This is a genomic window from Streptomyces hygroscopicus (assembly GCF_026168105.1).
Classification (GTDB): Bacteria; Actinomycetota; Actinomycetes; order Streptomycetales; family Streptomycetaceae; genus Streptomyces; species Streptomyces hygroscopicus_D.
In genome coordinates this window covers 112,279-156,873 of record NZ_LBMW01000016.1, presented here as the reverse complement: position 1 = coordinate 156,873, position 44,595 = coordinate 112,279, and the positions used below count along the sequence as shown (strand labels likewise).

31 protein-coding genes (1 of these 31 only partly in view) are annotated in these 44,595 nt (G+C 70.1%); 15 read left to right on the top strand and 16 right to left on the bottom strand.

Annotated features, from left to right (window positions below):
* The coding region (locus AAW14_RS17835) for a DUF1996 domain-containing protein (protein WP_265564843.1) at positions 1-842 on the top strand (842 nt) is incomplete at its 5' end.
* Between the two features lie 121 nt (positions 843-963).
* On the opposite strand, the gene AAW14_RS17830 is transcribed toward AAW14_RS17835, so the two are convergent.
* Positions 964-1,422, bottom strand: coding sequence for a hypothetical protein (locus AAW14_RS17830; protein ID WP_265564842.1), 459 nt, complete (start codon positions 1,420-1,422; stop codon positions 964-966).
* 189 nt (positions 1,423-1,611) lie between these two features.
* Here AAW14_RS17830 and AAW14_RS17825 point away from each other — a divergent pair, with 189 nt between their 5' ends.
* The 3 genes from AAW14_RS17825 (at position 1,612) to AAW14_RS17815 (ending at position 5,110) form a co-directional block, all read left to right on the top strand.
* Positions 1,612-2,139: a tetratricopeptide repeat protein gene (locus tag AAW14_RS17825; protein ID WP_265564841.1), complete on the top strand. Its 528-nt coding sequence runs from the start codon at positions 1,612-1,614 to the stop codon at positions 2,137-2,139.
* A gap of 262 nt (positions 2,140-2,401) precedes the next feature.
* Positions 2,402-4,315, top strand: coding sequence for a hypothetical protein (locus tag AAW14_RS17820; RefSeq protein WP_265564840.1), 1,914 nt, complete (start codon positions 2,402-2,404; stop codon positions 4,313-4,315).
* A 78-nt stretch (positions 4,316-4,393) separates the two neighbouring features.
* Complete coding sequence (locus tag AAW14_RS17815; protein ID WP_265564839.1) at positions 4,394-5,110, top strand: TetR/AcrR family transcriptional regulator; 717 nt, start codon at positions 4,394-4,396, stop codon at positions 5,108-5,110.
* Positions 5,111-5,116: 6 nt separating this feature from the next.
* Here AAW14_RS17815 and AAW14_RS17810 read toward each other — a convergent pair whose 3' ends face one another.
* From AAW14_RS17810 to pulA, 3 genes are all read right to left on the bottom strand, one after another.
* Positions 5,117-5,473, bottom strand: a complete 357-nt coding sequence (locus tag AAW14_RS17810; RefSeq protein WP_265564838.1) for a 5-carboxymethyl-2-hydroxymuconate Delta-isomerase — start codon at positions 5,471-5,473, stop codon at positions 5,117-5,119.
* 28 nt (positions 5,474-5,501) lie between these two features.
* Entirely contained in the window at positions 5,502-7,106 is a 1,605-nt protein-coding gene (locus AAW14_RS17805) for a fused response regulator/phosphatase (RefSeq protein WP_265564837.1), read from the bottom strand.
* A 75-nt stretch (positions 7,107-7,181) separates the two neighbouring features.
* The gene (gene pulA, locus AAW14_RS17800) at positions 7,182-12,623 is read right to left on the bottom strand and encodes a pullulanase-type alpha-1,6-glucosidase (protein WP_265564836.1); all 5,442 of its coding nucleotides are present in this window, start codon (positions 12,621-12,623) and stop codon (positions 7,182-7,184) included.
* Between the two features lie 267 nt (positions 12,624-12,890).
* Between pulA and AAW14_RS17795 the strand changes: the two genes are divergently transcribed.
* On the top strand, positions 12,891-14,957 hold the full coding sequence (locus tag AAW14_RS17795; protein ID WP_265564835.1) for a carbohydrate-binding module family 20 domain-containing protein: 2,067 nt from the start codon (positions 12,891-12,893) through the stop codon (positions 14,955-14,957).
* A 65-nt stretch (positions 14,958-15,022) separates the two neighbouring features.
* On the opposite strand, the gene AAW14_RS17790 is transcribed toward AAW14_RS17795, so the two are convergent.
* From AAW14_RS17790 to AAW14_RS17775, 4 genes are all read right to left on the bottom strand, one after another.
* Positions 15,023-16,756, bottom strand: coding sequence for a glycoside hydrolase family 13 protein (locus AAW14_RS17790; RefSeq protein ID WP_265564834.1), 1,734 nt, complete (start codon positions 16,754-16,756; stop codon positions 15,023-15,025).
* Positions 16,757-16,937: 181 nt separating this feature from the next.
* Positions 16,938-17,849 (bottom strand): sugar ABC transporter permease, encoded by a 912-nt coding sequence (locus AAW14_RS17785; RefSeq protein WP_265564833.1) that lies wholly within the window; start codon positions 17,847-17,849, stop codon positions 16,938-16,940.
* Positions 17,850-17,862: 13 nt separating this feature from the next.
* The gene (locus AAW14_RS17780; protein ID WP_265564832.1) at positions 17,863-18,867 is read right to left on the bottom strand and encodes a carbohydrate ABC transporter permease; all 1,005 of its coding nucleotides are present in this window, start codon (positions 18,865-18,867) and stop codon (positions 17,863-17,865) included.
* Positions 18,868-18,966: 99 nt separating this feature from the next.
* A complete protein-coding gene (locus AAW14_RS17775; RefSeq protein WP_265564831.1) occupies positions 18,967-20,241 on the bottom strand; it encodes an extracellular solute-binding protein in 1,275 nt (424 codons plus the stop codon).
* A gap of 460 nt (positions 20,242-20,701) precedes the next feature.
* Between AAW14_RS17775 and AAW14_RS17770 the strand changes: the two genes are divergently transcribed.
* Together AAW14_RS17770 and AAW14_RS17765 are read left to right on the top strand one after the other, a co-directional pair.
* The gene (locus tag AAW14_RS17770; protein ID WP_265564830.1) at positions 20,702-21,736 is read left to right on the top strand and encodes a LacI family DNA-binding transcriptional regulator; all 1,035 of its coding nucleotides are present in this window, start codon (positions 20,702-20,704) and stop codon (positions 21,734-21,736) included.
* Between the two features lie 120 nt (positions 21,737-21,856).
* Positions 21,857-22,726 carry a phosphatase PAP2 family protein gene (locus AAW14_RS17765; protein WP_265564829.1) on the top strand — a complete coding sequence of 290 codons (870 nt, stop codon included), beginning with the start codon at positions 21,857-21,859 and terminating at the stop codon, positions 22,724-22,726.
* A 31-nt stretch (positions 22,727-22,757) separates the two neighbouring features.
* Here AAW14_RS17765 and AAW14_RS17760 read toward each other — a convergent pair whose 3' ends face one another.
* Entirely contained in the window at positions 22,758-25,757 is a 3,000-nt protein-coding gene (locus AAW14_RS17760) for a bifunctional [glutamine synthetase] adenylyltransferase/[glutamine synthetase]-adenylyl-L-tyrosine phosphorylase (protein ID WP_265564828.1), read from the bottom strand.
* A 508-nt stretch (positions 25,758-26,265) separates the two neighbouring features.
* Between AAW14_RS17760 and AAW14_RS17755 the strand changes: the two genes are divergently transcribed.
* Genes AAW14_RS17755 through AAW14_RS17745 form a run of 3 tightly spaced genes read left to right on the top strand, consistent with a single transcriptional unit; the run spans position 26,266 to position 29,484 of the window.
* A complete protein-coding gene (locus AAW14_RS17755; RefSeq protein WP_265564853.1) occupies positions 26,266-27,138 on the top strand; it encodes an alkaline phosphatase family protein in 873 nt (290 codons plus the stop codon).
* Position 27,139: 1 nt separating this feature from the next.
* A complete protein-coding gene (locus tag AAW14_RS17750; RefSeq protein WP_265564827.1) occupies positions 27,140-28,468 on the top strand; it encodes an MFS transporter in 1,329 nt (442 codons plus the stop codon).
* Complete coding sequence (locus tag AAW14_RS17745) at positions 28,465-29,484, top strand: TolB family protein (RefSeq protein ID WP_265564826.1); 1,020 nt, start codon at positions 28,465-28,467, stop codon at positions 29,482-29,484. Before AAW14_RS17750 ends, AAW14_RS17745 begins: the two co-directional genes overlap by 4 nt.
* 64 nt (positions 29,485-29,548) lie before the next feature.
* Here the strand turns inward: AAW14_RS17745 and AAW14_RS17740 are convergent, their stop codons facing one another.
* Together AAW14_RS17740 and AAW14_RS17735 are read right to left on the bottom strand one after the other, a co-directional pair.
* On the bottom strand, positions 29,549-30,508 hold the full coding sequence (locus AAW14_RS17740; RefSeq protein ID WP_265564825.1) for a hypothetical protein: 960 nt from the start codon (positions 30,506-30,508) through the stop codon (positions 29,549-29,551).
* 731 nt (positions 30,509-31,239) lie between these two features.
* Positions 31,240-32,601, bottom strand: coding sequence for a glutamine synthetase family protein (locus tag AAW14_RS17735; protein ID WP_265564824.1), 1,362 nt, complete (start codon positions 32,599-32,601; stop codon positions 31,240-31,242).
* A gap of 341 nt (positions 32,602-32,942) precedes the next feature.
* Between AAW14_RS17735 and AAW14_RS17730 the strand changes: the two genes are divergently transcribed.
* Positions 32,943-34,124, top strand: a complete 1,182-nt coding sequence (locus AAW14_RS17730; protein ID WP_265564823.1) for a globin domain-containing protein — start codon at positions 32,943-32,945, stop codon at positions 34,122-34,124.
* Between the two features lie 13 nt (positions 34,125-34,137).
* Here the strand turns inward: AAW14_RS17730 and AAW14_RS17725 are convergent, their stop codons facing one another.
* Positions 34,138-34,572, bottom strand: a complete 435-nt coding sequence (locus tag AAW14_RS17725) for an RrF2 family transcriptional regulator (protein WP_265564822.1) — start codon at positions 34,570-34,572, stop codon at positions 34,138-34,140.
* A 148-nt stretch (positions 34,573-34,720) separates the two neighbouring features.
* Between AAW14_RS17725 and AAW14_RS17720 the strand changes: the two genes are divergently transcribed.
* The 3 genes from AAW14_RS17720 (at position 34,721) to AAW14_RS17710 (ending at position 38,205) form a co-directional block, all read left to right on the top strand.
* Positions 34,721-35,386 (top strand): DUF3105 domain-containing protein, encoded by a 666-nt coding sequence (locus AAW14_RS17720; RefSeq protein WP_265564821.1) that lies wholly within the window; start codon positions 34,721-34,723, stop codon positions 35,384-35,386.
* Positions 35,383-36,006 (top strand): DUF305 domain-containing protein, encoded by a 624-nt coding sequence (locus AAW14_RS17715; protein ID WP_265564820.1) that lies wholly within the window; start codon positions 35,383-35,385, stop codon positions 36,004-36,006. Before AAW14_RS17720 ends, AAW14_RS17715 begins: the two co-directional genes overlap by 4 nt.
* Before the next feature lie 258 nt (positions 36,007-36,264).
* Complete coding sequence (locus AAW14_RS17710; RefSeq protein ID WP_265564819.1) at positions 36,265-38,205, top strand: S53 family peptidase; 1,941 nt, start codon at positions 36,265-36,267, stop codon at positions 38,203-38,205.
* Between the two features lie 71 nt (positions 38,206-38,276).
* On the opposite strand, the gene AAW14_RS17705 is transcribed toward AAW14_RS17710, so the two are convergent.
* Complete coding sequence (locus tag AAW14_RS17705) at positions 38,277-39,173, bottom strand: alpha/beta fold hydrolase (RefSeq protein WP_265564818.1); 897 nt, start codon at positions 39,171-39,173, stop codon at positions 38,277-38,279.
* Positions 39,174-39,459: 286 nt separating this feature from the next.
* Between AAW14_RS17705 and AAW14_RS17700 the strand changes: the two genes are divergently transcribed.
* A complete protein-coding gene (locus AAW14_RS17700; RefSeq protein WP_265564817.1) occupies positions 39,460-41,214 on the top strand; it encodes an NAD+ synthase in 1,755 nt (584 codons plus the stop codon).
* Between the two features lie 643 nt (positions 41,215-41,857).
* Here AAW14_RS17700 and AAW14_RS17695 read toward each other — a convergent pair.
* The 3 genes from AAW14_RS17695 to AAW14_RS17685 all read right to left on the bottom strand — a co-directional run.
* Positions 41,858-43,078: an MFS transporter gene (locus AAW14_RS17695; RefSeq protein ID WP_265564816.1), complete on the bottom strand. Its 1,221-nt coding sequence runs from the start codon at positions 43,076-43,078 to the stop codon at positions 41,858-41,860.
* Positions 43,079-43,212: 134 nt separating this feature from the next.
* Positions 43,213-44,253 (bottom strand): endonuclease/exonuclease/phosphatase family protein, encoded by a 1,041-nt coding sequence (locus tag AAW14_RS17690; RefSeq protein ID WP_265564815.1) that lies wholly within the window; start codon positions 44,251-44,253, stop codon positions 43,213-43,215.
* 184 nt (positions 44,254-44,437) lie between these two features.
* A protein-coding gene (locus AAW14_RS17685; protein WP_265564814.1) for a TetR/AcrR family transcriptional regulator crosses the window boundary here: on the bottom strand, positions 44,438-44,595 show its 3' portion. Its footprint extends 463 nt past the window's final position; the window shows 158 of its 621 coding nt (coding positions 464-621); the start codon falls outside the window, past its right edge; the stop codon is at positions 44,438-44,440.

Sequence of the window (44,595 nt, the reverse complement as noted above, 5' to 3'; positions counted from 1 at the left end):
ACGGCAACGCGTCGACCGGTTCGTTCACCACGCTGTGCGGTGTGAACGCGAACGGCAACCACAACACCGACAACGTGATCGTGGCGCCCGGCGTGACCAATGGCGCGCACCACCTGCACGACTACGTCGGCAACCAGAAGGTCAACGCGTTCTCCAGCAACAACACGTTCCTGCAGGGCGGGACGAGCTGCCAGAACAAGAACGACCTGTCGGCGTACTACTGGCCGGTGGTGCGTGTCCAGGACGGCACGCAGGACTTCGACCAGAACGCCCTCGGCGGCGGCAAGGAAGGCAACGTCGGCCGGATCCTGGTCGCCAAGCAGGCCCAGATCAAGTACGTCGGCAACCCGACCGGCAAGGTCGTCGCGATGCCGCAGTTCCTGCGCATCATCACCGGTGACGCCAAGGCCTTCACCAACGGCCCGGGCAACGCCAACGCGCACTGGAGCTGCACCGGCTTCGAGAACAAGGTGCAGCTGACGGACAAGTACCCGATCTGTCCGCAGGGCAGCAACGTCGTCCGGACGTTCGCCTTCCAGAGCTGCTGGGACGGCCAGAACATCGACAGCGCCAACCACCGTACGCACGTCGCGTTCGCCGACGCCAATGGCAACTGCCAGAACGGCTTCAAGGCGATCCCGCAGCTGACGATGCGCCTGGTGTACAACGTGCCGCAGCCGGTCATCCAGAACGGCCAGGTGAAGAACGCCTACGCGGTGGACGGCTTCCCGGAGCAGTTGCACAAGGCCATCACGGACCACGACGACTTCATCAGCGTCACGACCGGCGGTCTGGCGAACAAGATCGCCAACTGCATCAACTCCGGCCGGAGGTGCCAGTGATCCATTCCGGCCGGAGGTGCCAGTGATCCATCAGCCGGTATCCACTGAGCCGGTGACCCACTGAAGAAGGCCGGTGGCGGGAGATCCCGCCACCGGCCTTCGGCCTGTACGCGACAGTGGCTCAGCCGCTGTGACCGGCGTGTTCGCTGTGCCCGGAGTGGCCGCTCTGGCCGGAGTGGGCGTGGTGGTCGACCCCGGTCTCCAGCTCCCCTCCGAGCTTGCCGCGCAGCGCCTTGACCACTCCGTCGCCGCCGACGGCGACCCACTTGCTGCCCACCAGGTAGAAACCGCCGTAGTCCTTGGCGTCGTTGATCCACTCACGCTGTCCGCGGTCGGTGGCGAAGGTCGCGAGCACGAACTTCCCGTCGGAATTGGTGCAGATGGCCTGGCGGATCTCATCGGCGTCGGTCTGGATGTTCGGCTTGCACTGCACGTCCGCCGCAAGGTCCTCCAGGCTGCCGGTCGCGGTCGGCGGGACCGTGGCCTTCGCAGCGCCCGCCCCGCCCGACCCGCCGCAGCCGGTCAGCACCAGCAGGGCGACGGCCGCGCCGGCCGCCAGCTTCTCGCGCGTCCACCTCATGTGTTCCTCCGGTCGTTCCGGCCCATGCTGCTGGAAGCCCCCGCTAGGGCCCTTTCCCTCCGTACGGCTGCGGCGCGCGCCGTGCTCAATGGCACGACGGCTCTCCCTCCAAGATCATCGAAATCCGCTGTTCCGACGGGCACGGGTGTGCGAAAGTGTGCCGCGTCGGCATGCGAGACAGGGGGACGTATGAGCACCCAGGACTGGGAGAAGCGGGTCGCCGCGGCGTGGGCGGCCTTCGACGACTACGCCGGGACTGCATCCAAGGGCGGCTCCGCTGCGGGCGCCGCGGAGTTCCGCGCGGTGATCGACGCCCTCGTGGCCGAACTGCCCGACGGCAGCCCGCTGGGGCCGTTCGAGCGAGCCTGCGCCTGGGACTCCACGGGCCACTCGGACCAGGCGGTGCCGCTGTACCGCGAGGCGCTGGCGCGCGGCCTCGACGGCTACCGCGGCCGCCGGGCCAGGATCCAGCTGTCCAGTTCGCTGCGGAACGTCGGGCGGCCGGAGGAGGGTGTCGAGCTGCTCACTCCCGAACTCGACGCGCCCTCCGACGAGCTGGACGACGCCATACGCGCCTGTCTGGCCCTGTGTCTGTCCAGCCTGGGCCGCGACCGCGAGGGCCTGTCCCTGGTCCTCGGCGCGCTCGCGCCTCATCTGCCGCGCTATCAGCGGTCCATGGCCAACTATGCGCGTCTGCTGGTCGAGCCCGAGGACTGACCGTCCCGCTCGGTTCCACCCTGCCGTTCGAGCCCGGACGCCACAGGCCGAGCCCGGACGCCACAGGCCACCGGCCGGGCGAGCCCGAGACCCACAAGACGCCGTTGCCACCCTGCCGTCGGGGCGCTCGCCGCGGTGACCGGCGCACGGACGGCGATCGGCGTGCCGACATGCTGCTGCTCGCCACGACGCGCTGCTGCCGTGGCGTCGAACGGTTCCGCCATCCAGGTGACCAACCACCGTCTCGCTCGTTTTGCCCCACGTGCAGTCACAGGATGTCGCCCCGGGCCCGGCTTCGGCCTCCGGACCGCTCGTCGACGTGGAGCAGGCCGAGGCCGCGCTCGTCGAGCACTATCCCCGGCTCGTCCGGCTGGCCTATCTGATCCTGCCGCCGGGCCTCGGCCGCAACCGGCGGGTGCTGACCGCGCACGCCCTCACCCAGCGGGCACTGCCGCGCGGGCGGTCGTCCGCCCCCGTGATCCCGGCCCAGGCCGGCCGTGACGGCGACCCCGGGTACTCCTTGCTGCGCCTCCAGGTGGTGCGTACGGCGCTGGAGGCGGGTCTGCCGCTCAGGCGCACGGCCTGGCCGAGGCGGTCGCAACTGCCGCCGCTGCTCCCCCAGGTGTGGGGGCTGCGGCTGTTCCCGCGGTCGGGCGGCGCCGACGAACTCGCCCTGGACCAGCGGCTGTCGAGGCTCGCCGGGCCGGCCCGGGCCGCCTATGTGCTGCGCGGCCTGGAGAAGCTCTCCGAGGACGGCGTGCGCAAGATGCTCGCGGCGGCGGGCGTGGCGGACCCGGCGGCGGCCGTCCGCGCGGCCACGGGCGTACCGGCGCAGGACGCGTTGCTCGGCTCCGCCGAGTTCGACCCGTGTTCGCTGCAGGCGCGCCCCACCGATCTGATGCGACGCCGTCACCATTGGAAGGCCGCGCTCGCCGCCGCGGCAGCCGCCGCGGTGTGCGGCGCGCTGCTCGCGATGCCGAGCGGCGGCTGGGGCCAGGACGGCGCGGCCGCCCCGTCGTACGCACAGAATCCGGCCGCCCTGGCCGCCCTGGACCCGGCCAAGGTGACGAGGGTGTCCCCCGCCACATGGCGGACGTCGGCGCGCACGGACTTCTCCGTGTGGCCCGCGCGCGGCGACCTGACGGGTGACAGGGCGCTGCTGCGCCGGGCACTCGCCGTGTGGGCTCGGCCCGGCGGATCCGTCCAGGTCTCCGCGACCCCCACAACCCCGTCGGGCCCTCCGGCCGGACCGCCGCAACTGCTGTACGCGGGCGGGGTCGACGCCGCGCACGTGGTGGTCTTCTACGACGGTCTGCGCATCGTGCGCTACGCCGAGCCGAAGGACGGCGCGAGCGGGGCCGCGCTCGACTTCGCCCGGGTCGACGCGGCGTCCGGGGCCGAGGCCGACGCGGTGGTGCTGGACCGGGCCGACGGCAACGTGCGTTATCTGACGGCCCCTTGGGTGACAGGGGCGGCCGAGCGGGATCTTCTGAAGCCACCTTCCGGGGCGACGGACCTGGGCCTGGTCGGCGGGGTGACCGCGCCGCTGGCCGTTCCGGGGCAGCAGACCGGCTCGTGCACGTCGTGGAACGTGCTGCAGCTGACCGACGGATCGGGCACCCGGCTGCTGACCGACCTCGGGGAGCTCACGCCCGCGCATCTGACCGAGGGACGGCCGACCGCGCCCCACGAGGCGTCCGCGGCGACGGCGCTGCGTGCCTGGGCACCGTACGCGTGCTCGCTGGCGGCGGCGCGGTCGCAGGGCGTGCGGTCCGTGAACGCGTGGGAGTACGCGCGGCAGACGCTGCCGGACGGGTCCGGGGGCGCGGCATGGGTGTGCACACGGGCGGAGACCTGGCGGGGCGGGGGGCAGCGGGTGCTGGCGCAGTTCCACACGCCGGGTGGACGGTACGGGGCGGTGGCGGCGCAGTCCGAGGGCGTGGCGGCGTGTGGCGCGAAGGATCCGCATGTGCTGGCCGGTGTGCTGTGGAAGTCGGCGGCAGGAGCCTGGTATCTGCTGGCCGCCGGGAGCGAGGACACCAAGGCGGTCACGGCGACCGGTGGCGTGAACGGATCGGCGCGGGGCCCTCTGCTTGCGGTGCGCGCGAAGCAGGGGGCGCAGGCCGGCCTGAAGGGGACCCTGGCCGACGGACGGACGGTCGGTGGGCTTCGGTGAGGGATGTGTGCCGAAGATGTGAACACGCGTGTTGGATCCGGCCGGTTCGCGGCTGGATTCAATCGGTAAGGTGTTCGCATGAGTACCGGGATACGCCGCAGAATGGGAGTCGAGGAGCGACGGCAGCAGTTGATCGGCGTCGCGCTCGAACTGTTCAGCCAGCGCTCTCCCGACGAGGTGTCCATCGACGAGATAGCGTCGGCCGCGGGAATCTCGCGGCCGCTGGTCTATCACTACTTTCCCGGCAAAATCAGCCTGTACGAGGCTGCGTTGAAGCGGGCGTCCGAGGATCTGGCGGCGCGGTTCGTGGAGCCGCAGAAGGGCCCGCTGGGGACACGACTGCTGCGGGTGATGCGCCGCTTCTTCGACTTCGTCGACGACCACGGGCCAGGATTCTCGGCGTTGATGCGCGGCGGCCCGGCCGTCTCGGCGGACGGAGTCCGCTCGATGGATGCGGTGTCACGCACCAACGCACTGGTCGACTCGGTGCGGCAGGAGGCGTATGTCCAGATCCTTGCGCACCTGGAGATCCAGGAGCCGCCCGCGCGGCTGGAACTGGTCATCCGTTCCTGGATTTCGCTCGTCGAGTCGACGGCGCTGATCTGGTTGGACGGACGTCGGATCCCGCGCCGCGAGCTGGAGGCACAACTCGTGCGGGACTTCGCGGCGCTGGTGGCGGTGAGCGCCGCCTACGACCAGGAGATGGCGGCGCTGCTGCGGCGGGTGCTGAGGAACGAGCCGGCAAACGGGCCCTTCAGCGACCTGGTCGCCCGTCTGGTCGCGCTGGCGTCCTGAACGCCGTCAGCCCTCGAACTTGCGGTACGACGGATCGAGGTCCCGTACCTCGGCGGACACGTGCAACGCCACTCCCCCGGCGGGCTTCAGGTACTGCCGCAGCAGGCCCAGCGTCGCCTCGGCGAGCCTGGCCTTGGTCTCGTCGGTGCGTCCGGCCAGCAGTCCCACGGTGACGTGCACGATGGCGTGCCCGTCCGGCTCGGCACCGACGGTGGTGTCCTCGGTGCGGCGGAACTGCGTTTCGCACGCCGCGATCCGCGCGGCCGCGATCTCGACCGTCTCGGCGTGCAGCGCGAGCGCGAACCCACGCCGGTCGAACGAGCCCTCCAGCGGCGCGGAGTAGTCGACGGTGATCTGCGGCATGGGCACTCCTGTTCTGCGGCGGACGCCTTCACCCTAACCGCAGGGCCAGCAGCGCGATGTCGTCCTGCCGGTCCCGGCCGAAGCAGCCGAGCAGTGTGTCGCACAGCGCCCCGACACCGGGCGGGGCGTCGGCAGCGGCCGTGCGCAGATGTTCCATGGAGACGCCGAGGTCGGTGCCGCGGTTCTCGATGAGCCCGTCGGTGACCATGAGCAGCCGGTCCGCGGGCCGCAGTACCGTCTCGGTGGGCGGCGGCCGGTCCAGGCCGAGTCCGAGTAACGGGCCGCCGACGGAGGCGTATTCGGCGGTGGCGTCGTTGTGCACGATCAGCGGCGGGATATGGCCGGCGTTGGCGATGCGGACGCGCCCGCTGTCGGGTTCGACCAGAACCAGGCAGACGGTGGCGGTGACCTCGGGGTGGAAGTGCTGCAGCAGCCGGTCCAGCCGCCGGGCCAGGCTGTCGGGGTCCGGGTTCTCCACGCAGTAGGCGCGCAGCGCGTGCCGGATCTCCACCATGACGGTGGCCGCGTCCAGCGAGTGCCCGGCGATGTCGCCCACCGCGGTCAGCACCCCGCGGGAGGTGTTCAGCGCCACGTAGAAGTCGCCCCCGATCTCGGTCTGCCGGGAGGCGGGCACATAGCGGACGACCATCTCCACCCCCTGCATCGAGGGCGCCTGCTGAGGCAGGAAGCTGTGCTGCAGGGTGAGCGCGACATGCCGCTCCACCTGGTACATGAGCAGGGCCTCGGCGGCGAGCGCGGTCGCCTGGGCGAGCCGGGAGACCAGCGCGTCGCCCTCGGCGGCCGGCCCGCCCGCGGGCAGGGCGAGACAGACGGCCGGCTTGCCCTCCTGGGACCGCGCCACCACCACGCGCGCGTCGTCGGACCCACCGGCGCGCAGGAAGCCCGCGGGCCACAGCGGATGCGGCACCATCGTGTCGCGTGCCCCGGTGTGTCCGGCGATCAGGCCGCGGATCAGCCGGGCCACGGTCTCATGGGCCTCGGCGTCCGGGAGCGAGACGCCCGCCCGGGAGCGGGACAGGCCGCGATACAGCTCGCCGTCCTCGCCGAGCACGAAGACGACCGCGGGCGAACCGGTGAGCCGGGAGGCGCCCTCGGCGGCGGCCTGGACGAGCTCCGTCATGCACCGGGCTGCCTGTACGGAGACGATCGTCTCCGACAGCAGCGTCAGCCGCCGCGCCAGCGCCTCCGCCCCACTGCGCATCCGGGCGCCGCGCACGGCGGCCCGTACGACGGCCTGGATCTCCTCGGGTTCGGCCGGCACCGAGAGATAGGCCTCACCGCCGGAGTCCAGCCCGCGGCAGCGGAAGCCGGGCCCGGCGGAGACGGCGGAGAAGTGCACGACCGGCAGCCCGGCGGTGGGCGGCGAGGACTTGAGCCTGCGGCACAGTTCGAAGCCGCTCATGTCCGGCAGCCCCACGTCGACGAGGGCGACGTCGGGCAGGGCGCCCTTGCGCAGTCGCAGGTCGAGTTCGTTGAGCGCCTCCCCGCCGCTGGCGACGGGGACGACGCTGTGTCCCGCCCGGCGCAGTACGGCACCCAGCGCGTAGCGGCTGGCGGGAGCATCGTCGACCACCAGCACGGTGGAGCCCGTCTGCTTGCCGTTGCCGTCCATGTGAGCCGCCCCTCGGCGCGGAAAAGGAGGTGGGGCGGACCCGGAGATCCCGGTCCGCCCCACCACGCTAGTGCCCTAGCGAGTGACCCGGGAGAAGACCGCCACGGTGCGACCCGGAACGGCGAACGTGCCGGATTTCGCCGCGTACGACGAGGTCTTGACGATAGGGTCCGCTCCGGCGGCCTGCACCGGGTGCAGTGCGTAGTCCTTCCCGGCGAGGGCCGCGACGGTCTGTTCCTGCTTCTGCGGCGTCGCGTTGAAGACCACGACCAGGTCTCCCACCTCCATCGTGATCACGCCCGGCGTCTCGTCCTTCCCGGACAGCGGGAAGGAGAGCTTCGACTGCACCTGGTCCGCGGTGGCCAGGGAGAACACCGAATCGGTCGTACGGATCCTCAGCAGATCCCGGTAGGCGGCGGAGGAACCCTCGATCTGCGGGCACCCCACCCTGACGGAGGTCAGCAGAGGCTTGGCGTAGGTCCACTTGGACTGGTTGTCGGCGGCCATCGGCAGTCCGCGCCCGAAGCCGTTGCCGTCGCTGCAGTCCCAGTGGATGGCGTTGAACCAGTCGCCGCTGTCGTACGAGTTGCGGTCGAGGGACTTGGAGCGCAGCAGATCGGATCCTGCCTGGGAGAGGGACGGGCCCTGCGAGAGGGTGGCCGTGGCCATCGCGAGGACCTGCATACGGGCCCGGTCGGACGCGGAGGTGCCCATCGGCAGCTTGTAGGCGAGCGCGTCGAACAGCGACTCGTTGTCGTGCGCGTCGGCGTAGGCGAGGGCGTCGCCGGGCGCGTCCGCGTAACCGGCGGGCGAGCCGTTGTAGTCGACCTCGGCGCCGGTGACCTCCTTTCCGGCGGTGTCGGTGAAGTGGTACTTGGCGAGGCTGCCGCTCAGACCGACCTTGACGAGGTCCTGGTAGTGCAGGAGGCGGGCCTTCTGCTCGGCCGAAGTCCCGTTGCTCGTGGATGCGTTGGGGTCGGTGTACAGGCCGGACGCGAAGCCCTGGATGCCGGGGTCCGAGTCGAAGGGGCTTCCACCGCGCACGGCGTCACGGGCGCGGTCCGAGAAGGTCGCGATGCCGGTGCCGGCCATGTTCTTCTGGGTGGCCTGCACGAAGCGGGCGTCGTTGGCGACTTCGCCGAAGTTCCAGCCCTCGCCGTAGAGGATGATCTTCTTGCCGTCGACGCCGTCCTTGGCGGGCGTGAGTGCGTCGAGCGCCTTGCGCACGGCGAGGATGTTGGCCTTCGGATGGTGCCCCATGAGATCGAAGCGGAACCCGTCGACCTTGTACTCCTTGGCCCAGGTGACGATCGAGTCCACGACGAGCTTGCCCATCATCGCGTTCTCGGGCGCGGTGTTGGCGCAGCAGGTGCTGTTCGCCACCGAGCCGTCCGCGAGCAGACGCTGGTAGTACCCCGGCACGATCCTGTCGAGCACGGAGGTGTCGGCCTGGCCGCTCGCGGCGGTGTGGTTGTAGACGACGTCCATGACGACGCGCAGTCCGTCCTCGTTCAGCGCCTTGACCATCCGGCGGAACTCGACCGTGCGGCCGGTGCCGTTCGGGTCGGTGGCGTAGGAGCCCTCGGGGACCGTGAAGTGGTATGGATCGTAGCCCCAGTTGTACGCGTCCTTCGCGCCGGTCGCGGCGACGCACGCCTGCTGCCGGTCGGAGTCGGCGGGGTAGGACGCGAGGTCACAGGCGGGGGTGGCCTGTTCGGACTTCTTCTCGGGGATGCCCGCGATGTCGAACGCGGGCAGCAGGTGCACGTACGACGTACCGGCCCTGGCCAGTTCCCGCAGGTGCCTGGAGCCGTCGCTGTTCCGGTCGGTGAAGGCGAGGTAGCTGCCCTGGTCCTTGGCCGGGACGGTCCTGTCCGCCACCGAGAAGTCCCGGATGTGCAGTTCCTGGATCTGGGCGTCCCTGAGCGGTACGGCCCCGGGCTTCTTCAGGGACGACCAGCCGCTCGGCGCGAGGGACCGGTCGTCCAGGTCGGCGACCAGGCTGCGCTCGGAGTCGGCGGTCAGGGCGACCGAGTACGGGTCGGTGACCTTGTTGGTGACGATCTTCCGGACGCTGGGCGCCCACACCGTCACGACGTACCGGTAGGGCTTGTTCTTCCAGGACGCCCCTCCGGTGACGGACCAGACGCCGGTGGTGCCGTCGCGCCGCATGGCGACCGTGGAGCCGCCGAGCTCCAGCGAGACCTTCTGCGCGGTCGGCGCCCACACGGCAAGCGTGGGACGGCCCTTGGAGAAGGTCGGTCCGAGGTGGGCCCGCGTCGCGCTCCCGTACAGATCGTCCAGTACGCCGGCGATCTGGACGCCCGTCGCCGCGAGCACCGCACCGTTCGCGGCGCGCTGCGTGGCCACGATCTGGCCGTTGAGGGCCTCGCGGACCCGGTCCCGGTCGCGGGGGTCGACGGACCACGCCGTGTAGTCCTTCAGATGCGGGAACTTCGCCTTCTGGGCGTCGGTGAGCGTGGTCTTCGTCAGGCGCAGCCAGCGCTCGTCGTCGCTCCTGAGCGTGCCGCCCTCGACTGCGATCGAACCGTCGTGGGAGTAGACGAGCTGAGTGGAGGCGGCGCCGTCGACGCCGTTCCATGCGACGGTGTTCCGGTCGACCCAGATCGCCTTGGAGGTGGTCAGGTCGAGGGCGGCGGCGCTGCCCGCGGGCTGGGGCAGCAGGTACTTCTCCTGGCCGCCCAGCAACCAGACCTCGTGGCCGTTCGCCTTGAGGTCGAGCGACTGGTCGGCGGGGAGGTCCTTCTCGTCGCCCTTGTGGATGATGTAGCTGAGGCTGGTGGCGCCGTCGGCGAGCGGTACCTCGAAGACCGCGCCGTACGCGTCGGTCCGCACCGGCTGAAGGGGAGCGGTCCAGTCCGTGGGGTGCGCGGCGCCCGTCCAGACGTGCAGGCCCCAGCCGTCGTAGTTCCCGTCGGCGCGGTGGTAGTGGATGACGGCCTTCGTCGTGTCCTGCGGGGGGTAGTCGGCCGTCGGCTTCTGGGTGAGGACGGTCTCCTTGCCCTGTTCGACCCAGACCTCTCCGGTCTTGGTGACGTCGATGCTGCGGTCGGCGGAGACGTCCTTGTTGCCGTTCTTGTCGATGACGAGGAAGCCGACGTTGGAGGCGCCGGGCTTCAGCTTGACGTAGGCGAAGGCTCCGTAGGCGTCACGGCCGGTGAAGGGATGGCTGCTGGGCCAGGTCGTCGCCTCGCCGTCGGCGAGGTCGCCCCAGGCGTACAGGCCCCAGTCGGCGTAGTCGCCGTCGGTGCGCTTGTAGTGGACGATCGCGTAGTCGCGGGAGGAGGCGGTGGGCACCGGTGCGGGGGGCGGTGTGCCGGTGGTGCTCCCGGCCGTCGCGCTCGCGGTGCGGCCCGCCGAGTCGATCACGACCGCCTTGTAGCGCAGGGCCGTTCCGGCCGGGACGTTCCCGGCGATGGTCTGGGTGACCTTGTACGGGGCGTGGTCGGCCGAGCCGAGGATCCGCCATGCGCCGTTTCCGACCTGAGCGGCGAAGACGACGCGGTCGAGTTGCCCCCCGTCCACGCCGGCGGAGACGTCCACCGTGCCGGTGGCGCCCGTGTCCGGGGCCTTGAGCGTGATCTTCGGAGCGCCCGTGGGCCCCTCGAGTGGGCCGGCGGCCTTGAACACGACCGCCGATCCGGCCGGGACCGTGACCGTGACCCTCCTGTCGGCCCCGCTCGTGACGGCGGCGGACGTCCCGTGGATCCCTCGGTACGTCATGTTCGCCGAGCCGGCCGTGAAGGTCGCCGTCTTCGCCTCGCCGGCGTTGTTGAGGGCGACGATGTACTCGGTGCGGTCCTTGCCGGTGCTCGTACGGGAGAAGGCGTAGACGCCTGCACCGTCGGCCGCGTAGCGCTCGGTCTGCACGCCGTCGGTGAGGGCGGGGTTGACCTTGCGCAGCTTCGCGAGAGCACGGATCTGCTCGAAGAGCGGTGCACGCGTGTCGTACGAGTCGCTCGCGTGCGTACGGTCGGTGCCGATCTCGTCGTCCTTGAGATAGTCGGCGACCTTGGAGGCGAACATCGTCTGGCGGGCGTCCTTGTCGCCACCGGAACCGGTGAAGCCCTGCTCGTCGCCGTAGTAGACGACGGGGTTGCCGCGGCTGAGGAACATCAGCTCGTTCGCGAGCTCGTCCTTCTTCAGCAGCTCGGCGTCGGACGCGTGGGGGTTGTCCTGTTTCAGGAAGTACCCGATGCGCCCCATGTCGTGGTTGCCGAGGAAGGTGACCTGCTCGTACGCGTTGGCCTTGTCGGTCGTGTACTTGTAGTCGTCCGCGAAGACACTCGCGAGCTTCTGCGCGCCGCCGCCCTGGGAGGCGTACTGGCGGGCCGCGTCCTGGAAGGGGAAGTCGAGCGTGGCGTCGAGGCGGCCCCGCGTGACGTAGGGCGAGGTGATCGAGGTGTCGGCGGAGTAGACCTCACCGAACATGAAGAAGTTCCTGCGCCCGTGCGCGGCGGCGTACTTGTCGAGCGCGGTCGCCCACTGGGCCCAGAACTCCATGTCGACGTGCTTCACGGTGTCGATCCGGAAGCCGTCGACCCCGAAGTCCCGCACCCAGCGCTCATAGATCTTCTCCATGCCGCTGACGACCTCGGGACGCTCGGTCCACAGGTCGTCGAGGCCGGAGAAGTCCCCGTAGGTGGCGTTCTCGCCGGCGTAGGTCGAGTTGCCCCGGTTGTGGTACATCGTCGGGTCGTTGAGCCACGACGGCACCTTGATGTTCTTCTTCGCGGCCGGAACGGTCGGAGTGCGCGGGAAGGACGCGGTGGAGACGGCGGGGAACGGCCTGCCGCCGGCGGCGTAGTCGGCGTCGTCGAACGGCCGCCCGTCCTTGGTCAGATACGGGAAGGCGCCCTTGGAGAGGTAGTCGTACGACGCGCCTTCGTAGTCGATGACGTCGGCGGTGTGGTTGGTGATGACGTCGAAGAACACCTTCATGCCCTTGGCGTGGGCCTTGGCGATGAGGGTGGCCAGGTCCTTGTTCGTCCCGAAGTGCGGGTCGACCTGGGTGAAGTCGGTGATCCAGTAGCCGTGGTAGCCGGCGGAGGCATCGGAACCGCTGCCCTGGACGGGCTGGTTCTTGAAGATCGGGGCCATCCAGATGGCGGTGGTGCCGAGGCCCTTGATGTAGTCGAGCCTGTTGGTCAGGCCCTTGAGGTCGCCGCCCTGGTAGAAGCCCTTGTCGGTGGGGTCGTAGCCGGTGGCCAGGCGTGAACCGGTCAGGCCGCCGCGGTCGTTGGAGGTGTCGCCGTTGGCGAAGCGGTCCGGCATGACGAAGTAGAACTGCTCGCGGGTGTCGTCGTGCCGGGCCGGCTGGGCGGCGAGCCGTGCGTCGGACGGGGGCGCGGGCGGGGTGGCGGCCCTGGCGGCCACGGGCGGCAGGAGTGCGGCGGCGAGCGCGGCGGCGGTGAGAGCCGCGACGCGTCCGGCCCGCGGCGGTATTCGGCCATGGCGGGTGCGGCGCGTCCGGGGCGCCGGCCATCTCGGTATCACAGGTGTGAACTCCTTGCGATTACGGCTCAGTCGGGTCCGACCCCACGCCACGGCCACGACTGCGACCATCCTCGGCTTCGTCACCGGGCGCCCGCGCGACCGTATCGCCGACGAAACGTTTACAGCAAGAGTCTTGAAAGTGACAGCAAGAACTTTCACAGTCAACCTTGACGTGCCCCTCTCAACTGACCCACTCTCACCAGTTGTTGAAGACCGAACCCCAGTTGTTCAAGACCGAACCCCCCAAACCCCCATTCGGAGCCGCACATGACCGGACGCCGACCTCCAGGTTTCCTCCGCCGCGCAACGACCGTGGCGGCCGTCGGCGCCTTGGCGCTCACGGGTCCGACCGCCCTGCCCGCGCACCCCGCGCGGGCGGACACGACCGCCAAGGGCGATGTGATCGCCAATCTGTGGGAGTGGAACTGGGACTCCATTGCCGCGGAGTGCACCCAGGTGCTGGGCCCGGCCGGATACGGCGCGGTACAGGTGGCGCCGCCCGCCGAGTCGATGAAGCAGTCCAACTACTACTGGTGGGATGTCTACCAGCCGTACGCGTACAACCTGAACAGCCGCTTCGGGACGGCGGCGAAGTTCGCGGACATGATCGGCGCGTGCCACAAGGCGGGCGTGAAGGTCTACACGGACGCGGTGATCAACCACACGGCCGCGCAGACCGGCACCGACTACAACGGCACCGCCATCACCGACAAGTACGCCACCCCCGACTGGAACCGGACCGACTACCACGACTCCGCCGACTGCCCCACCTCCGACCTGACCATCCAGGACTACTCGAACCTGACGCAGGTCCAGAACTGCGAGCTCCTCGGCCTGCCCGACCTCAAGACCGGCTCGGACACCGTGCGCGCCGGGATCGCCGACTACCTCGACAAGCAGCTCGCGCTCGGTGTCGACGGCTTCCGCGTGGACGCGGCCAAGCACATACCCGAGGCGGACCTGGCGGCGATCGAGTCCAAGCTCACCCACACGGCGTCCGGGACGGCGCCGTACATGTTCCAGGAGGTCTACCCCGGCTCCACTCCGCAACCGGGAGACTACTTCGGCTCGGGTGACGTCCTGGACTTCACCTACGCGAGCAAGCTGAAGTCGGCGTTCCAGGGCAATGTCTCGGACCTGGCGTCCCTGTCCTCCTCGGGCATCCTGCCCGCGGCCGACTCGGTGTCGTTCGTGACGAACCACGACACCGAACGCAACGGCCTGCATCTGAGCTACAAGGACGGCGACACCTACAAGCTCGCCAACCTCTTCCAGCTCGCATACAAGTGGTCGACGCCGACGGTCTACGCCAGCTGGGAGTGGACCCGGAGCGACCAGGCGCCGCCGAACTCCTCGGGCTTCGTGACGACCACGGACTGCTCGAACGGCTGGTACTGCCTGGACCGCGACACGGGGGTCGTCGGCATGGTCGCCTGGCACAACGCGACCGACACCGCGGCCGTCTCCGACTGGCAGACCAAGTCGTCGGGCGTCATCGGCTTCGGCCGCAGCGGCAAGGGCTTCTTCGCCCTGAACAACGGCTCGAGCAGCGCCACCTACACCTTCACCACCGGCATGGCCGACGGCACGTACGCGAACGTCGTCGACGGCGGCGCCACCAAGGTCACCGTCTCGGGCGGCAGCGCGAGCATCACGATCCCCGCGAAGGGCGCGGTCGCCTTCTTCAACGCCTCCTACACCTGCACGGTGGGCTGCACGAACGCGGGCGGTGGCTCGTCGTCCACGGTGAGCACGACGTTCAACGAGTACGCGCCCACCACCAGCGGCACCGACGTCTACGTCGTCGGCTCGATCTCGGCCCTGGGCTCCTGGGACCCGTCCAAGGCGATCCGGCTGTCGTCGTCCGGGTACCCGCTCTGGTCGGGTGAGGTGAGCGTGCCGATCAACACGTCCTTCCAGTACAAGTTCGTGAAGAAGGACGCGTCCGGGAATGTGACCTGGGAGTCGAACGCCAACAGGTCGGCGACCACGACGGCATCGGCCCTCTCGCTGAACAACTCCTGGAACGTGGCGGACCCGGACGCGACCGACGTCACCTTCAACGAGTACGCGACGACCGACTGGGGCACCAACGTCTACGTCGTCGGTTCCATCGCCTCCCTGGGCTCCTGGAACACGGGCGACGCCGTCCCGCTCTCCTCGGCCGCCTACCCGACCTGGAGCAAGCTCGCCATCGTGCCCAGGAGCACGGCCTTCACCTACAAGTACCTGAAGAAGGACGGCTCCGGGAACGTGACATGGGAGTCCGGCGCCAACCGCTCGTACACCACCGGCACGTCGAGCGGATACACGACCGGTGACACCTGGCGGTAGCCGTCGAAGAGCGGGTCCGGGCCCACCGCGGAAGCAGTGGGCCCGGCCTCACGCGGAGGGGGCCGTCAGGGCCCCCACCACACCGTGGCGTCGGACGGCAGCTTGGCCTCGTCGTCCGTGACCGTCACCTCCGAGCTGGCCACCAGGACCCGGCCGTACGACGGAATCGTGACCGCCTCGCCGGTGGTGTTTGCGACACACACGACCTCCCCGCGCCGGAAGGCGAGCACGCCCTCGGGTGCGCGCAGCCACTCCACCCGGTCGCCCGCGCCGAGTCCGGGCTGCTCGCGCCGCACGGAGAGAGCCGTCCGGTACAGCTCCAGGGTGGAGCCGGGCACTCCCTGCTGTGCCTCGACGCTCAGCTCGCCCCAGCCATCCGGCTGCGGCAGCCAGCTGCCGCCGTGGCCGAATCCGTACGACGTCCCGGTGCGCGTCCACGGGATCGGCACCCGGCAGCCGTCGCGGAACCCGTCCTGGCCCGCGCCCCGGAAGTAGGCGGGGTCCTGGCGGACCTCGTCGGGCAGGTCCACCACGTCCGGCAGGCCCAGTTCCTCGCCCTGGTACAGGTACGCCGACCCGGGCAGCGCCAGCATGAGGAGGGTCGCCGCACGGGCGCGCCTCAGGCCCAGTTCCCGGTCGCCCGCCGTGCGGATCTGGGTGCCGAGGCCGGCCTCGTTGGCGAAGCGGGTGGCGTGCCGGGTCACGTCGTGGTTGGACAGCACCCAGGTGGCGGGGGCGCCGACGGGACGCATCGCATCGAGGGTGCGGTCGATGACATTGCGCAGCTCGGCCGCGTCCCAGTAGGTGCCCAGGTACTGGAAGTTGAAGGCCTGGTGCAGCTCGTCGGGGCGGACGTAGTGCGCGGTCCGTTCGACGGTGGGAGTCCAGGCCTCCGCGACGAAGATCCGCCCGCCCGTCTCCCTCCAGCGCCCTGCCGAGAAAGGCCCTTGGGGCCCTCTTCCATTTCCGGCGTATTCGTCGAGGATCGACCGCCACTGGCGGTAGATCGCGTGGACGCCGTCCTGGTCGAAGAACGGCATGACATCGTTGCCCAGCAGCTTGAGCTGGTCGTGGCTGCCCAGGTCGGGCAGGCCCTCCGCCTTCACCAGGCCGTGGGCGACGTCGATACGGAAGCCGTCGACGCCCATGTCGAGCCAGAAGCGCAGGATCGAGCGGAACTCGTCGCCCACGGCGGGGTGGTTCCAGTTGAAGTCGGGCTGCTCGGGGGCGAAGAGGTGGAGGTACCACTCACCGGGCGTGCCGTCGGGCTCGGTGACGCGGGTCCAGGCGGGTCCGCCGAAGATGGACTCCCAGTCGTTGGGCGGCAGTTCGCCCCTCTCGCCCTTGCCGGGACGGAAGTGGTAGCGCTCCCTCAGCGGCGAGCCCGGCCCCTCGGCGAGCGCCCGCCTGAACCACTCGTGCTGGTCGGAGGAGTGGTTGGGGACCAGGTCGACGATGATGCGCAGCCCCAGATCGTGGGCGTCGCGGATGAGCGCGTCGGCGTCCAGGAGGTTCCCGAACATGGGGTCCACGGCGCGGTAGTCGGCGACGTCGTAGCCGGCGTCGGCCTGTGGCGAGGCGTAGAAGGGGCTGAGCCACACGGCGTCCACGCCGAGGTCGCGCAGATGGGGAAGTCGGGAGCGTACGCCCTCCAGGTCGCCCATGCCGTCGCCGTTGCTGTCGGCGAAGCTGCGCGGATAGACCTGGTAGATCACCGCGTCCCGCCACCAGTCGCGGTCGACGGCGACGGTGGCGAGGGCGGTGTCCGGGGCCGGGTCGGCGGAGTGCTGCTGGCTCATGGTGTCCTTGATGCGATGGGGGGTTCCCCCGCTCGGGCGAAGCCGGGAGTGGAGGAGCTTCGGGTCATGGGACATGCGTGCGGAGGGCGGCGGCTGACGAGGCGGCCGCGGTGCCGGCGGGGTCGGAGGGGCACCGCGGCCGCCACCCGCGCGGACAGGCGCGCGGGTGCCCGGGGGGCGGTCAGCCCTTGGTGCCGCCCGAGGTGAGGCCGGTCACCAGGTTCTTCTGCACGAGGTAGAAGAACACGGAGACGGGTATCGCGATCAGCACGGCCGTGGCGGCCATGAGGTTGCGCTGTGCGTCGTGTTCGCTGATGAAGCTCTGCAGGCCCACGGCGAAGGTGTACTTGTCGTCGCTCAGCATGAACGTCGAGGCGAAGGCGACCTCACCGAAGGCGGTGAGGAAGTTGTAGAAGGCGGCGACCGCGAGGCCGGGCTTGGCGAGCGGAAGGACCAGCCGCAGGAACGTGCCGAAGGGGCTGAGCCCGTCGACGCGTCCGGCTTCGTCGATCTCGAACGGGATCGTGTCGAAGTAGCCCTTCAGCAGCCAGGCGCTGTAGGGGACGACCGTCGTGCAGTTGACCAGGATGAGGCCGAGGTAGCTGTCGATCAGTCCGAGGTCCGACATGATCTGGTACATCGGCACGATCAGGACGGCGATCGGGAACATCTGGGTGAGCAGCAGCAGCCACATGAACTTCTTGTAGCCGGGAAAGCGCATGCGGGAGACGGCGTAGCCGGTGGTGGCGGCGATGAGGACGCCGATGAGCGTGGTGCCCAGCGTGACGACGAGGGTGCTCTTCAGCCAGCTGAAGAAGCTCGTGTGCTGCAGGACGAACGAGTAGTTGTCGAACGTCATGGTGTGCCAGATGCGCCCGGGACGCAGGTAGTCGTCCTTGTCCGGACCGAGGGACAGGAAGATCAGCCAGGCGACCGGGAAGAACGCGATCAGGCTCGCGACGATCAGCAGGGCGTGGGAGGTGAGGGTCGCGACCGGGCCGCGCTCGCCGCGCCGGCGCACCGTGCGCCGCGGAGCGTCCGTGACGGACTGCCCGCTCACCTCGGCGGAGGTCTCGACAGTGGTCGTGGTCATGGGGGCTCCTGCCTCAGATCGCGAGCTGCTGCTCATTGCGGTTCAGCCAGCGGCGGTAGAAGGAGGTGAAGACGATCAGTACGGCCAGCAGAAGGATGCCGTAGGCGGCGGACTGCGCGAAGTCACGCGGCTGCTGGCCGAAGCCCAGTTGGTAGGCCCAGGTGACGAGGATCTGGGCGTCCGTGCCGGTGTTGCCGAACAGCAGGAAGATGATGGCGAACTGGTTGAAGGTCCAGATGATGCCGAGGAGTACGACGGTGGAGCTGACGGAGCGCAGGCCCGGCAGGGTGACGTACCGGAAGCGCTGCCAGGCGCTCGCGCCGTCCATCTCGGCGGCCTCGTACAGGGTGGCGTCGATGGCCTGCAGGCCGCCGAGGAGCGACAGCATCATGAACGGCACACCGCACCAGGTGTTGACCATGACGGCGGCGACCCGCTCCCAGAAGGTGTCCTCCAGCCACAGCGGTGTGGGCAGATGGAGCGCGTGGAGGGATGCGTTGATGATGCCGCCGTCGGCGAGCATGAAGCGCCACCCGAAGACGGTGACGAAGGTGGGCACGGCCCAGGGCATCACCAGGACGAGGCGGTAGAAGGTCCTGCCACGGAACTTCTGGTTGAGCAGGAGCGCGAGGCCGAGCCCGATGGAGTAGTGAAGGACGACGCAGGCGACCGTCCACACGATCGTCCACACGAAGTGCGACCAGAAACGGTCGTAGGACAACGGGCCGAAGAGGATGTCCTTGTAGTTGCCGAGGCCGATGAACTTGTACGTGGCGTCGATGTGGTTGACGCCGATCGTACGGGCGGTGTTCAGGCTGTTGGCGTCGGTGAGGGTGAGGTAGAAGCCGTACACCAGCGGGTAGAGCACGAGGACGCCGAGCACGACGGCCACGGGGGCGATCATGGCATAGGCGTACCAGTACTTCTGATATCCGTTCTTCAGGCGCTGACCCAGCCCGGGCCGTGGTGCGCGGTCACCGCGGCGCTTGCCGGTCGCGCGGTCGATGGCGACTGTCATGGTTCGACACCTTCTGGATGGTCAACGGGAGGGCCGGGGGCAGGCCGGTGGCCGCCGGGTCCGTCCCCCATGCGGGGCGGACCCGGCGGCCACGGCGGCTTACTTGCTGAAGTCCGGGACCAGCTTGGCGATCGCGGTCTGGGCGTTGCTCAGGCCCTGGTCCAGCGATTCCTTGCCGCCCGCGATCTTGGGCAGCTCGATGTCGAGCGGGCCCCACAGCGAGCTGTACTCGGGCAGCGCGGGGCGCGGCTGGGCGGCGGAGAGCACGCTCTGGTAGCCGGCGATACCCGGGTCCGCCTTGACCTGCGCGGTGTAGGCGTCGTCACGCGTGGGCAGCGTGGAGTTCTTCAGGGCGATGGTCTCCTGGGACTTCGCCGAGGCCATGAAGTTCACGAACTTCAGCGCCGCCTCCTGGTGGGCCTTGTCCGAGCCCGCGTACACCGCAAGGTTGTGGCCGCCGGTCGGGGCGCCCGCCTTGCCGCTGGAGCCGGCCGGGACGGTGGCGATGCCGAGGTTGGACTTGTCCTTGAAGGCCGAGCCCTTGTAGAAGTTCGTGATCTCCCAGGGGCCCTGGACGATCGCGGCGACCTTGCCGTTGACGAACGCGTCCTGGATGTGGGCGTAGGCGTCGGCGGTGGTGTCGGCCTGGTGCAGGCCCTTGCCGGAGAACAGCCCCAGCCAGGTCCCGTACGCCTTCTTCGCGGCGGCCGAGTCGACGGTGATCTTCTTGGCGGCGGCGTCGACCGTGTCGGTGCCCTCCCCGTAGAGGAAGGACTGCGCGTAGTAGGCCTGCGCGGAGCCCCAGTAGCCGTCGACGCCGGTCTTGTCCTTGACCTTCGCCGCGTCGGACTTCAGCTCGTCCCAGGTCTTGGGCGCCTCGGTGATCCCGGCCTGCTTGAACAGGGCCTTGTTGTAGACCAGCGCAAGGGTGTCGGTGACCAGCGGCACGCCGTAGGTCTTGCCCTCGTACTGGGCCTGCTTGATCAGGTTGGGCTGGAACTTGCCCTGGTCGGCGAGGGCCTCTGTGCCGTCCAGCGGCAGGAAGTAGCCCTTCTTGGCGAAGGCGGGGGTCCAGCCGACCTCGGAGCGCAGCACGTCGGGCGCGCCCTTGGAACCGGCGGCGGTGTCGAACTTGTTCTGTGCCTGGTCGAAGGGGACGTCGACGTACTTGACCTTGATCTTCGGGTTGGCCTTCTCGAAGTCCTGGACCAGTGCGCTGTACGTCGGCGCCTCGTTGGTGGCGTTGGAGGTGTCCCACCAAGTGATGGTGATCGGACCGTCCGACTTGCTGCTGCCGCTGTCACTTCCGCCGCATGCCGTTGCCGCGAGGGCGACGGACGCCACCAGCGCGGTGGCCGCTATGCCACGCCGCATGAGTTCTCCTTGAGGGTGAAAGCCCGGGGGGCGAAGGGACGGTCCCGTCCGCCGTCCTTCAGCCGACTTGCCGACTGCGCCGATGGGGCCCCGCTCGAGCGAAGTCGAGAGTGGGGGACGCCGTCGGGCGACGTGAACGTAACAGCGATGTAAGCCTTGCGAAAGACCTTGCAGCAAAAAAGTGAAAGCGACGACAATGGTTACCCGTCCGTGACCCCGCCCTTAAGGAGCCACCGGCCTTGTTTGCGGCTGCTCGGCGCGCTCTCGGACACTTGTGCAAGACTCTGCAAGCTCTTGCCGCAGATGTCCGCGCGAGGGATCATCACATTGCGGACCGGACGCCGAACAGAATTGACGAGGGAGCGCGATGACGCAGCAACCCGCAGCGGGCCGTTCTACCGCCCGGGCCCGGCGTCCGGTCGGTGGGCAAGCCGAGACGCGGCCGGTACAGTCCAATCCCGTGACCACACGGCTCGCCGACATCGCGGCCCAGGCGGGGGTCAGCGAGGCGACGGTCAGCCGTGTCCTGAACGGGAAGCCGGGCGTCGCCGCGACCACCCGCCAGTCCGTCCTGGCCGCGCTCGACGTGCTGGGCTACGAGCGTCCGGTCCGTCTGCGCCAGCGCAGCGAGGGCCTGGTGGGTCTGATCACCCCGGAGCTGGAGAACCCGATATTCCCGGCTCTCGCCCAGGTCATCGGCCAGTGGCTGACGCGTCAGGGATACACACCGGTACTGGCGACGCAGACGCCGGGCGGTTCCACCGAGGACGAGCTGACGGAGATGCTCGTGGACCGCGGGGTCGCGGGCATCATCTACGTCTCCGGGCTGCACGCCGACACCACCGCCGATATGCAGCGCTACGAACGGCTGCGCGCCCAGGGCGTGCCGTTCGTGCTGGTGGACGGCTTCTCCCCCAAGGTGCAGGCGCCGTTCATCTCCCCCGACGACCGCGCGGCGATGACCCTGGCGGTGACGCACCTGGTGTCGCTGGGCCACACACGGATCGGTCTGGCCCTCGGGCCCAAACGGTTCGTACCGGTGCAGCGGAAGATCGAGGGTTTCGTGCGCACCATGCAGGACCAGCTGGGGCTGTCCGCCGAGGACGTCGAGTCCCGGCTGATCCAGCACTCGCTGTACACCCTGGAGGGCGGCCAGGCCGCGGCATCGGCGCTCATCGACCGGGAGTGCACGGCGGTGGTGTGCGCGAGCGACATGATGGCGCTCGGCGCGATACGCGCGGCCAGGCAGCGCGGGCTGGAAGTGCCCACGGACATCTCCGTGGTGGGCTTCGACGACTCCCCACTCATCGCGTTCACCGATCCGCCGCTGACGACGGTCCGCAAGCCGGTTCCGGCGATGGGGCAGGCGGCGGTGCGGACGCTGCTGGAGGAGATCGGCGGGACACCCGCGCCGCACAGTGAGTTCGTGTTCATGCCGGAGCTGGTGGTGCGGGGATCGACCGCTTCGGCGCCCGGGGACCGGAGTCGTCCCTAGGGGGTACTTTCCGGGCCCGGCACGGGTCCACCGGCACGGCCGGAAGGTGGACAACATGCGACCGGCCCCCGTCCAGGGGATGATCGGTGGGAGAACGCTTTTCTGGCAGACTCTGTGCCTATGGGTGACAGGACCGTGACGGCAGTGGAGGGCCGGGGACAGGTCGCTTCACACCCCGTCGTGGACGACGCGAAGGATCACGCGAGGCAGGGCCTGCTGCGTCGGATCCGTAGTCCTCGCCGTCCTCGCTTCTGGTTCGAAATCCTGCTCATCGCGGTGAGTTACTGGACGTACTCGCTGATCCGCAACGCCGTGCCGGAGCAGAAGGCCCAGGCCCTGGCCGACGCGGACTGGCTGTGGCGGCTGGAGCACCACCTGGGGATCGCCGTCGAGGACTCGGTCAACCGTGCCCTGAACTCGGTCACATGGCTGATCGTAGGGATGAACTACTACTACGCGACGCTCCACTTCGTCGTGACGCTGGGCGTTCTGGTGTGGCTCTACCACAGCCATCCGGGGAGGTACGCGGCGACGCGGCTCACCCTGTTTTCCACGACGGCGGTGGCGCTGCTCGGGTACTACTTCTTCCCGCTCGCGCCACCCCGCCTGATGCGCGGCGGCGACTTCGTGGACACGGTGATGGTGCACCACACCTGGGGCTCCATGGCGTCGGGCGACCTGAAGCACATGTCGAACCAGTACGCGGCGATGCCGTCCATGCACATCGGCTGGTCCCTGTGGTGCGGTCTGACGGTCTTCGCGCTGGTGACGGTGCCCTGGGTGCGGGTCCTGGCCCTGGTGTACCCGGTGGCGACCCTGACGGTGATCGTCGCCACGGCGAACCATTTCTGGCTGGACGCGGCCGGCGGGACGATGTGCCTGACGTGCGGTTTCGCGGCGGCGGCGCTGTGGTATGGCGACCTGCCGTATGCCCTGCCCCGCTGGGTGCCGGGGACGGGCCGGAGCGCGCTGCTGCCCGTCCAGGCGTGAGCAGGCGGCCGCCGCCGACGGCGGCGGGCACTCACGCCGCGTAGAAGAGCTCCTCCACCACGGCCCGGGCACGGCGTGTCGTACGCCGGTAGTCGTCGAGCATGTCGCCCACGTGCCCCTCTCCGTACCCGAGGTAACGCCCCACCGCGGCGAGCTCCCGGCTCTCGGACGGGAAGGTGTTGCCGGCCCGCCCCCGCACCAGCATCACCGCGTTGCGCACCCGCGAGGCCAGGACCCAGGCCTCGTCCAGGATCGCCGCCTCCTCGCCCGGGATCAGTCCCGCGGCACACGCGGCGGCGAGAGCGGCGCGGGTACGGGTGGTGCGCAGGCCGGGCTCCACCCAGCCGTGCCGCAGTTGCAGGAGCTGGACCGTCCATTCCACGTCCGACAGCCCGCCACGGCCCAGCTTTGTGTGGAGCGTCTTGTCGGCGCCCCTCGGCAGCCGTTCGGACTCCATGCGGGCCTTCAGCCGCCGGATCTCGCGTACGGCGTCCTCCCCGAGCCCCTCCGCCGGGTAGCGCAGCGGGTCGACCAGATCGATGAAGCGGCGCCCCAGGTCCTCGTCCCCGGCGACGGGCTCGGCCCGCAGCAGTGCGTGCGACTCCCAGATGAGCGACCAGCGCCGGTAGTACGCCTCGTACGACGTAAGGGTGCGCACCAGCGGCCCGGACTTGCCCTCGGGCCGCAGGTCCGCGTCGATCAGCAGCGGCGGATCGGTGCTGGGGAGCTGCAGCAGCCGCCGCATCTCGGCGACCACCTTGTTCGCGGCCTCGGAGGCCTCCCGCTCGTCCACGCCCTCCCACGGCTCGTGCACGAACAGCACGTCCGCGTCGGAGCCGTAGCCCAGTTCGTGTCCGCCGAACCGGCCCATGCCGATGACCGCGAACCTGGTGGGCAGGGTGTCGCCCCAGCCCTCACGGACCACGGCCCGCAACGTGCCCGCCAGGGTCGCGGCGGTCAGGTCCGAGACCGCGGCGCCGACCATGTCGATCAGGGCTCCCTGGTCCGACCGGGCCGGTGCGTCCTCGCTGCCGTAGGAGCCTACGATGTCCGCGGCGGCCGTACGGAACAGCTCGCGCCGGCGCACGCCGCGCGCCACCGTGACCGCCTGCTCGGCGTTCTCGGCGCGGCCGACCGCGGCGAGGATCTCCTGCTCCAGGTGGGCGCGCCCGCACGGTTCGAGTCCGCCGCCGTCCCCGTCGCCGAGGAGGGCCACCGCCTCGGGGGCGCGCATCAGCAGGTCGGGGGCGAGCCGGCCCGCGGAGAGGACACGGGCGAGGTTCTCCGCGGCGGCGCCCTCGTCCCTCAGCAGCCGCAGGTACCACGGGGTCTTGCCGAGCGCGTCCGACACCTTGCGGAAGTTCAGGAGTCCCGCGTCCGGGTCGGCCGAGTCGGCGAACCAGCCGAGGAGCACGGGCAGCAGGGTGCGCTGGATGGCGGCCTTGCGGGTGACGCCGGAGGCCAGCGCCTCCAGGTGGCGCAGGGCGGACGCAGGGTCCGCATAGCCGAGCGCGACGAGCCGTTCCCGGGCCGCGTCCGGGCTGAGCCGGGCCTCGCCGGGCGCCAGTTGGGCGACCGCGTCCAGCAACGGCCGGTAGAAGAGCTTCTCGTGCAGTCGGCGGACGACACCGGTGTGCCGCCTCCACTCGCGCTGGAGTTCGGTGCCGGGATCGGTGCGCAGTCCGAGGGAGCGGCCGAGGCGCCGCAGATCGGTCTCGTTCTCCGGCACGAGATGGGTGCGGCGCAGCCGGTAGAGCTGGATGTGGTGCTCCAGGGAACGCAGGAAGCGGTAGGCCTCATCCAGTTGTACGGCGTCGGCGCGCCCGACGTAGCCACCGGCCGCGAGTGCCTTCAGCGCGTCCAGCGTGGTGCCGCTGCGCAGCGAGGCATCGGATCGCCCGTGCACCAACTGCAGTAGCTGAACGGCGAATTCGACGTCCCTCAGGCCTCCGGGTCCGAGCTTCAGTTCGCGCTCTATCTCCCCGACGGGGATGTTCGCGACGACCCGGCGGCGCATCTTCTGTACGTCGGCGACGAAGTTCTCGCGCTCGGCGGCCTGCCAGACGAGGGGGGCGAGGGTGGCGACGTACTCCTCGCCGAGTTCGAGGTCGCCGGCCACCGCGCGCGCCTTGAGCAGGGCCTGGAACTCCCAGGTCTTGGCCCAGCGCTGGTAGTACGCGAGGTGGCTGCTGAGGGTGCGCACGAGCGGGCCGTTCCGGCCCTCGGGACGCAGATTGGCGTCGACCGGCCAGATGGAGCCCTCGACGGTCGTCTCGGAGCAGATCCGCATCATGTGCGAGGCGAGCCGGGTCGCGGCTTGCAGGGCCTTGCGCTCGTCTGCGCCGCCCGCGGCCTCACCGACGAAGATGACGTCCACGTCGGAGACGTAGTTCAGCTCGTGGCCGCCGCACTTGCCCATCGCGATCACCGCGAGACGGCAGACCGTGGCGTCGCCGGGGGCCGCGGTACGGGCGATGGCGAGGGCGGCGCGCAGGGTGGCGGTGGCGAGGTCGGCCAGTTCGGCGGCGGTCTGGGCGACGTCAGTGGTGCCGCACACGTCGCGCGCGGCGATCGACAGCAGACAGCGGCGGTACGCGACGCGCAGGGAGACGGGGTCCGTGGCCTCCGCAAGCTGTCGTTCGAACTCCTGCACGTCGGGGTGGAGGTCGTGGGGCTCGTACGTGACCAGTGCGTGCCAGTCGCCGGGGTGGCGGGCGAGGTGGTCGGCGAGCGCAACGGAGGAACCGAGAACGCCGAGCAGCCGGTCCCGCAGCGGCTTGGCCGAGATCAGCGTGTCGAGCAGCTCGCGCCGGGCGGTGGGGGCGGGCTGCGCCTCCAGCAGCCTTACGAGACCGTGCAGCGCCAGATCGGGGTCGGCGGTCGCGCCCAGGGCGTCGAGCAGAACGGGGTCGGACCTTATCGGCGCCAGCTCGGCACTCTCCAGCAGCCCTTCGGCGGCGGAGGGGTCGGTGAAGCCGTGCCGCAGCAGTCGCGTGAAGGTACTGCTCCTGCGCCCTGGGGGCACGGTCATCCCTCGGCCTCCTGACCATCGATCAAGGTCCTGCGACTTTGAGCGTAACCGCAGTCCCCGGCGGGAGCGCCGGTGAGGTGCCGCACGGTGCGTGTCCGCCGAGCCGTTTTGCGCGGCGGCGCGCACGGCGGGCTTCCGCGGGGGCGGCCGGGTCCCCGCGGCGCGTACGTCATGCGCCCCTGCCCCCGTTTGCGGGCTCCCGCCACCCGTACGCCTTGTCGCCGTGCCCGTAATGCACCTGTCCGGTCCGCTGGGCCGGGGCGCGAAGCAGCGCTGCGGTGGACCTCCCGCGACCGCCTTGCCACCGGCCCGGACGCCGGAGCTCCACGGCGGGCGGATCTCACCCGTGCGCCGCGTGCACCCCGGACGTGACCGCGGCAGTTCACCGACTCTTCATCCGCCGGGTTGACCCGTGTGACATCGGGGAATTTTGGCGTGTGCATGCTCTGTCCGCACCGCCACCCCGAACCCCTCCCCCCACCCGGAGGTTGATGTGTCCGGCAGTTCCATGTACCGCCGTACCCGAGCCGCAGTGGCATCCGCAGCGGCGCTCGCCGCCGCTGCGATCGGGCTGTGGACCGGGCTCGGCAGCGAGTCCGCCCACGCCGCGGGCAGCGTCCCGTCCCCGGACCACGTGGTCGTCGTGGTCTTCGAGAACCACGCGTACAACCAGGTGATCGGCTCCTCCGGCGCCCCGTACATCAACTCGCTGAAGTCCGGCGGCGCCGGCCTGACCCAGTCGTACGCCGAGACCCACCCCAGCCAGCCCAACTACTTCGCGATATTCTCCGGTTCCACCCAGGGCATCACCGACGACAGCTGCTACACGCCCGGCTTCTCCTCGGACCCGAACCTGGCCTCCGAGCTGATCGCGGCGGGCCGGAGCTGGGCGAGCTACAACGAGTCGCTGCCGAGCGAGGGCTCGACCACCTGCAGCAGCGGCGACTACGCCCGCAAGCACAACCCTTGGTTCGGCTTCAGCAACGTACCGACGTCGTCCGCGAAGACGTTCGCGCAGTTCCCGACCGACTACTCGACACTGCCGCAGCTGTCCTTCGTGGTCCCCAACCTGTGCAGCGACATGCACGACTGCTCGGTGTCGACCGGTGACACCTGGCTGAAGAACAACCTGGGCGCCTACGCCACCTGGGCCAAGACCCACAACAGCCTGCTCGTCGTCACCTTCGACGAGGACAACCGGCTCAGCGGCAACCGCATCCCGACCGTCCTGTACGGCCAGCCGGTGACGGCCGGGTCGAGCAGCTCCACCACCTGCAACCACTACGACCTGCTGCGCACATTGGAGGACACCCAGGGCCTGACCACACACGCGGGCAACGCCGCCTCCGCCCAGGACATCACCGGCATCTGGGCGTCCTGAGATGTACGTAGCGGACAGCCGCGCCGGCTCCCCCAGGCTCTCGGCCTCGCTCGAGCAGGGGGGACACCCATCGGCGCCGGTGTCCGCGGACGGCGCCGCCCGGCCCCGTACCGGGCGGCGCCTTTCCGCGGTCGCACCGACGGTCCTCGCGCTCGGCGCGGTCAGCCTGGTCACCGACGTCTCCTCGGAGATGGTCACGGCGGTGCTCCCGCTGTACCTGGTGGCGGGCCTCGGCCTCTCCCCGCTGGGCTTCGGGCTCCTGGACGGGATCTACAACGGATTCTCCGCGCTCGTACGGCTGGCCGGCGGCCATCTGGCCGACCGGGGCGGGGGACGCCACAAGTGGGTGGCGGGGATCGGGTACGGCGTGTCGGCGCTGTGCAAACCGCTTCTGCTCGTCGCGCACACGCTCACCCCCATCGGCCTGATCCTGGCCGCCGACCGTACCGGCAAGGGCCTGCGTACGGCTCCCCGGGACGCGTTGATCTCGCTGTCCAGCACTGCCGAGAACCGCGGCCGCGCCTTCGGGGTGCACCGCGCGATGGACACGGCGGGCGCGCTGCTCGGGCCGCTCGTGGCCTTTCTGATACTGCGCGCGACGGTCGACGGGTACGACGCGGTGTTCACGGTGAGCTTCTGCGTGGCCGTCGCGGGCGTGCTCGTCCTGGTGCTGTTCGTGCCGGGCGGCGGACAGGCACACGAAGCCGGCGACGGCACCCGGCCGACCCTGCGCGCCGCCCTCGCCCTGCTGCGCCGCCGCGACCTGCGCCGCATCACGGTCTGCGCGCTGCTGCTGGGCCTCGCGACGGTCGGCGACTCGTTCGTCTACCTGCTGCTGCAACGGCGGCTGGGCGTCCCGGACCGCTGGTTCGCGCTGCTGCCGCTGGGCACGGCGGCGGCGTTCCTGCTGCTGGCGGTGCCGCTGGGCCGGCTCGCCGACCGGGTGGGCCGCTGGCGGACCTTCCTGGCGGGCCACGGCGCACTGCTGCTGGCGTACGCCCTCCTGCTGACCGCCGGGCACTCGGCGGCCCTGCCGTACGCGGTGCTCGCGCTGCACGGCGGCTTCTACGCGGCGACGGACGGCGTGCTGATGGCGGCGGCGTCGGACGGCGTCCCCCGGGAGCTGCGCTCCTCGGGTCTCGCCCTGGTGCAGACGGCCCAGGCGCTGGCCCGCTTCGCCTGCTCGCTCGGGTTCGGGGCGGCCTGGACGGTATGGGGCGACCGTACGGCGCTGACGGTGTCGACGGTGGCACTGGCGGTCTGCGCGGCTTTCTCCTCGACGCTCCGGCCGAACGGCACGGACACGCTCCGCCCGGAGGGAACGACATGACGGCTCGCAACCGCACCCTGGTCCTGCTCGCGGCCCTCGTCGTACTGGCGGCCGTGGCAGTGGCCTCGGTGCTGCACGCGTCGGCGCGGGCGGACCGCAGGAACCAGACGCAGACGGGCGGCCCACGGGTCACGCCCGGCCGCGTGACGCTGACGGGGTCCGGCCGGATGGTGTTCCGCAACATGGCCTGGGGCCCGCACCGCGACGAACTGACGTCGGTCCCGGCCAAGGACCCGTCGGGCCCCCGCACCGCCTCGGGCGTCAAGTGCCTGCGCTTCTACGCCGCTTCGGGCACCGGAGTCTGCCTCCGAGCCGTTCACGGGCCGGTCTCGGACACCTACCGCGCGGTGATCCTCGACGCGTCGCTGCACGAGAGGGCGCACTACGACGTCCCGGGCATCCCGTCCCGCGCCCGGATCTCCCCCGGCGGCCGCTACGCCGCGTGGACGGCCTTCGTGGGCGGTGACTCGTACGCCGGTACGAACTTCTCGACCCGCACGGCGATCGTGGACACCCGTACGGGAGAGCTCACCCCGTCCCTGGAGGCGTACCGCATCGTCAAGGACGGCAGGACGTACCACGCGGCGGACGTGAACTTCTGGGGCGTGACCTTCGCACCGGACGACCGCACGTTCTACGCGACGCTCGGCACCCGTGGGACGACGTACCTGATCCGCGGCGACCTGCGCGCCCGCACGGTCACGACGCTCCACACGAACGTGGAGTGCCCGTCCCTGTCCCCGGACGGCACCCGTATCGCCTTCAAGAAGCGCGCGCCCGGCCTTCCGAAGGACGCCCCCTGGCGTCTGTACGTCATGGACCTGCGCACCCTGCGCGAGACACCGCTGGCGGAGTACCGCAGCGTCGACGACCAGGCGGTGTGGCGGGACGACCACACCCTGGTCTACGCCCTGCCGGGCGACTACGGGGCGGACCTGTACACGGTCCCGGCAGACGGCAGGGGAGAACCACGGCGCATCAGCACGGCGGCCGTGTCTCCGGCGTACCTCCGCTGACGAGCAGCGTGAACTCATCGACCCGTGGCCGGAGGGACGGTCCAGGCCAACCTGACCGCGCCGGTCACCTTCTCCCGGCCGGCCAGGGAACCGCTCCGGACGGGCGCCGGTGCGGTGACTGAATCAGCAGGTCCCCGAGGAGGCGGCGACCCTTTTCGTTCAACCCGGCCCGGAATCCTTCGTAATCGGCCGGCTTCAGCGACGCGGCGAAGGCGACGAGATTGACATAGCGCTTCACGAGGTGCGGACTCGCCTGGGACAGCTCCGCGTAGCGCGAAAGGGGACGCCAGCTCACCTGCTGGGCCTGTTCGAGAACGCCCGTGGGTGCAATTCCGGGACCCAGTTCCTTGCCCACGGCGAGTCGGGCTATCACGCCGAGTGACGCGTCCAGGTGTTCGGCACACAGATAACCGAACTGGTCGCAGGTGTATTCGGCGGCGCGGTAGTACGGAAGAATCCAGGGGTCGATGACCGCCAGCCATTTCAGGTGGTCCACGATGATCACGAACAGAGCCAGCCGTCCGTGCCGGGCTTTGAGCCAGCCGATGAAGCGCCCCAGGACGAAGCGCAGGGGCGCGGGCCCCTCTGCCTGAAGGTCGGCTGCGAATCCTCCCTCGATGAGGAGCACACGCGTGCCGAGCAGATTGGTCACGGTCATTTTTCCCTCGACGTCGTCGATGACGTAGACGTCGAGGCGTCGACGATAGTCGACTTTCAGCTGGAGTGCGACTATCTCCGCATGCAGCTCCGGAAAGCTCTCCGGTGTCACCTTGATCGCACGCCCGAGGAGAAGTGCGTTCCGCGTCCGTATGAGGAGCCATGCGGAACCGACCACGCAGAGAATCGCGAGGAGAAACAGAAGAATACCCGTCGAGCTCGCCGCGACGAAGATGATCACCAGAAAAACGATGAAGAAAACCGCCAGGCAGCCCACGGCGAATATCAGCCTTGAGTGTTCATACGGGTGTCTCACAGCTGAAGACCGGAGATATGGTTCGTAATCCGGCGCATCAGGGATGGTCATGATGCCTCAGCTCCCTCCCACCCATTCTCCTCCCTATACGAGCCCCGCGCCCGTTCGGGAGACCGCCCGGCGGCACCACGAAGGCCCAGGTCACAGGCACGGGCCTGCGTACAGGGGCTCAGCTGCCGAAGCCCGGCCCCGGCTACTGAGCTTGGACTCGTGATGCCGTCTCGCTGCTCAGGCTGCTCCGACGGTCAGCCCGGTCTCTGCCAGGCCGCCGTCCATGAGGTGGCTGCGGTACGGCTGGCCCCGGACGGGCCCCCATTACACCTCGGTGCTGCCGGACGCCGACGTCCCGCGGGAATACCAGGGCGTTGAGCAACTACCTCGGACACAACGGTCCGGTGTTCACGCGCAGCTCTTACAGGCCTCCGGTCTGCGCCCGTCTGAGCCCAAGTGACGCAGCCGAGTTCCGCAGCACTTCGCCTGGCTACAGAAGTCGTGACAGTGCATGGCACCGCAGTTTGGCTCGAGGTAAATCCTCAAGGGCAGTTCTTATTCCTCGAACCGTTAGCCGGAATGCCAATCCTTGATCTTTTCTGCACTTACCTGGCCGACGAAGCCGAACGGGCAGCGAAGTGTCGTTCTTAATGATTTCCCGGCCGGCGGGACATGAAGCAGATTCGGAGCACTGGCGGCACACGCGGGAGGGACGAGACACCGTGGGGCCGGCGGTCCGCAACCGTCGGCCCCAAGGGATCGTTTCGGCGGAAACCCGCCCCGACCTGCGCCTACAGCACCGGCAGGTTCTTGCGCAGCTCGAACGCGGTGACCTCGGAGCGGTACTCCTCCCACTCCTGCCGCTTGTTGCGCAGGAAGAAGTCGAAGACGTGTTCGCCCAGGGTCTCGGCGATCAGATCGCTGCGCTCCATCAGCGTGAGGGCCTCGCCCAGGTTCTGCGGGAGGGGCTCGATGCCCATCGCCCGGCGCTCGGCGTCGGTGAGAGCCCACACGTCGTCCTCGGCGCCCGGCGGGAGCTCGTACCCCTCCTCGATGCCCTTGAGGCCGGCGGCCAGCAGGACCGCGTAGGCCAGGTACGGGTTCGCGCCCGCGTCGAGTGAGCGGACCTCGACGCGTGCCGAGCCCGTCTTGCCCGGCTTGTACATCGGGACGCGGACCAGGGCGGAGCGGTTGTTGTGGCCCCAGCAGATGTAGGACGGCGCCTCGCCGCCCGCGCCCGCGGTGCGCTCGGAGCCGCCCCAGATGCGCTTGTAGGAGTTCACCCACTGGTTGGTGACCGCCGAGGTCTCCGCCGCGTGCCGCAGCAGACCCGCGATGAAGGAGCGGCCGACCTTCGAGAGCTGGTACTCCGCGCCGGACTCGTAGAACGCGTTGCGGTCGCCCTCGAAGAGGGACAGGTGCGTGTGCATACCGCTGCCCGGGTGCTCCGAGAACGGCTTGGGCATGAAAGTCGCCTGCACACCCTGTTCCAGCGCCACCTGCTTCATGACCAGGCGGAACGTCATGACGTTGTCGGCCGTGGACAGCGCGTCCGCATAGCGCAGGTCGATCTCCTGCTGGCCCGGCGCGCCCTCGTGGTGGGAGAACTCGACCGAGATGCCCATCGACTCCAGCATCGTGATCGCCTGGCGGCGGAAGTCCATGCCGACGTTCTGCGGGGTGTGGTCGAAGTAGCCGGAGTTGTCGGCCGGGGTCGGGCGGGTGCCGTCGAGGGGCCGGTCCTTCAGCAGGAAGAACTCGATCTCCGGGTGAGTGTAGAAGGTGAACCCCAGATCGGAGGCGCGGGCGAGGGCCCGCTTGAGCACATACCGGGGGTCGGCGAAGGACGGGGAGCCGTCGGGCATGAGGATGTCGCAGAACATTCGGGCCGTGCCCGGGGCCTCGGCGCGCCACGGCAGGACCTGGAAGGTCGAGGGGTCCGGCTTGGCGATCATGTCGGACTCGTAGACCCGGGCGAAGCCCTCGATGGCGGAGCCGTCGAAGCCGATACCTTCATCGAACGCCTGCTCGAGTTCGGCGGGTGCCACGGCCACGGACTTGAGGAAGCCCAGCACGTCGGTGAACCACAGGCGTACGAACCGGATGTCGCGCTCCTCCAACGTACGGAGCACGAACTCCTGCTGCTTGTCCATCTTCCGCTTCCCCATCCTTGCTGGTCAGGCCGCCTGTCTCCGGTACCGCAGGAGGCGGTCGGGCACCTGAGCATCACACCACAACACCATTTCATGCGCGTTGCAGACCTTGATCGGCCGGCCGACCGTGGACTGAACGCCCCGCGTACGACAGGTGTCCTGCTCTGCCGCCCATCTTGCCTGTTCGTCGGCCCATGTGTAATGGCCGACCCCTCCCCACTCCCACCACGTCTTTAATTTGCATCTCAGATGCAAGTTTTAATAGCGTGCCTACGACCGCAGAGGGCGGAGCCCGTCCCCGTCACCCGTCCTTCGCACCAGTCCTTCGCAAAGGAGTCCCGATGCTGTCCGAGCAGTCCGTCGCCACCGTGCGCGCCACCCTTCCCGCCGTCGGCGCCCGCCTCGGCGACATCACCGAGCGCTTCTACGACGGGCTGTTCACCGCCCACCCCGAACTGCTGCGCGACCTGTTCAACCGGGGCAACCAGGCGGCCGGCACCCAGCGGCAGGCCCTGGCGGGCTCGATCGCCGCCTTCGCCGCGCACCTGGTGGCGCACCCTGACGAACGGCCCGACGTGATGCTGGGCCGCATCGCCCACAAGCACGCCTCCCTGGGGGTGGCGCCCGAGCAATACGCGGTCGTCCACGAGCACCTCTTCTCGGCCATCGCGGCGGTCCTCGGCGACGCGGTCACCCCCGAGGTCGCGGCGGCATGGGACGAGGTCTACTGGCTCATGGCGAACGCGCTGATCGCCATCGAGAAGCGGCTGTACGTGTCGGCCGGACAGACCGGCTGGCGGACATGGCGGGTCGTCGGGCGCATCGAGGAGACCGCGGACGTCGTCACCTTCCAGCTCCGCCCGGCCGACGACGGGCCCGTCCCGGACCATCGCCCGGGCCAGTACGTCTCGGTCCGCGCCCAACTCCCCGACGGTGCCCGCCAGATACGCCAGTACAGCCTCTCCGCCGCGCCCGGCTCGCCGCTGCGACAGATCAGCGTCAAGCGGGTGCACGGCGACGGCGCCCCCGACGGAGAGGTCTCCGGCCATCTTCACGCGCAGATGCGCGAGGGAGGCACCCTGGAGCTGTCCGCCCCATACGGCGACCTCGTCCTGGACGCCGCCGACGCGCCCCTGCTGCTCGCCTCCGCCGGCATCGGCGTGACTCCGATGATCGCCATGCTGGAACAGCTCGCCCGCACCGGGCACCGCGCTCCGGTCACGGTCGTGCACGCGGACCGCTCCCCCGTCGCGCACGCCCTGCGCGCCGACCACGAGGGCTTCGCGGCCAAGCTGCCGGACGCCTCCGTGCACTTCTGGTACGAGCAGGACGCCCCCGACTCCGCGCACACCGGTCTCGTCGACCTGTCCTCGGTGACGGTCGCGCCGGGCACACACGCGTATCTGTGCGGCCCGCTGCCCTTCATGCGGACGGTGCGCACCCAGCTCATCGAGCTCGGCGTGGCTCCCGCCGACATCCACTACGAGGTGTTCGGACCGGACCTCTGGCTCGCCCAGGGCTGACGGACCGCCTGCCCTAGGGCGTTCGGGAGATCCCGAGCAGCAGCGGCCCGGTCGGTGCCGCGATCACGTCCTCGACCGTCACCGGGTCCAGTGAGGCGAAGAAAGCCTCCTGGGCCCGCCGCAGCGCGCCCCGCAGCCGGCACCCGGTGTGCAGGGGGCAGGGCGTGGCGCCCTCGCAGTCGACGACATCGCCCTCACCCTCGAAGGCCCGCACCACCGCGCCGACCGACGCGGTACGCCCGGCCTCGGTGAGCGCGAGCCCGCCGCCCCGGCCGCGGCGGGTCTCGAGCAGCCCCATGTGCTGGAGCTCGGCGACGACCTTCGCGGCATGGGTGTACGGCACGTCCATGACCGCCGCGACCTCACGGGTCGTGGGGTTGGACCCGCCGACGACGGCGAGCCGCATCAGGACGCGCAACGCCAGGTCGGTGGAGCGCAACAGCCGCATGCCGCCAGCGTAAATAATGTGCATCCCGGCTTCAAATTATCGTCGCGAAAGTCCCTTGTTCGATCGTTACCCGTGCTCCGTGCGTACGGGCCCAGCCGCCCCATTACGATCAGCGGTTCCGACTGCCCCTTCCTCCACAGGAGTCGCCATGGGTTCCGCCAAGCAGACCGGCTCCACCGAGCGCAAGGCCCGTATAGAGGAGATGCGCCGTGCCGAGCGCGCCCGGGAGCGCCGCAACCGGGTCCTCTCGATCGCGGGCAGCGTGGTCGTCGTCGCCGGTCTGGTCGTCGGCGGGGTGGTCCTCGTCCACTCGCAGTCGGGCGACAAGGCCACCGTGGCGAGCGACTCGAAGGGTTCGGGCCACTTCGTCACGGGCGCGGACGGCGTACGGACGTGGCAGGGCACGCTGGGCCGCACCCACACCACGAAGGCCGTGGCCTACCCCATGGAGCCGCCGGTCGGCGGTGACCACAACCCGGTGTGGCAGAACTGCAACGGCGACGTCTACACCAAGCCGGTCAACAACATGAACGCCGTGCACTCCCTGGAGCACGGCGCGGTCTGGGTGACGTACAACAGCAAGGCGTCCAAGGCGGACATCGAAGGGCTCGCGGCCAAGGTGAGGAAGACCCCGTACACGCTGATGAGCCCGGTCGCGGACCAGAAGGACCCGATCATGCTCAGCGCCTGGGCCCACCAGCGCACGGTGACGAGCGCGAACGACCCGAACGTCGACAAGTTCTTCGCCCGGTTCGTCCAGGGTTCCCAGACGCCCGAGCCGGGCGCCGCCTGCACCGGCGGACTGGGCCAGTGAGGCATGTCGGCTGGCTCGCGGGGGCCTCGGCGTCGCTGCTCGTCGCGGCCGGGGCGATCACCTATGCGGTCGCGGAGGACGGCGGGTCCGCGGTCGAGACGCCCGCCGCCGATTCCGCGGACGCGGGGTTCGCCCGGGACATGGCGGTGCACCACCAGCAGGCCGTCGAGATGTCGTACATCGTGCGCGACCGCACGACGGACGTGGAGGTGCGCCGGCTCGCGTACGACATCGCGCAGACGCAGGCCAACCAGCGCGGCATGCTGCTGGGCTGGCTCGATCTGTGGGGGCTGCCCAAGGTGTCCGCCGATCCGCCGATGACCTGGATGGGCATGGGCGACATGGCCTCCGGCAAGGACGGAGCCCTGATGCCGGGCATGGCGACCAACACCGAGTTGAAGAATCTGAACACGCTGAGCGGCAAACAGGCCGAGATCCTCTACCTGCAACTGATGACGGACCATCACAAGGGCGGCATCCACATGGCCGAGGGCTGTGTCGCCAAGTGCACGGTGCCCGTGGAGAAGAAGCTGGCGCAGGGCATGGTCGACGCACAGCAGTCGGAGATCGAGCTGATGGCGACGATGCTCGAGGAGCGGGGCGCGAAGCCGCGCGACTGATCGCGCGGGCCGCGCAAGGACACCGCGACAATCGCAATCTTGCCGCAACACTTGAGGCCTACCGAAACCGGCCCAAATGCCGCTTCTCCGCGCCCACTTGGGCTCTTCTTGACTCTTTCATTCCCCTGGCATGAACAGTTCATCGAAAGAGTGGCCCCGATCGTGTGATCCATTCACCGCGCCTTCACCCGCGCGGGATTGTCGCGGATCACCGACAACCGACCACTCCATGCGTCGAACCGCATAGCAGGGGGTTCTATGAGATCCAACCGCGCCAAGGCGCGCGCCGGAGTGAGCTTGGCAGCGACACTGCCCATGCTCACCGGTGCTCTGGCGCTCGGCATTCCCGCGGCGCACGCCGCGGACAACCCCGGCCGGCACAGCATCGCGGGCACCAAACCCGCGTGGGCCACGGCCACGGCGGACAAGGGAGCGACCTCCAACAGCTCCCAGCTCTCCGCCCGGGTGTACCTCGCCGGCCGTGACGCCGCCGGCCTCGCCGCGTACGCCAAGTCGGTCTCCGACCCGGCCTCGGCCTCGTACGGCAAGTACCTGAGCGCCCAGCAGGCGCAGACACGTTTCGGCGCAACCAAGGCGCAGGTGACCGCCGTCACGTCCTGGCTGAAGTCGGCGGGACTGAAGGTCACCGGTGTCACGCAGCACTACGTCTCCGTCACCGGTGACGTGGCCGCCGCCGAGAAGGCGTTCGGCACGAAGCTGCACGACTACGCCAAGGGCGCCGGGACGTACCGTGCGCCGCAGCAGGCCGCCTCGGTGCCGGACAGCCTGAAGGCTGCCGTCCTGACCGTCACCGGCCTGGACAACGCGCCGCACAAGGCGAACCACGACGATGCGCTGCCGCCGCCGTCGGCCGTGTTCCGCAACTCCGGGCCGTTCTCGTCGTACTACGGCTCGAACATCGCGACCACGCTGCCGAACGCGTACGGCCAGAAGATCCCCTACGCCGTCGAGGGCTACACCGGCAAGCAGCTGCGCGCGGCCTACGGCGCGGGCAAGTACACCGGCAAGGGCGTCCGGGTCGCCATCACCGACGCGTACGCCTCGCCGACCATCGCCTTCGACGCGGCCACCTACGCGAAGAAGCACGGCGACGGCGCCTGGAAGACCAGCCAGCTGCGCCAGGTGCTGCCCGACGCCTACACCAAGACCACCGAGTGCAAGGCGGACGGCTGGTACGGCGAGGAGACGCTCGACGTCGAGGCCGTGCACGCGGTCGCGCCCGACGCGCAGGTCACGTACGTGGGCGCCGCCTCCTGCTACGACAACGACCTGCTCGACTCGCTCAGCAAGGTCGTCGACAACCACCTGGCCGACATCGTCTCCAACTCGTGGGGCGACATCGAGGCCAACCAGACGCCGGACCTCGCGGCCGCCTACGACCAGGTCTTCCAGTTCGGCGCGGTCGAGGGCATCGGCTTCTACTTCTCCTCCGGCGACAACGGGGACGAGGTCGCCAACACGAAGACGAAGCAGGTCGACACCCCGGCCAACTCGGCGTGGGTGACCGCGGTCGGCGGCACCTCGCTGGCGGTCGGCAAGGGCGACCAGTACCAGTGGGAGACCGGCTGGGGCACCGACAAGGCTCTGCTGTCGTCCGACGGCAAGAGCTGGGTCAACTTCCCCGGCGCGTTCACCTCGGGTGCGGGCGGCGGCACCAGCAAGACCGTGGCGCAGCCCTTCTACCAGAAGGGTGTCGTCCCGGACTCGCTCGCCAAGGCCAACAGCGCCACGGGCAACCGTGTCGTGCCGGACATCGCGGCGATCGCCGACCCCAACACCGGTTTCAAGGTCGGCCAGACGCAGACCTTCCCGGACGGGTCGCAGCAGTACTCCGAGTACCGGATCGGCGGCACCTCGCTCGCCGCGCCGGTGATCGCGGCCGTCCAGGCCCTGGCCCAGGAGGCGGCCGGCGGCCAGGCGCTCGGCTTCGCCAACCCGGCGATCTACGCCAAGTACGGCTCGAAGCTGTACCACGACGTCACGGACACCCCCACGGGCTCCGAACTCGCCGTGGCACGGGTCGACTTCGTCAACGGCCTTGACGCCTCGGGTGGTCTGGCCACCTCGGTCCGCAGCCTCGGCAAGGACAGCTCGCTGAAGGCCGTCAAGGGCTACGACGACGTCACCGGCGTGGGCACGCCCGCGAACGGCTACGTCGAGTCCTACCGCCGCCACTGAGCACGGCTGCTCACCGCGGTTGACCGCGTCGCGCCCGTTCCCCGTCCTCGGGGGGCGGGCGCGCGTGTGTTTCAGGCCGTCCGCAGTTCCAGTACGGCGTCGGCGATGTCCTTCGGCCGGTCCAGCATGACCAGATGGCCGGAGGGTTCCGCGACCCGGAAGGTGCCGCCGAGGAGGGCGGCGAGGGCCCGCTGGCGGTCGAGCCAGGCCGGGACGCCTGCGGCGAGAACGATGACCGGGACGCCCGGCAGCGGCACCTCGCGGCGCAGGGCGGCGAGTTCTAGGGCCTCGTCGAGATAGGTGGCGTTCTCGGCGAGGATGGCGTGGAGCGCGCGGCGGGTGGAGTAGACGCCGCGGACGAGGGTGTACGGAGCCGGGTCGCCGCCCCCGGTCCGGGAGGCGCGGACGACGGCTCGGCGCAGACGCGGAAGCAGGGCGCTCGGCACGCCGACGGCGCCGAGCAGCGTGGCGACCGCGCGGGTCGCTCCGTGCCGGGCCGGGCGCGACCCGCGCAGACGGGGATCCTCCTCGACGCTGGAGTCGACGAGCACGACCCCGGCCGTCCGCTCGGGAAAGAGCCGGGCGAACGCCTCCGCATGGAACCCGGCGAGCGAGTGCCCGACCACGGTCGCGGGACCCTGGAGTCCGAGCGCGTCCAGGATCTGTCCGATCCGCCGGGCCTCGGCGCGGAGCGTGGGCCAGGTGGGCGCGGGTCCGCTGAGCCCGAGCCCGGGCCGGTCGAACCGCACCACGGTGCGCCGCGGCGCGAGCAGCGGCACGACCCGGTCCCAGTCGAACCAGGACATCCCCAGGCCGGGGCTCAGTACGCACAGCGGTCCGGCGCCGTCGACGCGGACGTGGTGCGGGACGCCGTCGACACGCACGTACCGGGGCTCGCCACGCACGTTCCGAAGCCGGCCGGTGCCGCGCGCCGGCCGGGGAGCTCCGTCGACGCCGTCCAGGATCATGGTCCGCTCTCCCGCCCTGCCTGGTGCCGACCGCGTTCGCCGTGCAAGACGCCGTTCGCCGTGCGAAGACGCCGTTCGCCGTGCGAAGACGCCGTTCGCCGTACGAAGACGCCGTTCGCCGTACGAAGACGTATGTCGTTCGCCGTCCGAAGTTGGCGTGCGCCGGTCAGTCATTCCCCGTCCCAAGGTGAGGGAGAGCGTACGCGCCCGCGGTTCCGTCCCACGTGGGGTGCCCCACACCCACATTGTGTCGCTCTGACGATTACTGGCGTCTAAACTGGGGCGCGTGCCTCAACTACGCCTCGCCCTGAATCAGATCGACTCGACCGTCGGTGATCTCGCCGGAAACGCCGAGGCGATCGTCCGTTGGACCCGGCACTCCGCCGAGCAGGGAGCGCATCTGGCAGTGTTCCCGGAGATGGTGCTGACCGGGTATCCCGTCGAGGACCTGGCCCTGCGCTCGTCCTTCGTCGAGGCCTCGCGCGCTGCCCTGCGGGACCTCGCCGCGCGCCTCGCCGACGAAGGCCTCGGGGAGCTGCCGGTGATCGTCGGCTACCTCGACCGCTCCGGGACCGCCCAGCCGAAGTACGGCCAGCCGGCCGGCGCCCCGCAGAACGCGGCGGCGGTCCTGCACCGCGGCGAGGTGGCGCTCACCTTCGCCAAGCACCATCTGCCCAACTACGGCGTCTTCGATGAGTTCCGCTACTTCGTGCCCGGCGACACGATGCCCGTCGTACGGCTGCACGGGGTCGACATCGCGCTCGCCATCTGCGAGGACCTGTGGCAGGACGGCGGTCGTGTGCCGGCCGCGCGGTCGGCGAAGGCCGGTCTGCTGATCTCCGTCAACGCCTCGCCCTACGAGCGCGACAAGGACGACACGCGCCTGGAGCTGGTGCGCAAGCGGGCACAGGAGGCCGGCTGCACCACCGCCTACCTCGCCATGATCGGCGGGCAGGACGAGCTGGTCTTCGACGGGGACTCGATCGTCGTCGCGCCGGACGGCGAGGTCGTCGCGCGGGCGCCGCAGTTCGCCGAGGGGTGCGTGGTCCTGGACCTCGATCTCCCGGCGGCGGAGCCGGACGCGCCGGTCGGCGTGGTGGACGACGGGCTGCGGATCGACCGGCTGGTGCTGTCCGGGGAGCCGCTGCCGGCGTACGAGCCCGAGCTGACGGGCGGGTACGCGGAGCGCCTGGAGGACGACGAGGAGGTCTACTCGGCGCTGGTCGTGGGCCTGCGGGCGTACGTGGCCAAGAACGGCTTCAGGTCGGTGCTCATCGGTCTGTCCGGGGGTATCGACTCGGCGCTGGTGGCGGCGATCGCGTGCGACGCGGTGGGGGCGGAGAACGTGTACGGCGTCTCGATGCCGTCCAAGTACTCCTCCGAGCACTCGAGGGGCGACGCGGCGGAGCTGGCGCGGCGGACGGGACTGCACTTCCGTACGGTCTCGATCGCCCCGATGTTCGACGCGTACATGAAAGACCTGGGTCTGACGGGCCTGGCGGAGGAGAACCTCCAGTCGCGGCTGCGCGGCACACTGCTGATGGCGATCTCCAACCAGGAGGGGCACATCGTGCTGGCGCCCGGCAACAAGTCGGAGCTGGCGGTGGGCTATTCGACGCTGTACGGCGACTCGGTGGGCGCGTACGGTCCGATCAAGGACGTGTACAAGACGTCGGTCTTCCAGCTGGCGCGGTGGCGCAATCGTGCCGCCGAGGAGCGCGGCCGGACGCCCCCGATCCCCGAGAGCTCGATCACGAAGCCGCCGAGCGCGGAGCTGCGCCCGGGCCAGGTCGACACGGACTCGCTGCCCGACTACCCGGTGCTGGACGCGATCCTTGATCTGTACGTGGACCGGGACAAGGGCGCGGACGCGATCGTGGCGGCGGGTTTCGACCGCGACCTGGTGGTGAAGACGCTGCGGATGGTCGACACCGCGGAGTACAAGCGCCGCCAGTACCCGCCGGGCACCAAGATCTCGGCGAAGGGCTTCGGCAAGGACCGCCGTCTGCCGATCACCAACCGCTGGCGCGAACACGGGTAGCGCTCCGCGGGGGCGCCGTTCGTACCAAGGTCGCCCCCTGATCCGGTCCGCGCCCCTGGGGGCTCCGCCCTCAGAGGCCCGGTCGGCCTGAACGGCCTCGTCCTCAAACGCCGGACAGGCCGGCTGTACCTGAACTCGGCTGAAAACGGGCCGACCGGGGTCGCGGAAATCAATACCTCCGGCGTCCGGTTTCCCCCTGGCCCCGGGCCGCCGTCCCCGCCCAGGAGTACGGGCGCCATAGGCAACGCCCGGGCCCAGGAGCCGCAGTCTCCAAGGGGGTCCAGGAGCCGCCGTCCTAGCGTGGTCCATGGGCCGCGGTCTCTGTGGGGGTCCAGGAGCCGCAGATCCCGCAGAAGCCCAGGAACCGCCGGCCCCGCCGCAACCCGGCAACCGCCGTCCCCGCAGGAGCCCCGGACCCAACGGCGCCGCAGGAGCCCACGAGCCACCGCCCCCCGCAGGAACCCAGGGCACAAAGCCCCGCCAGATACGAGGCCGCTGCCCCCCGAATGCAGGGGCAGAGCCCCGGCCCCCCGGATGCAGGGGCAGAGCCCCGGTGCAGGTAGTGCAGGAGCCGAGCCCCGGCGCAGGGGGTGCAGGGCGGAGCCCCTGGCGGGGGCGGTGGGGGGGCCAGGGGCCCCGGAACTCAGCCGTGCACGCTCTCCGTGTGATCCGGGACGTGCGTTGCCACCAGCCGCTCCCGCCCGGCCGGCGGAGCGGCCCGGTGGCGGTCCACCGCGTACGCCGCGGTCGCCACGCCCAGTCCCAGTACCGCCAGGGCCGCGCCCGCGAGTGCCGGGGACGTGACGCCGAAGCCCGCGGCCAGCGCGAGGCCGCCGATCCAGGCTCCGCCCGCGTTGGCCAGGTTGAAGGCCGCCTGGTTGGCCGAGGACGCGAGTGAGGGGGCCGCCGACGCCTTCTCCATGACCATCAGCTGCAGCGGCGAGCCGGTGATGAACGCCGCCGTGCCCAGCAGCGTCACCTCCAGGGCCGCGCTCCACTCGGCGCCCATGAGCGCCGGGAACAGCCCGAGCACGACGACCAGCGAGGTCAGGCCGCCGAACAGCGTGCCCCGCAGGGAGTGGTCCGCCAGACGGCCGCCCACCAGGTTGCCGATCGTCGCGCCCACTCCGAACAGGGCCAGCAGGAGGGTGACGCTCGAGTCGGCGTAGCCCGCCGCGTCCGTCAGCATCGGCGTCACATAGCTGTACGCCGAGAACAACGCGCCGAAGCCCGCCACCGTGGTGCCCAGCGCCAGCCAGACCGGCAGGGAGCGCAGAGCCGCCAGTTCGCCCTTCAGACCGTCGGCCGGGGTGTGGGTGCGGTCGTGCGGGATCAGCAGGAAGAGGGACACGATCGCGGCGACGCCGATCGCGCTGACGCCGAAGAACGTCGCCCGCCACCCCAGGTGCTGGCCCATCAGCGTGGCCACCGGCACACCCGCGATGTTCGCGACCGTCAGGCCCAGGAACATCAGCGAGACGGACCGGGCCTTGCGCTCGGGGGCGACGAGGCTGGTGGCGACGACCGCGCCGACGCCGAAGAACGCCCCGTGCGGCAGCCCGCTCAGAAAGCGCGCGGCGAGGAGCCAGCCGTAGCCGGGGGCGAGGCCGGACAGCGCGTTGCCCAGCACGAACAGGGCCATCAGGCCGATGAGGACCTTGCGGCGGGTCAGCCGGGCGGTGACCGCGGCGAGCAGCGGCGCGCCGATCACCACGCCCAGTGCGTACGCCGAGACCAGGTGCCCGGCGGTGGGGATGGATATGTGCAGGTCGTCCGCGACGTTGGGCAGCAGGCCCATCATCACGAACTCGGTGGTACCGATGCCGAAGGCGCCCACGGCAAGGGCGAGCAGGGCCAGGGGCATGGGGCGTTGCCTTTCAGAGCGGAGTTCCGTTGCACTCATATGTTCAAGTACGGAACAAAGTCTGCCAGGCGCAGCATTCCCGAAGGTAGAGCCGGGGTTGCGGCTGTCTTACGACACGCCGCTGCGCTGGGCGTTCAGGACGCGGGTGTGGCCACCTTCACACGCGCCGCCACCGGCAGATGGTCACTGCCCGTCCGCGGCAGGGTCCACGAGCTCACCGGGTCGACACCCTTGACCATGATCTGGTCGATCCGCGCCATCGGGAACGACGCAGGCCAGCTGAACCCGAAGCCGCTGCCCGCCGCGCCCTGTGTGGAGCGCATCTGCGAGGTGACCTCGTTGAGCGAGCGATCGTTCATGGTGCCGTTGAGGTCACCGAGCAGGACCACCTTGCCCAACTGCTCGCCGACGATGGCCTCGCCGAGCGCGTCCGCGCTGGTGTCCCGCTGCCGCGCGGTGAACCCGGCCGCCAGTTTCACCCGCACCGAGGGCATATGGGCGACGTAGACGGCGACCCGCCCCTCCGGCGTGGTCACGGTCGCCCGCATCGCCCGCGTCCAGCCCAGCTTGATGTCCACGGCCTGCACCCCGCTCAGCGGATACTTGCTCCACAGACCGACCGTGCCCTCGACCGCGTGGTACCGGTACGCCGACGCCAGCGCCCGCTCGTAGACCGGAACCGCGGACGCCTTCAGCTCCTCCAGGGCCAGGACCTCCGCGCCGGACGCGGCCACGTCGCGGGCGGTGCCTGCCGGGTCGGGGTTGTCGGCGTTGACGTTGTGCGTGGCGACCGTCAGGTCGCCGCCGCTGCCGGTCTTGTCGCCGAGCAGCCCCCCGAAGAGGTTCAGCCAGACCGCCATGGGCACGAGCAGCGCGATCAGCGCGGTCGCCGACTTCCTCACCAGCGCGAGGATCAGCAGCACCGGGACGAACACGACACCGAGCCAGGGCAGGAACGTCTCGATGAGACTGCCCAGATTGCCCACGGTGTTGGGGATCTGCGCGTGCACCAGCATCACCAGCGCGAGGAGGACCGCGAGAGCGGCCAGCACGATCCCGCGGCGCCAGATCCCGCGGTCGCCGCGCAAGCCGTCGTACAGGCGCCGGAACCGGAATCCTCGACGAACCGGCCCCGTGCCGCCGCCGCCCGTCTCCGATTTGTACGCCTGCGCCATACCGTCGCCTCACAACTTGCCGTGCACACCGTCGTCCCCCCACGGTTACGACCCTAGGGGATGACCGGCGTGGCTCCTGCCGTCCCATGACGGCCGTACGGCCACGAGGACGAAAGAGGCGGCGTCCGGAGTTCCGGACGGGCGTACGGGAGAGGCCTTCTGTGACGAAAGCCGTACATACCCGCTACGAACTGACGGGCCGTAGTCCCTCCAGCACCGTGTCGACGATCTGCTCGGCGAGGCCCTCGTCCAGTCGGGCGTCGTGGCGCAGCAGGGTACGCACGAGCATGGGTCCGACGAGGATGTCGTTCATCAGATCGAGGTCGACGTCCTGCCGCAGCT

What these genes read in the sequence shown, in the direction of transcription:
- AAW14_RS17780 (WP_265564832.1), bottom strand. Translation starts at nt 18,867, where the DNA reads ATGACAGTCGCCATCGACCGCGCGACCGGCAAGCGCCGCGGTGACCGC.
- AAW14_RS17695 (WP_265564816.1), bottom strand. Translation starts at nt 43,078, where the DNA reads ATGCCCCTGGCCCTGCTCGCCCTTGCCGTGGGCGCCTTCGGCATCGGT.
- AAW14_RS17760 (WP_265564828.1), bottom strand. Translation starts at nt 25,757, where the DNA reads ATGACCGTGCCCCCAGGGCGCAGGAGCAGTACCTTCACGCGACTGCTG.
- AAW14_RS17790 (WP_265564834.1), bottom strand. Translation starts at nt 16,756, where the DNA reads ATGAGCCAGCAGCACTCCGCCGACCCGGCCCCGGACACCGCCCTCGCC.
- AAW14_RS17740 (WP_265564825.1), bottom strand. Translation starts at nt 30,508, where the DNA reads ATGACCATCCCTGATGCGCCGGATTACGAACCATATCTCCGGTCTTCA.
- AAW14_RS17755 (WP_265564853.1), top strand. Translation starts at nt 26,266, where the DNA reads ATGTACCGCCGTACCCGAGCCGCAGTGGCATCCGCAGCGGCGCTCGCC.
- AAW14_RS17805 (WP_265564837.1), bottom strand. Translation starts at nt 7,106, where the DNA reads ATGGACGGCAACGGCAAGCAGACGGGCTCCACCGTGCTGGTGGTCGAC.
- AAW14_RS17725 (WP_265564822.1), bottom strand. Translation starts at nt 34,572, where the DNA reads ATGCGGCTGTTGCGCTCCACCGACCTGGCGTTGCGCGTCCTGATGCGG.
- AAW14_RS17745 (WP_265564826.1), top strand. Translation starts at nt 28,465, where the DNA reads ATGACGGCTCGCAACCGCACCCTGGTCCTGCTCGCGGCCCTCGTCGTA.
- AAW14_RS17795 (WP_265564835.1), top strand. Translation starts at nt 12,891, where the DNA reads ATGACCGGACGCCGACCTCCAGGTTTCCTCCGCCGCGCAACGACCGTG.
- AAW14_RS17690 (WP_265564815.1), bottom strand. Translation starts at nt 44,253, where the DNA reads ATGGCGCAGGCGTACAAATCGGAGACGGGCGGCGGCGGCACGGGGCCG.
- AAW14_RS17825 (WP_265564841.1), top strand. Translation starts at nt 1,612, where the DNA reads ATGAGCACCCAGGACTGGGAGAAGCGGGTCGCCGCGGCGTGGGCGGCC.
- AAW14_RS17750 (WP_265564827.1), top strand. Translation starts at nt 27,140, where the DNA reads ATGTACGTAGCGGACAGCCGCGCCGGCTCCCCCAGGCTCTCGGCCTCG.
- AAW14_RS17710 (WP_265564819.1), top strand. Translation starts at nt 36,265, where the DNA reads ATGAGATCCAACCGCGCCAAGGCGCGCGCCGGAGTGAGCTTGGCAGCG.
- AAW14_RS17830 (WP_265564842.1), bottom strand. Translation starts at nt 1,422, where the DNA reads ATGAGGTGGACGCGCGAGAAGCTGGCGGCCGGCGCGGCCGTCGCCCTG.
- AAW14_RS17810 (WP_265564838.1), bottom strand. Translation starts at nt 5,473, where the DNA reads ATGCCGCAGATCACCGTCGACTACTCCGCGCCGCTGGAGGGCTCGTTC.
- AAW14_RS17785 (WP_265564833.1), bottom strand. Translation starts at nt 17,849, where the DNA reads ATGACCACGACCACTGTCGAGACCTCCGCCGAGGTGAGCGGGCAGTCC.
- AAW14_RS17705 (WP_265564818.1), bottom strand. Translation starts at nt 39,173, where the DNA reads ATGATCCTGGACGGCGTCGACGGAGCTCCCCGGCCGGCGCGCGGCACC.
- AAW14_RS17765 (WP_265564829.1), top strand. Translation starts at nt 21,857, where the DNA reads ATGGGTGACAGGACCGTGACGGCAGTGGAGGGCCGGGGACAGGTCGCT.
- AAW14_RS17775 (WP_265564831.1), bottom strand. Translation starts at nt 20,241, where the DNA reads ATGCGGCGTGGCATAGCGGCCACCGCGCTGGTGGCGTCCGTCGCCCTC.
- AAW14_RS17730 (WP_265564823.1), top strand. Translation starts at nt 32,943, where the DNA reads ATGCTGTCCGAGCAGTCCGTCGCCACCGTGCGCGCCACCCTTCCCGCC.
- AAW14_RS17815 (WP_265564839.1), top strand. Translation starts at nt 4,394, where the DNA reads ATGAGTACCGGGATACGCCGCAGAATGGGAGTCGAGGAGCGACGGCAG.
- AAW14_RS17735 (WP_265564824.1), bottom strand. Translation starts at nt 32,601, where the DNA reads ATGGACAAGCAGCAGGAGTTCGTGCTCCGTACGTTGGAGGAGCGCGAC.
- AAW14_RS17720 (WP_265564821.1), top strand. Translation starts at nt 34,721, where the DNA reads ATGGGTTCCGCCAAGCAGACCGGCTCCACCGAGCGCAAGGCCCGTATA.